The organism is Limosilactobacillus sp. DJ3M12 (assembly GCF_947381695.1).
Taxonomy (GTDB): Bacteria; Bacillota; Bacilli; order Lactobacillales; family Lactobacillaceae; genus Limosilactobacillus; species Limosilactobacillus kinnaridis.
Window position 1 is genome coordinate 1 of record NZ_CANCWY010000014.1, and the last position, 51,728, is coordinate 51,728.

Sequence of the window (51,728 nt, forward strand, 5' to 3'; positions counted from 1 at the left end):
TGGAGGATACAGGGCTCGAACCTGTGACCCCCTGCTTGTAAGGCAGATGCTCTCCCAACTGAGCTAATCCTCCAAAAATGACCCGTGCGGGATTTGAACCCACGATACCAGCGTGAAAGGCTGGTGTCTTAACCACTTGACTAACGGGCCATATTAAATTAATTAAAAGCGGGTAACGAGAATCGAACTCGCGACAACAGCTTGGAAGGCTGTGGTTTTACCACTGAACTATACCCGCATATCAGCAACGAATATTATATTATCAAGTTATCCTATAAAAAGCAATACTTTTTTCAAAAAAAGTTTATTTCAAAAAACTAATTAATGGCTGCGTTAGTACTGCTTGTTACAAAGTAAAAATCAAATTTTGACTATAAAAAACAGCTAAGAAGATTACCTCTTAGCTGTTTAGCCAGATCGGGAAAACAGGATTCGAACCTGCGACCCCCTGGTCCCAAACCAGGTGCTCTACCAAGCTGAGCTATTTCCCGAAATAGTGCCGAGGACCGGGATCGAACCGGTACGGTTATCACTAACCGCAGGATTTTAAGTCCTGTGCGTCTGCCAATTCCGCCACCCCGGCATAATAGAACTGGCTAAGCGGAAGACGGGATTCGAACCCGCGACCCCCACCATGGCAAGGTGATGTTCTACCACTGAACTACTTCCGCAAAAGTGACCCGTGCGGGATTTGAACCCACGATACCAGCGTGAAAGGCTGGTGTCTTAACCACTTGACTAACGGGCCATTTTTAAATATATTAAACAATTTTTCTCAAAATTATTAACTCGTCTTTCACAACGTTATTAATAATACCAACTGAGCTATAAAATAGCAAGAACTTTTTAGAAAAAATTAAAAAAAGTTCTTGCTATTGTTATGTTTTCCTTCTAAAAGACAGCAAAAAGACTGAAAAAAACTCATTTCTCAGTCTTTAAAATTTATATTTTTAAATCAAATGTACCCCCTTATCAACATAAATGGTGTCGCCAGTAACTCCAGTTGATAAATTGCTCATTAAGAATGCACACACATTCCCAATTTCGCTAATAGTCACATCTTCTCCGTCAACAGTTCTTGCTTGGGACATCTTTAAAAGTTCATCATGACCTTTAATACCTGTAACTGCTAATGTCTTAACCGCGCCAGCAGAGATTGCGTTAACACGGATTCGTTTTTGTCCTAAATCCCGTGCTAAATAGCGGACACTAGCTTCAAGGGCAGCTTTAGCAATTCCCATTACATTATAGTTAGGGATAGCACGTTCTGAGCCAAAATAAGTTAAGGTAACAATACTTGCAGGATTATTTAATAGATTTAACTCATTAGCAACCTTAGCGACAGCAATAAGGGAGTAAGACGAAATATCTTGCGCAATTGCATAACCTTTGCGACTAGCACCAAGGATTGAACCAGCTAATTCTTCTCTTTTTGCAAAAGCAATTGCGTGTACAATTCCATCTACTTTTGTAAAACGTTCCTTGATAATCGTAAAGGCTTGGTCAATACTTTCATCATCTGCTACATCACATTCAATTAATTGATCTTCATCATCTACTAACCGTTGTAAGCTTTTTTTCATTCTGGAATTCTGATAAGTATAGATAACTTGGGCACCTTGTTCAGCCATCATTTGTGCACATCCCCATGCAATAGAACGCTTATTAGCTACTCCCATAACAACGATCTTTTTTCCTGTTAATATATTTCCCATATTATCCTCCTTAAAACTTTCGATAACGTTTTTTTCTGTTTGCTAGAAGTTGGTTTGGCGGTAATTCTTGCAGCTTGTTTAATCGCTTTAGTAAAACCTGCTCGATATTTTTGCAAGTTTTACGATGCTCTTCGCTTTCTGGAATAATTCCTTCGATAATCCCTTGTTTTAATAAAGCTTGCGGCACCATTTGCATTAATTCTGCCGCTTTATCTGCTTTCGTACTATCTTTCCACATGATGGAGGCAAACCCTTCAGGAGATAAAATAGAATAAGTACTGTTTTCTAACATCCATACTTCATCTCCACATGCCAATGCTAAGGCTCCCCCACTACCTCCTTCACCATAAATAATCGTGATAATTGGAATGGCAAGCTGACTTATTTGTAAAATGTTTTGGGCAATCGCACTTCCTTGCCCATTTTCTTCGGCTTCCTTGCTAGGAAATGCTCCTGCGGTATTAACAAAACAGAATACAGGTCGCTTAAATTTAACTGCTTGCTTAATTAAGCGGAGTGCCTTGCGATAACCACTAGGCATTGGTGAGCCAAAATGCTTTATGATTTTTTCTTCTGTTGTTTTTCCTCGATCAGTGGTAATGACGGTAACTGCTTGCTGATGGAAAGTAGCGATTCCACCAACGATTGCAGGATCATCCCCGCCTGCCCGGTCGCCGTGCAACTCAACAAAATCTGGGAAAACATTTTGAATAATCTCCATCCCCGTAATTTTATTGTCATTGCGAGCACGTTTAACAATCTCGCTTGCTGATAATTGTTCATTCATTAGCAACGCTCCCTGTTTTTAATAGCCATTCAAGCAGCTTTTTTTCATCTTGACGTTTTACAATTCGATCAATAAATCCATGATGCAGGATGTTTTCAGCTGATTGGAGATCAACAGGAATTTGCTGATGAATCGTCTGTTCAATAACTCGACGGCCTGCAAAGCCAACAAGTGCATGGGGCTCAGCGAGAATAATATCTCCGTCCATTGCGAAACTAGCTGTTACTCCACCAGTTGTTGGATCGGTTAAGATCACAATGTATAAAAGGCCGGCAGCAGCATGCTCATTTATTGCTTGTGAAATCTTCGCCATCTGCATTAGCGACATAATTCCTTCTTGCATCCGTGCCCCGCCTGAAGCAGTGAATAGTACTACTGCTTGACGATGGATAGTTGCATATTCAAATAAGCGCGTTATCTTTTCACCGGTAACAGTTCCGAGGGATCCCATAATAAATGTTGGATCCATAATACCTAGTGAAAATAGCTGATCATTAATTGAAGCTTCACCAGTTAGGACTGAATCATTCAGCTTAGTTTGTCTTTGAAGTTTGCTGATTTTTTCTTGGTATCCAGGAAAATGTAACGGATTCTTTGTCTGGAGATCCTTATCGAATTCTTTAAATGAATCTACTAACCACGAGAGTCGATGGCGGGCAGGTATTCGTAATCCATAGTCACAATTGGGACAAACAGCATATTGTGTTAACTGCTTGGCGAATAGTAATTGATGACAATGTGGACACCTTAACCACATTTGATCTGGGACCCTTTCATCAGCATTTTTATCTGCTTTGATGTGCCGTTCACTTAAAGTATTATTTTGATCATATAATTTCACGCTGTCAGCTCCTTTTTCCATTGTGGCAAGAAGAAGTCTTCAAGAAACGTTGTTGAAGCTGTTCCTGCCAAAAATTTAGGATTGTTTAGGATTGCTAAATGGAAATTTTGATTGGTCGTTACGCCCGTAATTACCATTTCATTTAAAAGTCGTTTGATTTTTTCAATAGCTTCTTGGCGATCTTGACCAAGGGCAATTACCTTAGCGATCATTGAATCATAATAAGGAGTGATCTTACTGCCAGGATAAATAGCAGTGTCAATTCGCATCCCCAAATTACCGACTGGAAGATATAAGTAATTAATCGTCCCAGTCACTGGCATAAAGTTTTGTTTAGGATTTTCAGCATTTATCCGACACTCAATTGCATGTCCATGAACCTGAATATCCTGTTGGGTAAAGGGAAGTGGTTCATTCGCAGCGACAATAACCTGTGCCTTCACTAAGTCGATCCCAGTTACCATCTCCGTCACTGTATGTTCAACCTGGATACGAGTGTTCATTTCCATAAAGTAAAAGTGATGGTCCTTGTCCATTAGAAATTCTATTGTCCCCGTATTATGGTAGTTAATCGCATTAATGGCTCGCATTGCAATTTGTCCTAGCGTTTTTCGCTCTTGTTCATTTACTAGGACACAAGGACTTTCTTCAATCAATTTTTGCTTATTTCGTTGAATCGAGCAGTCACGTTCAGGAAAGAAAATGGCATTGCCAAAATTATCACGAAATACTTGAACCTCAATATGTTTAACATTCTCCATAATCTTTTCAAGGTACATTCGGTCATCATTAAACGAAAGACGGGCTTCGTTTTGGGCCTCGCTAAATATTTGCCGCATCTGGTTATGATCGTTAATTCGTCGGATCCCTTTACCGCCACCACCAGCAGCTGCTTTTAACAAAATTGGATACCCAATCTTGTTTGCAACATCAACAGCGTCATTAACATTGGTAATATAGTCATCGCTTCCAGGAATCACAGGCACCCCTGATTTTTTCATTTGCTCCCGTGCATGCTCCTTATTTCCCATTAAGTCAATCACTGAGGCTTGGGGACCGATGAACGTAATTCCGCATTCTTCACACATTGTCGCGAATTCCGCATTTTCTGATAGAAAGCCAAAGCCAGGATGGATCGCCTGGGCACCTGTACCAAGAGCAGCTTCTAAAATGTTTTTCGCATTCAAATATGAATCTTGGGCCCGGGCAGTTCCAACGCATACAGCTTCATCCGCTAGTTGAACATGAAGACTTTCGCGGTCTGCAGTTGAATAGATAGCTACTGTCTTAATTCCTAGCTCCCGTAATGACCGTATTATCCTGACAGCAATTTCACCACGATTGGCGACTAGTACTTTGGAAAACATCAAACCACCTACCCAATCATAAAAGTTAATTCGGCTGTACAGGCTTTTTTGCCATCGACCGTTGCAATGCCTTTACCAATTCCAATGTTTTTATGCACTTTTTCTAGGTTGACTTCTAACCTTAACGTATCACCAGGGCGGACTACTTTACGAAATTCTGCTGACCGAATTCCACCAAAATAGGCTGTTTTCCCTTGGAACTCTTCTTGAGATAAGAGAGCGACGGCACCTGTTTGCGCCAATGATTCAACAATCAATGCTCCTGGTAAAACTGGATTTTGAGGGAAATGACCATTAAAAACCTCTTCATTAATCGTGACATTACGCCGTGCAACGGCCTTCTTACCGGGGATTAATTCATCAACTTGGTCAATTAGTAACATTGGGTAACGATGAGGAAGGATTTTTTGAATTTCAGTTATATCTAAAGTTTTATTAGTCATTATCTTTATCCTCCTGAACTGAGAAAAGTGGTTGTTCTACTTCAACTAATTCTTCATTGCTTACACAAATTGAAGTAATGATTCCGTTAAAAGGACTTTTTATTTCTGTCATCATTTTCATTGCTTCAATCACACAAACAACATCCCCCTTTTTTACATGGTCGCCACTTCTAACATAGGGATCTGCATCGGGAGTTGGTTGGAGATAGACAGTTCCGACTAGGGGCGCAGTTATATTTTGCGAAGGTAAAGTTGGCTGTTCGTTTGCTTTTTTCTTAACTGAAGGTATTTGCCCTGTTTTTTCAGTTGTTATAAGATTTTCATGCTTGTGAGTTTGCTTATTTTTGCTTAAATAGAGCTGAAAGGAATCTTGATTTATTTCTAATTCACGAATATCAGAATCTTCAAAATTTTGCATTAATGTTTGAATTTCTTTAAATTCCAAGATAGATCACTCCCATTTCTTAAAGGCTAAAACAGCATTATGACCACCGAAGCCAAAAGAATTGCTTATTGCGTAACGGGCATTTGATGCGTCACTATTTTCTGCCGTCACAAGGTTAACTGAGCACTTCGGATCTTGATTAAAACAACCTATATTCAACGGTAATTGTCCATTTTGTAAAGCGACTACTGTTAAGACTGCCTCAATTGCGCCCGCAGCCCCAAGCAAATGGCCGGTCATTCCCTTCGTTGAACTAACGCGAACATTACTATCGGAACCAAATACCTGATTGATTGCTTTAGATTCGCCTTCATCATTGGCATGAGTAGCGGTTCCGTGGGCATTAATATAGGAAATTTCGCTAGGACTAACTCCTGCTTCTTTAATCGCTAGTTCCATTGCTCTTGCTGCCCCAGCACCTGTTGGATCGGGGGATGTAATATGGTAAGCGTCCGAGGTAGCACCATAACCGACGATTTCACCAAGAATGTTAGCACCGCGTTTTTGCGCATGCTCAAGATCCTCTAAAACAAGTGTTGCACCACCTTCACCCAAAACAAATCCTTGGCGTGCTTTATCAAATGGCAAGGAGGCTTTAAGTGGATCAGTTGCTTGTGATAGGGCTGTCAATGCCGCAAAACCAGCAATCCCGATCTCATTTACCGACGCCTCTGATCCACCGGCAATCATTACTTTAGCGCGTCCTTCTTTAACTTGACGAAAGGCTTCTCCAATTGCATTAGTTCCAGTGGCACAAGCAGTCACAATCGATGTACAAATGTTTTGTGCATTAAAGTGAATAGAAATATTACCCGCTGCCATGTTGGCAATTGACATTGGAACAAACATTGGGGATACCCGTTTAGGACCCTTATCATGCATTTTAATAATTTGCTCTTGAATAGTTGTTAAACCACCAATTCCGGATCCATAAATCACACCCATGTCAACTGGCTTGGTATTTGTTTCATTGATCTCAGCCATTTCCATTGCTTCAATCGCGCTTTGTAAGGCATATTGAGAATAAAGATCCATTCGGCGCGCGGCTTTTTTTCCGATGACATCATTAGGGTCAAAATTATCAATTTCACCTGCCACGGTAATTCCTGTCGGCTTGGCATCAAATTTCTTGATCGCTTTAATTCCAACTTTGCCTGCAAAGCTATTACTTATAAATTCTTGAATACCATTACCATTAGGAGCAACAGCACCCATTCCTGTTATTACAACTCTTGTCATTTAGTTCCTCCTAAATTGTCATTCCACCGTCAACTACAATGGTTTGACCGGTCAAATAATCGTTTTCTGCTAAAAATTTTGCTGTCTTAGCAACTTCTTCTGGCTGTCCTAAGCGGTTGAGGGGGATGCGATTAAGCAGCTGATCTTTTACCCGTTCAGATAATTTTTCGGTCATATCACTAGCAATCATTCCGGGAGCAATCGCATTGCAACGAATCCCGCGGCGCGCTCCTTCCTGGGCAATAGATTTAGTAAGGCCGATTATTCCTGCCTTGCTTGCTGCATAATTAGCTTGTCCCGTATTACCATGGAGACCCACAATACTAGCAAGGTTGATAATGCAACCGGCTCTTTTTTTGAGCATCTTCTTAAAAATAGGTTGTGTTAACATAAATGTTCCGCATAAATTAACATTGATGACCTGGTCAAAATCGCTCGCTTTCATTCCCATCATTAACTTATCATTCGTGATTCCAGCATTATTGATAAGAATGTCGATCTTATCGTATATTTTCCAAGCCGCTGCTGCTAATTCACTAACTGATTTTTCATTTGCAATATCGCCCTTAAGATAGTGATAATCCGCCCCTAGTAGATCTAGCTTTTCTTTAAACGTTTTTGGTAAGTCATCCTGCCGCCCATTGAGGATTAGCCGACTACCAGCCTTAGCAAACTCTAATGCAGTAGCCGCCCCAATCCCGCGTGTGCTTCCGCTTATAAAAACGACTTTATCTGTCAGTTCCATCTTTTTGCTCCTTTATAAATTTTTCATAATCAGCAAGATTTTCAATGTGTTGGGTATTTAACTGCTGGTCAACTTGGTGAGCGAAGCGAGATAACGTCTTTCCAGGACCAATTTCTAATGTTGTGTCAATTTTCGCGTGCTTGACTAATTCCTTAACATTAGCTCCAAAGTGTGTTGGAACAGCTAATTGTTTTTCAAGAATTCCTGGAAGATCCTCACAATGAAACAAGCTGTTAGTAGTATTGCTAATAACTTCAATCTGTGGTTCATGGAAGTCGACCGTTTGTAACCGGTTATGCATCTGTTGACGTGCACCGTTAAAGAAGGGAGTATGGAATGCACCATTAACTTTGAGCAAGATCGTTCTTTTAGCAAGATTATCCTCTTCAATCTTTTTAAGGGTAGCCTTTAAGTCGGTTAATGTCCCGCCCACTACGATTTGTTGTGGTGAATTATAGTTGGCAATATAAACCCGCTGATTATTTTCTTGTTGAGCGGTGATTAGTTCTTGTATCTCTTGAAGTTGAGGATCAAGGACAGCCGCTAATGTACTTATTTCTCTATCCGCGTCTTGTTGCATAAAGTGAGCACGGTCCGCAACTAATTTAATTCCTTCTTCAAATGAAAGTGCATTACTAGCAATTAAAGCGGCGTACTCGCCTAAGGATAGGCCAATCATCCCCTTAATTGGTAGTTGAGGTAAATCCCGTTTTAACATTCGGTAGATTCCATAACTAACTGTTACAATTGCTGGTTGAACATATGCTGTTTTATTCAACTCCTTATGCTCGTTTTTCATAATTTTGAGCAAATCAAGTTCACAAACAGCGCTTGCCTGACTAACAATCCTTGAAAAAAGGGAGTCGGCCATAAGCTCGACTCCCATTCCCGATTGCTGTGCACCTTGACCGCTAAATAATATTCCGTAGTACATTATTTTTCATCCAACTGTTTCTTTACGAAATCAACAACGTCACTAATAGTCTCGATTCCTTCATCGGCATCTAATTCAATCTCAAACTTATCTTCAAGCTCATTCATAATTTCAAAAACATCAAGACTATCAGCATCAAGATCATCTTTGATTCGTGCATCCATTGTTACACGATTTTCGTCAACATCTAATTCATCAACTGTAATAGTTTTTACAGTATTAAAAATTTCCTCTTTAGTCATATCCATTCTTCTTTCTCTATTAATAGTTTAAAATTATTGTTCCTGTACTTAACCCGCCACCAAAGCCACTCATTGCAATAATGTTACCTGGTTTAATCAATTCATGAGCAATAGCTTGAGTCAATAAAATTGGTTCACTAGCGGCAGCTGTATTCCCATATTCACTAATATTCATTGGAAACTTTGTAATTGGTTGCGCCAGTCTCTTTGCAATTTGGGTAATTATCCGTTCATTTGCTTGATGTAATAAAAAATAATCGATATCGTCTAATTTCAAATTAGCTTGTTGAACGGCAGAAGTGATTGATCGTGGTACTTCATGAGTGGCAAAGCGGTATACGTCACGGCCGGCCATCGTAAATGGTGAAAGGGATGTTAGTTGTTTAGGGAAGCCAGTTTTAGGCGTTGTTTTTCCGGCAATAATTTTATCTCCTAAGTCACCAAATGTATGGAGATCACGGCCAAGAATTAAAGGGGTTGTTGTAGTTGTCTTTTGAAGTAACACTCCGCCAGCCCCATCGCCGAACAATACGGCAGTACTTCGATCTTTCCAATCAATCAGTTTTGATAATACTTCTGCACCAATTACCATTGCATTTTTCCAATGAGAGCTTTTCAACATTAATTCAGCTGTATTAATGGCATAGATAAAACCAGTACAAGCTGCTGAGATATCAAACGCAATTGCATTTTTCGCACCTAATCTTCCTTGAACAATAGCAGCAGTTGAAGGAGTATAGGCATCAGGAGACATCGTTGCAATAATGATTAAATCAAGTTCAGTTGCCTTTAAATTGGCATTAGTCAATAACTGGGTACCAACATTGACAGCTAAGTCTGAAGTATTTTCAGTGTTGCTGATATAACGTTGATGAATTCCAGTCCGCGTCTTAATCCACTCATCTGAAGTATTCATAATAGTTGATAATTGCTGGTTAGTAACTTTAAGGGGTGGATGATAACTCGCAGTACTAGTAATTCTTAAATTTTGCAATGTTTGTCAATCCTTATCTCTAAGCATGCTCATCCACAAAATCTTCTAAGTTTTGCAAGGCTTTTTTAACAACCTTCATTTCTTCATAATTCATTCCTTTAAGAAAACGTTCAACCATCATATTATGAAAGGCCCGGTGCGCACGATATAGTACCCGGCCTCTTTTGGTTAAACATAACCGAACAATGCGGCGATCATCTTTATCACGAATTCTTTCCACATATCCTTTTCGAATTAAACGATCAGCCATTGAAGTCATTGTTCCTGGAGTTAGATGAAGCTTTTCTGCTACTTGAGAAATTGTTTGATGGTTATACATCGTAATTGCATCAATTGCATGCATCTCTTTAATTGTTAAATCATTGAATGTACTTTTCCGCAATTCATTTTCTTCAATCCATAGAATTCCGGAATAAACTTTGATTAATCCTTTATTAATTTTTTCGTAATCATTATCTTTACTCATAATATATTTCTTCCCTTCAATTTTATTCTATAGCCCGAATAATTTGATTATCAAAATATATTATAAATGATAATGATTCACCGTGCTAAATCTTTTCTTCTCGTTCAGCAACGATAAAGACAAGCTCCGCACTACAAGCTAATTTGCCGTTCACAAGCGCTTGTGTTTCCACAATTCCCATTGATGATCGAACTTTTTTCATAACAACGTTTAGTTTTAATACATCACCAGGACGGACCATTTGTCGAAACCTTGCTTTATGAATTGCGCCAAGATAAGCTGTTTTCTTATAAAAATGCGGTGATTTTAATATCAAAATTGAAGCAGCTTGGGCCAATGTTTCGATAATTAAAACTCCAGGCATAACAGGATTATTAGGAAAATGACCGCGAAAAAATGATTCATTAATTGTGACATTTTTTGTTGCGGTAATCTTTTCTTCAGGAACTAATTTATCTACATAATCGATATAGCAAATCGGATATCGATTAGGAATTAATTCCATAATCTCCTGCGCATTCATTATTGCCAAAAAGATTCACCTGCCTTCGGAAAATATTTCGAGTATCAAAATATTCGATGATCAAATTATATTCAAAAGTATTTTGAATGTCAAATTATTTTTGGAAAGGCATCTTTTATAACTAGTCGAAAATAAAATTATTTATCATCTTCATTAGATGTTAGAAAGGAATTTCGGTTAATCATGATTTTTTTGCAATTAATAGGAATTTTACTATTATGTCATTTAATCATTAACTATTAATCACTTTAAATTAAAATATTCCTTTACTAATTAATTGAGAATTGGTAGAATAATATTTGTTCGTTATTAACGGGAAATAGCTCAGCTTGGTAGAGCACCTGGTTTGGGACCAGGGGGTCGCAGGTTCGAATCCTGTTTTCCCGATAGGGTTTAGAGAGTCGTTGAAAGTTTTCTTTCAAGCGGCTCTTTTTAGTATCAAGGAGGATATAAAAATGGAAGCAGATAAATATTTAAAGCTAATTCAAGAGGAGCTTCAGAACCTTCCTGATTATGTTAACGAGTATTATTTAGGGACCAACCATGCAGTCACAACAACCTATCAGTACTTAACTGAAATCCGCCGATTCTTTGATTGGCTACGGTCAAGTGGACTCGTCTCTGTTAACTCTAATAAGGACTTACCAATTGATACACTAGCGAATCTACGGCGTAGCGATGTAATGTTGTATATCGATTATTTGCAGCATACTACCAATGCACAAGGACGGTTAAATTCTCCTACTTCAATCAATCGATCTATTAATGCATTAAGGTCATTGTATAAATTTTTAACAGTCACCGCAGATAACAATAATGGCGAGTCTTATTTTGACCGTAATGTAATGCTGAAAATTGACTCCCTTAATGATACAAAAACATTAAATTATCGGGCGCATACGCTGGCTTCACACATGTACCGGGGACAAATGAAATTTGATTTTATCACTTTCATTGAAGAGGAATACCCTAATAAATGTGATAAAAGAGCCCTCCCCTCTTATAAAGTCAATAAGGAACGAGATATTGCAATTATTGCTCTTATTTTAGGAACAGGCGTCCGGGTATCCGAGGCAGCTAATGTAAACCTTGGGGATTTGAACTTAAAGCAATCACTGCTAGATGTAACAAGAAAAGGCGGCCAGAGAGATTCAGTACCAATTGCACCTTGGGCTATTACTTATATCAAAGCTTATCAAGCGATTCGTGCACAGCGATACCACGCTTTAAAAAAGGATACTGCTTTCTTCTTAACCGTTTATCACAAGCAAACTCGACGGATGACAGCTAATGCCATTGAAAAAATGGTCAAAAAGTATTCAACTGCATTTGGACATCCTCTTACTCCCCATAAATTACGCCATACCCTTGCTTCTGAAATGTATGAGGTAACGAAAGATCAGGTATTAGTAGCCCAACAGTTAGGACAAAAAGGAACATCTGCTACCGATTTATATACTCACGTTGACCAGAAACAGCAGCGTGATGCTCTTAAAGAAATTAGTGAAACTTCATATAAAAAAACAAATGAATAAAAGCCTTTTCTATAAAGATAATCTTCGCTATAATGTTAAGGGGTGTATAATTTTTTTATGGAGGAGAAAATTTTGGGCTTTATTACCTCACTATTTGGGAAAAAGCAATATGTTTGTCCATTTTGTCATGAGCACTATACTTTTTCTGCAATGCATGCACGGAAGTTAGCTGACAAAGATGGGCAAATCCACTGTTATTACTGTCGCAAGGTTTTACAACAATTGCATTAAAGGATTAACGAGGATTTGTTTTTTTCGATAATAAAAACTTTCAAAATAAAAAACCGTTAAGCTGAATTTAAGGCTTAGCGGTTTTATTTTAAAGTATTTAGTTAACTCGACGTTTGTTAATTCCTGCAAGACCAAACATACTAAGCAATGTTCCCATACCTAGGCCAATCATGGCTTTATTGGCGTTATTTCCAGTTTGTGGTAAACGATTATTAGTTTGGGTTTCAGGTTGCTTAGGCGTTTCTGGAGTTAAAGGAACTTCCGGAGTATTAGGTGTATCGGGAGTTTGAGGTGTCCCAGGATTTTCAGGAGTCTTTGGTGTTTCGGGAGTATTAGGTGTCTCAGGGGTTTCTGGTGTAGTTGGCGTTTCAGGATCATTTGGTGTAGCAGGATCATGCGGTTTTAATCCATAACCACCAATTAAATCCCAATCAATTGGTTTACCAAATTCCCCAGGTAAAGCAGCTGTTTGAATGTTTCCTAACATATTATTATTGTTACTTGATTCGTCCCAAATCCAATCCCCTTGGTTAGTTACTTTAGCTAATACCATAGTTGTATCATCAGGATTAATTTGCACAATAAAACTTGGTGCCCATGTTGAATTCATACCTTTTCCAGCAACTTCGCCTCTATTTGTCATATACGAAGTAATGAGTAATTGATTTTCTTTTCCTTCTACTGGAACAGCATAGTAAGAATAAGTAGCGGTACGCCAATTGGCAGGAACAGAAGCTGTCACTACAACCCCTGAACCATTTAATGGTTTATATGGACCTGTAAGACTATCGGCTACGTAACCAATCATTGCAACATTATCTCCGACAACTTTATTAGCTTTATTAAGAGTATCGATATTAGTTCCTCTGCTTAAACGTGTAGCCGAGAATAGATAATACTTATCTCCAAGTTTAACAACATTAGGACGTTCAAGTTCATCACTAACCATATTTGATGTAACTAATGGAGTATATACTTCTTCTACTTGCGGGTTCTTTTCATCATTCGTTAGTTTAATAATTCCAAGTGCCCCGTTAGCAAAGATAGCTTTTTTATAATCAACATCACTACTTAAAAGATGAAACAAGCTTTCAATATTAAAGCGATCGTTACCACCATAATTTGACCAATTATATAATTGATCTTCACCTTGATAATTTTCAGTTCCAGTATTTCCTTCAAATACTAAATACCGATCACCATTTGGCATTTGTACAACATGTCCATCCCGCAAAGTGTAGTTGTCAGCAAAACTATTTGCAGCTTTCCATTGATCATAAGTTTGGTAATGATAACCATCACCTGCAAATACCACATGATTATTCTCTACATTATTAATATGGACACCATCATTGTCGGCTGTTAAGTACATAGTAGCACTTGCTAATTTTTGATGGTTAATAGCATTATTTGTATCATTGATAGTATAAAAGAGTTGAATAGAGTTGTCAGAATTAACAATAGCAGACCCGGACCATTCTTGTGTTAGTGGAGATTCATTATATCCAAATATAGATCCTGCATTTCGCCAGTGTGAAAAATCATTATCACCATACTTATTATAAAGTAAATAAATATGATTATCTTCGTGATGAGGCCGTCCCATCATAGCGATCACAAGTTGATAGCCATTCCAATTAGAAACATAACCAGTCACTGGATCTTGAACTGGCCATGAATCCCAAATATCTAAATCAGCATATTCACCTGTTTCAGCATCCCTAGTATATGCAGCGGGCATATTCTTTATTTGACTTGCATTAAAATAAGGAATAGCGTATTTAGGATCTTGATCAACTAAAGCCTCACCAATCTTTTTAAGGTCATTATAAGTCATTTGTGTACCAGACTTTGCAGCTTTCGAGAAGTTCATCTTATTTAATGCTTTAATCTGGTCATCAGTTAAACTATTAGGATCAATTCCCGCCTTTTTTACAACGTTTTCAGCATCCTTGTTTAACTTAGCGGCAGTATTCTTTTTACTGGATTGTTGATCATCGTTTTTGGCAGCTGAAGAATCATTAGTGTTTACAGCTGGTTCTTTTTTGGCTTCAGAGGATTCGTTAGCGGGTGCAGCTTTTTGTGTATCATCCTCTTTGGCTACATTAGTATTTTCTTTACCTGCTTTACTATCTGTGTTAGTTGATGAAGATGCTGAACTTGTAGATGAAGTTGTTGCAGCAGAACTTGCTACTTGACTGTTAGAATTTTGTGTATTAGCGGCAGAAGAAGCACTATTTGCATTAGCAGAATTTTTAGTCGCATCACTAGCTGCACTAACTTGACCACTACCAAGTGTCACACTTTTAACAGCAATATCATTATCCCCTGTTGTAACCTGTACAGTAGAAGAATCATTGTTTTCAGTATTCGTGTCTGCGGATGCGTTTACAGTTGTTACACCAAACATCAGTGCAGCCGTAGAAAGTGTAACAACTGCCCAATTTTTACCGCTTTTATACATTTTCTTATGTTCCTTGCGTTCTAGCATAGAAATAACCCCGTTTCTTTACCTTTTTTTGCTAAACGTTTAACAATTAACTGTGCACTATTTTATTATGATTATCTTAAATTATCAATAGTTTCTTCATAAAAAGTTCATATTTACTGTCTATTTACTCATTTTTTGATAGCAATATGCGTTTTTCTTCTGAGACGAATTGTAACGACCTACTACTCATCAAAATGAATTTCAGTTCGTCTGAAAGGCAAAAGCTGTTTTTACCCCTATTTTTGCATTATTTTAAAATTAGTAAGACTCTTTTGATAAAAGAGTCTTACGCTAACCGAGAATAAACGTTGATATAACAAGCTTTTAAAATCCTATATTTTCGTGTGAGACTGTTGTATAATTTTATTGAAAAAGTGTCTCACTAAAAATTAGGTCATTTTTGCTATTTTTGGCGGACAAAAAGGAGTTATTTCATTTTATGTTATATAATGCAGCATTAGTTTTAGAAGGTGGCGCATTCCGTGGACAATATACTGCCGGAATTGTTGATACATTTCTCGCTCACCATATTGAATTTCGAAGTGTAATTGGCGTTTCTGCTGGTTCGCTTTGTGGAGTTAATTTCGTCTCTAAGCAATACGGACGCGCTGCCAATATTAATATTGATCATCGGCACGATCGCCAATATATCTCGATGGCTCGCGTATTTAAAAAGCAAATAATTAATCTTGATTATCTTTTTGAAGATCACGGATATTCTTGGCAGAATTTTAATGAAGCTGCATATCGACGGTCAGCATCTCATTTCACAGCAGTTGCTACTTCTGTGAAAACAGGAAAAACAGTTTTATTTACGGATCCTGTTGGTGAGGAGCTAACCAATGCCCTCAAAGCTTCCTCATCAATGCCATTTCTTTCAGATCCACAGGAAACTTCTCAAGGGCCTTGCCTTGATGGTGGGATCACAGATTCAATTCCATTTGATATTGCACAACGACAAGGCTATGACAAGATTGTTGTTGTACGGACCAGGGATATTAACTACCGAAAGAAGCCATCTAGTTCTGCTGTAAAGAAGTTGTACGACATGGTATATAAAGATTATCCCGAATTTGCTAAAGCGGGGATTGATCGTCCCCTTCTCTACAACCAACAGACTGCTGAAATTAATCGTTTGTCTTGTGAAGGAAAGATCTTTAATATTGCTCCCTCTAAACCAATTAAAATTAAGCGGATTGAAGGAAATATTAAGAAAATTCGAGCACTTTATGAAACTGGGCGGAAAGAAGGAGAGGAAATCGTCCCTGCTTTAGTTGATTACCTCGCAAATTAACAAAGGAAGAAATATTATGTCAACTAAAAAACGAGTTTATATTCCCAAAAATAAAACTAATGGTCAAATCAAGGGTAAACGGAAAATATGGGTAGAAAATGTTAAATTCTTGACTCTCGAAGAATATGATCAGTTACGTGAGACAATTAAGCTGCATTCGCGTCCTGAATTGGTTAACCGAAACCTATTACTAATTGCAATTGCCCTTAATAACGGATTGCGAGCATCAGACGTTGTAACGTTAAGGGTTGGTCATGTTCTAAATAAAACTAAAACCCGTGTTATTGAGCAAAAAACAGGTAAGGCTAAAACGCTCTTTTGGAATAATTGTCTTGCCGAAATTATTGATTATCTTAATGACTTGAATTATAAAGACGAGAATGATTATCTTTTCCCTGGGAAACAAGAAGGTCATTTTTCAGTACATGGCTTTTACGAAATGTTGCAACGAATGGCTAGAAAAACGGAAAATAATAAAATCGTTGCTAAAATTGGAACACACTCTTTTAGAAAAACTTTTGGTCGACAACTCTATAAGAAAGGTGTTAACGTTGAAATCATTTCGCAGTTATTTAATCACTCCTCTGAACGAAATACGCGCCACTATCTAGGGATTGAACAAGAAGACCTTGATAAAGTTGTTCAAAATTTCAAATTTGAATAGTTATTATTCTAAATATTATGTAAACTAAAATATTTAATCGTTTTCCTAATAGACTTAGGAATATAATTCATTAGAATTAAAGTAATAAAAAGTATTGGATGTGATTAAATGAATATAAAAAGTGTACCAAAGAAGCAACTATGGGGAATTGAATTAAATCTGATTTCTCTCCTATTTAGTAGTATTAGTCCGGTTCTTAATAAATTTTCACTTACTAGCTTGAGTCCGGTTGTTGGGGGAATTTTCACTAGTGCGTTTGCTGCAATTTTTACTTTTGCAACAATCCTCATTACTCGTCAGCATGTTTCTTTAACCAACCTTAAGAGCCTGTGGTTATGGCTTTTGGGTGGAACAAATGCAATCGGAATTATTCTTCAATATATTGCTCTTTCAACCTTAAGTCCAATCACTGTTACCCTTATCGCTCGGATGTATTTAGTTTATGTTTTCTTCCTATCTTATATCTTCTTAAAGGAAAAGATTACAAAGTGGGATTACTTAGCAATTATTCTTTGCATTCTCGGTTCTTTCTTTATTTCAGGAAGCCGACTTCAATTTAGTGATAACCTTCTTGGATTGATTTGTGCATTCATCTACCCACTAATGTATGCCGCCAACAATATCGTGGCTAAGTATCTAGTTAGTGATGAAGAGCCAAATAATGTCTTGTTCTTTAACCATTTTACTTCGGCTCTTTTACTTTTCTGCTATGCTCTCATAACAGGAACGTCATTTAGCCATATTTCTAGTCAAGCAGTCGCATTTAACTTTGGCGGAGCATTCTTTAATGGTTTCATGTCACTACTTCTTTTCTATACTAGCTTGCAGTTTATTACAGCTGGTAAAGCAAATATTGTTCGTGCACTTGGTCCAGTAATTGTTATTATTTACTCTTCATTTTTCTTTCCTGTTCAGGTAACTCCTTCTCTAGTTTTAGGAGCAATTTTAGTAATTTTAGCTAGTGCAATTGTTACCTTTACAAGAACAAATCACGAATAATCGTAATATAAAAGCATCAGAATTTCCCTGTAAAGAAATCTGATGCTTTTATTATATCTTCTTATATATTAATAAACCCTTGCGCGTCGACGATAAACAATAAAACGACGGAAAATATATTGCCAAGGTAGCGTTAAAGCGTGAACCAACCGGGTGTATGGGAAGTAACCAAAAATTGCTAATCCACAAAGAACATGAATTTTATAAATTAATGGCACTGAACGCATCAATTGCCATTGAGGATTAAGAACAAATAGACTTCTTGCCCATGGACTAATTGTTGTCCGATAATTGTAATCAATAAATGCACCCGTAATAGTACATGCTAGACCTAATGCAATTGTAACCAATAAAGCCCAGTCGACAATAATATCATTGATATCACTTGTCTTATAAACACGAGAACAAGTCATTCGCCGATAAGTCAAAATTGCAATTCCCACAAATGCAAGGATCCCTGCTGGAATTCCCATCATTAATGAACCAAAGATGTGGTACATGTGGTCAGTAATGCCAAAGTAAGCAGTCCAACTTGCTGGGATAAACATTCCTAAGCAGTGACCAAAGAAAGCTAAAATAATTCCAATGTGGAAAGTAACACTTCCGATCATTAGCCATTTCTTTTCAAAAAGTTCACTTGATTTGGCAGTAATTGAGGGATGAAAATATTTAAATCTAGCAAATGTTCCAATGAAAAATGATGCCAACATTATATATGGATAAATAACCCATAAGAAAATTGACCAGCCATTATGCATCTTCTTGCACCTCCATTTTAATACACGAACCAATTAATGAACGTGTAAGCCTGATTAACTGAATATAGGGACTATCACTATCTGTCACTGCATTTTTTAAAAGGGTATAAGTTCCATCTTCAATCACACTTAATGCTAATTGGATATCCTGACGACGCGGATCATTAGTATAATCGCCATATGCTAGAAATTCTAACAATAGAGGCAAATAATCAGAAAGTTCACTGGTCGCCTCTGATATACCAAACATCTCATATAGCATTTTCAACCGTGCTAAAATGGTCCCTCGTTCACGGGAATCGGTCATCTTATAGTATGACATATAAAGAGTATAACGTCGGTTCATTTCAAAAAGGTGAGCGTATATCTCTTGGACTTCGATTGAAGATAGTGCGGCTAATTCATCAAAAAGGCTTAATAATTCTCCCCGCGTTGCTGTTGATAATGCGTTATCTGTAAGTAATAATTGACGAATCTCTGGTGAAAACGTTTCTGTATCAGGATAGTCAATCAAACGGGAAAGAACGGCAAATGTATCCTTTAAATCTGTCAATCGTCTAAAATCAATCACGCCAAATCCCTCCATAGAAACTATCAGCATAAATCTGATTAGTTGCTTTGCCAGCTTCTGCCTTCTTAAACATACTCTTGTGTTGGGGAGCTAATGCACAGCCTTCACATTCATCATAGCCAAGACTACCTTGTTCGGTTTGTGCATCTTCCATTTCTGCCTTTTGGCTACTTGGAATAACAAAGCGGTCTTCATATTTAGCAATTGCCAGTAAACGATAAAGTGATGTTGCCCGTTCTTCTGTTAAATCAACTCGTTCTAGTTTACTGCTATCAAAATCCCGACCACTAGTCTTAGCACGCATGTATAGCCGCATCATTGCAAGTTTATATAAGGCTTTCTTGATGACAGGAACGTTTCCAGCAGTTAATAGACTTGCCAAGTATTGAACAGGCACCCGCATTTGATCAATTCCTGGGAAGATCATTTCAGGATTCTTTATTGAGTCCCGTCCTTCAAAGTAACTCATAACTGGTGATAGCGGCGGAATATACCAAACCATTGGCATTGTCCGATATTCTGGGTGAAGTGGGAAGGCAATCTTTTCTTTTACTGCCATTTTATAGATCGGTGACTTTTGTGCAGCCTCAATCATTTCTTCAGAAATGCCATCCTTGAGTGCTTGCTTGACAACTTCAGGATCGTTGGGATCGAGGAATAAGCCAAGTTGTGCTTCATACAGCTTACTCTCATCAGGAGTTGATGCTGCCTCTTCTACTCGATCAGCATCGTATAGAATAGCACCAATATATCGAATTCGACCGACACAGGTTTCGGCGCAAACTGTTGGTTGGCCTTCTTCAATTCGCGGATAACAAAAAGTACATTTTTCAGCCTTATGAGTCTTCCAGTTAAAGTAGACCTTCTTATATGGACATCCAGTCATGCAAAAACGCCATCCCCGGCAGCGTTCTTGGTCTACTAAAACAATCCCATCTTCATCTCGTTTGTACATTGCGCCTGATGGACAAGAAGCTACACAAGGTGCATTCAAACAGTGCTCACATAATCGGGGAAGATACATCATAAAGGCCTGCTCAAAGTTATTTTTGATATCCCCTTCAATTTTTTGCATGTTAGGATCCTGTTGGACATATTCAGTTGATCCCGCTAAGTCATCATCCCAGTTAGGACCAGTGGTTAATTCCATTCCTTCGCCAGTAATTTGCGACTTAGGACGAGCAACGGGTTGGTGCTTTTGTTCAGGACCAAATAATGTCTTATAGTCATAGGTCCATGGTTCGTAGTAGTTATCTAACTCTGGCATATCATTATTGTAAAAAATCTTACCAAGAGCGATTTTATTTAATTTGCTTCCAGCACGTAATTTTAATTTACCTTTTGAATTAAGAGTCCACCCTCCATGGTATTGATCTTCATCTTCCCAGCGTTTTGGATAACCGACACCTGGCTTAGTTTCAACATTATTAAACCACATGTATTCAGCGCCTGGACGATTTGTCCATGTATTCTTACAAGTTACTGAACAGGTATGACAACCAATACACTTATCGAGGTTTAAGACCATGCTGATTTGTGCTTTAATCTTCACTCCAGTTCACCTTCTTCAACTTTCTTACATTTGCATAAAGATCACGTTGGTTTCCAGTTGGTCCATAGTAATTCCAACCGTAACTCAATTGGCCGTATCCTCCAACCATGTGTGTTGGCTTAATGTGGATTTGCGTCGGTGCATTATGTGATCCCCCACGATTACCGGTAATGGTAGAAAGAGGTTCGTAAATTTCATTATCTTGGGCATGGTACATGTACATTGACCCCTCAGGCATCCGAACAGAAACAACCGCCCGCGCAGTAACAACCCCATTACGGTTATAAACTTCGATCCAGTCGTTATCTTTTACCTTAATCTTATCGGCATCTTGAGGACTAATCCAAATAGTTGGACCACCCCGGAATAATGTCAACATTTCAAGGTTATCGTAGTACATCGTATGAATATTCCATTTACCATGAGGAGTCATATATTTAAGTGTAACTTCATCTTTTACTGGTGGAACATCAACATCTCCTGGGGCCATTACAACTGGTGGTAAGGATGGTTTATAAGTTGCCATATTTTCACCAAATTCACGGAAAATTTCATGATCAATGTAGAAATGCTGACGACCTGTAAGAGTAAATGTAGGAATATTTCGCTCAGTCATTAATGAGAATGGTGTGTAGCGAGCCCCACCATGTTTAGCAGAAGTTCCGATTGGTGTTGGATAGGCTTCTTGTGGTTGAGCAGTGATTTGCTTAAATGACATTGAATCATCAGCATGACCACGGCCAATATCTGTTAAATATTCACCCGTTCGCTCTTGCTTCTTTTCCCAGGCTCGGTCAGCGAGTTTACCATTGGAAGCAGTTGACATCCGTAAGATTGCATCACATACTTTTTCATCTTCATCAAGTAACGGACAGCCTGCACCAATGCCTTCGCTGGCAGTTCCATTTATTTCCTTTAAATAATCATATTGATCATCGACTTTATAGCCATAGTTATTCACTATATTAGGTCCAAGGGTAATGAATTTATCGTAAATCTTGGTGTAATCACGAGTAACTAATTTCAAGGAAGGCATTGTTTTTCCTGGAATTGGTTCAGTTTCACCATTCTTCCAATCTTTAATTTCCCCGTATGGTTGAGCGATTTCCCCTTGAGTATTATGTCCTAGTGGTGCGCTCTTAAGATCATAGAAGGTTCCCGGCATGTATTTCTTTGCCATTTCAGAAACAGTTTTTGCTAAGAGCTTGAATTGTTGCCAGTCAGACTTTGATTCCCACATTGGACTAACTGCTGCATTAAATGGGTGAATAAATGGATGCATATCAGTTGATGAAAGGTCCTTCTTTTCATACCAAGTAGCAGCTGGTAGGACAACATCGGAGTACATTGGTGTTGAAACCATTCGGAAGTCCATATCAACAACAAGATCTAACTTACCAATTGCTCCTTTATCACGCCAAATCATATCCTGGGGCTTAACTCGATCATTAGGTTTAGCAAGCAATCCATTTTCAGCGCCTAATAAATGTTTCATAAAGTATTCGGCACCTTTGCCAGAAGAAGCAAATAAGTTTGAACGCCATAAGAAGAACGCTTTAGGTTGATTTTGGTTAGCATCAGGATCTTCAGCAGCAAAATGTAAAGAGCCCTTCTTCAATTCATCGACAACTTTCTTTGAAATTTCATTAATATCAGTTGTATTGTAATCTTTTGCAAAAGATAACGGATTACGATCAAATTGTGGGTATGATGGTAACCATCCTAAACGAATTGCCATTTGATTATAATCAGCATTATGTAAGTAGGAATGTTTACTCTTCCAAACAGGTGATTTTTGAGCTTGGTTATCAATTTCTTCATAACGCCATTGATCAGTTGCAAAGTAATACCAAGTAGTACCTTGCATTTGACGGGCACTACCTTTTTCCCAGTCATTAGCAAAAGTAATATTTGCCCAACCCTCTTGTGGACGGAGCTTTTCTTGACCAACGTAGTGAGCCCAACCACCACCAGTCATACCAACACAACCACACAACATCAGCATATTAATAATGTTTCGATAGTTCATATCGGCATTGAACCAGTGGTTGACTCCACCACCCATGATTACCATACTCCGCCCTTCATTTTCGGCCGCGTTTTGGGCAAATTCACGAGCAATTTGAATAACTTGCTCTGCTTTTACTCCCGAACGGCTTTCTTGCCAAGCAGGAGTAAAGTAACTCTCAGCATCCATTGCATCTTTAGCAGCAAGTTCATCATTACCAGTCCGATTAATTCCCATTTGAGCCATCATCAGATCATAAACATTAGTTACCAAGTGTTCTTTGCCATCTGTGAATTTGAGCTTTTTAACTGGTAAATGACGTTGCACAACGCTGTTTCCGTCATTACTAAACGCTGGAAAATCAGCAATAATTTGTTCAGTTTCGCCATCTTGATCATTAATAGAAAGTGCCGGATCAATCTTATTACCATTTTGGTCTAATAATTCAAGATTCCATTTTTCCTTAGCATTATATTCTTGTCCCATCGTTCCATTTGGAACAACAATCTTGTGGTTATTTTGGTCATAAACAACTGTCTTCCATGCTGGATTGACAATCGTATCATCAGCAACTAAGTCACTAATCCGGACGAAGCGACCTGGTGTATAGTGATCACCATTTGCTGTACTTGGTTCCAATTCAACCATAAATGGTAAATCAGTAAATCGCTTGGAGTAATCAATGAAACGTTTAACTGGGTGCTTTTGGTAGAATTCATCTAAAATTACATAAGTCATCGCTTGAGCAACAGCAGAATCACTACCTGGTTCTGGTGCAAGCCAATCATCAGCAAATTTCACATTTTCAGCATAATCAGGGCTAACTGCCACAATCTTTGTTCCTTTGTACCTAACCTCTGTCATGAAGTGCGCATCCGGCGTCCGAGTTAATGGGACGTTTGATCCCCACATAATAATGTAAGAACTGTTATACCATTCTGCGGATTCTGGAACATCAGTCTGTTCACCCCAAATCTGAGGAGATGCAGGTGGTAGATCAGCATACCAATCGTAGAAACTCATTTGTTCCCCACCCATTAAGGCAATGAACCGTGCTCCGGCACTAAAACTCATCATTGACATTGCAGGAATTGGGGTAAAACCACCAATGCGGTCAGGCCCATACTTCTTAATTGTGTATAAGCAAGCAGCTGAAATCATTTCTAATGCTTCATAACGATGAACACGAATTAAGCCACCGTGTCCTCGGACCTTCTTATATTTTTTAGACTTTTCTGGATCTTCGACAATACTTGCCCACGCATCTAAGGGATTTTCATGTTCTTTCTTGGCAGCAGTCCAAAGCTCCCATAACTTGCCACGAATATATGGATACTTAATTCGAACGGGACTGTATTCATACCAAGAGAAACTAGCTCCCCGAGGACATCCCCGTGGTTCATATCCTGGAATATTAGGTCCGCATGATGGATAATCTGTGGCTTGGTGTTCCCAAGTAATAATTCCTTGCTTGACATAAACATTCCAAGAACACGAGCCTGTACAGTTAACTCCATGAGTTGTTCGGACAACTTTGTCATGCGCCCATCGCTGGCGATAAAGCTTTTCCCAACGACGACTATTTTCTTCAAGTTGTGTAAAGGTTCCATTAAACTTATCAACCTTGTTAAAGAACCGTGACTTCATCGTTGATTGACCTCCTTTATTGAATGGCTTACCAATATTAAAAATAAAGTAAGTCTTTTCCCTAATGTAAAGATTAGCACCATAACTGCTATACTACGACTAGGGAAATACCTATATTTTGAACTAAATGAGGTGCTAATATCCATGAATCGTTATGATCGTCAAGAAAGGGTACATCAAATTGGTAGTATTGGTCAGCAAAAAATTAGCCATGCAACTATTATGATTGTCGGTGTAGGGGCATTGGGAAGTTATACAGCCGAGCAACTTGTCCGTGCTGGAGTTAAAAGACTTATCTTGATTGATCCTGACACTGTTGACGTAACTAATCTTCAACGTCAATCGCTTTTCACCGAAGAAGATGCTAGCCAACAACGGCTTAAGGTAGAAGCAGCTAAAGAACATTTACATAAAATTAATTCAGTATGTCAAATTACTGCGATCCCAGCGCCGATTACTGCTGACCTTATTGACGAATATCAGTTTACCCTTTGTTTAGACTGTCTTGATAATTATCAAGCACGGGATCTATTAAACAAATTAGCAATCATCAAAAACTTTGATTATCTGTTTGCCAGCTGTGCAGGAACCTATGGGAACGTAATGGCGATTTCGCCACAAAATCATCCCTGCTTGAACTGTCTTTTTCCTAATATTAATGAATTAAAACAAAACGATTGTGATTTAATTGGGGTTAATACTGCTTTAATCCCGATTGTGGCGGGACTACAGGTATCTTTAGCGCTTCATTATCTGGTTGACAAAACACAAGTTAATTTTAATGAATTGATCGCGGTTGACAATTGGTCAATGCAATTTAGTAAGTTTGCTATTAATAAAAATTACCATTGTCCCGCCTGTGCTAAGCCAAGCAGTATTTCTTTAGAAGAAGAATCAGCACCAGAATTACATATGTTATGTGGGGAAAATGCATATTATACGATCAAAGAGAAACCTATTAATTTTGGCAGACTTAAAGAATTTTTGGCTAAAAAAGAGCTCTTAATTAACGCAAATCGATTGTTTCTTCATTTTAAATGGGAAAATCGTCCAGTAAGTATATTCAAGAATGGTAAGATTGTTATGTATGACTTACCTACTTCGGCGATTGCCCAGAAACAGTTTAAGTCGTTAAATATTTTGATGAAAGAAGACCTATTATGAAAAAAATCGCAATTTTAACGGTTAGCGATAGCCGAACATTAGATAGCGATACTTCTGGAAAATTAATTGCTATGAAGATGGCTAACGCGGGCTTATCAGTAGTTGATCGGGTAATCGTTAATGATGATATTGTAAATATTCAAACTGCCTACCTTCAACTAGAACAACAAGCTCTTGATATCATCATTACTAATGGTGGAACAGGAATTGCTCAGCGTGATGTTACTATTCCGGCTATCCGTCCACTCCTCAAACGTCTAATTCCGGGTTTTGGGGAAGCGTTTCGCCAGATATCTTTTGATGAAATTGGTACTCGTGCGCTTGCATCACAAGCCCTAGCCGGATTTAATTTCCGCAATCAGCTTACCTATTGTTTACCTGGTTCCCACAATGCCTGTCAAACGGCTCTAAACAAACTAATTTTGCCAGAATATGAACATTTATTATTTGAAAGCAGTTCTCAACGAAAGGAAGTTCATCACCATGCTCACTAGAAGAATTCCAATCTCTGTTGCCGAGGCACAGAAAAAGATTAACGAAATTCCCCTTAAAACAGCTACAGAGACAATCCCGTTATCAGAAGCTGACCACCGTGTTTTAGCTAAAGATGTTCATGCCAATTATGATTATCCTCATTTTCGACGGGCTGGAATGGATGGTTATGCCATTTTAGCCAGCGATGATCATGACTTCCCTCGCGAATTTAACGTCCGAGGAGAGATTCAAGCTGGAGCAACTTGGGATCAACCATTACAATCAGGGGATGCGGTCCGAATTATGACTGGTGCATATGTCCCTTTTGATGTAGGAAAAGTAATTCGAATTGAAAAAACGCGGCCCGCTAAAGATGAAAATAAGGTTCAAATTATTACGACTGAAAGCAAGACTAACATTACGGAAGCTGGTACTGATGTAAAAAGTGGTGATATCGTTTTAGCAAAAGACCAGGAAATAAATCCCGGTGGCCTAGCAGTTTTAACGGCTTTTGGTGTTCAAGAAGTAACAGTTTATAAAAAACCAAGGATTGCAATTATCGCCACTGGAACTGAATTATTAGGACCTAATGCCACGATTGAACCGGGAAAGATCTTTAATAGTAATGGCATTATGTTAAAAAATCTGGTAGAAGAAACTGGTGGGATTGTTGATTTTGAAACCCAATTACCAGATGATGCTGATCTTATCAAGCAGACTCTTGAAGAACAAATAGCAACTCATGAAATTGTAATTACTGATGGTGGCGTTTCTGTCGGTGATTTTGATTTCATTGGAGATGAAGCACGTAAAGCTGATGAACTGCTGTTTAATAAGATTAAGCAACGACCAGGAAGCGTTACGACTGCCTTTGTTCAAAATAATACGTTAGTAATGGCTCTTTCTGGAAATCCAGGCGCTTGTTTTACTGGCTTTTATCTCTACATGGAATCGCTGATTCGACGCTATCAACACCAAGCAAGCCGAATTAAGCGAGTACGGGCAATATTAGCGGCCCCATATAATAAAACTAACGGCTTTGATCGGTATCTTCGTTGTACTTATGAATTCAAAGATAATCAATTTTATGTTTATCCAAATGGAATCAACAGATCTGGCTCATTAGCTAACCTCCAGACGACAACCTGTTTAGCACTGATTCCGCATAGTACTACTCCAATGAAGGTCGGAACGGAGACAGACGCATGGCTATTACCCTTCAAATAATCGGTCATAAAAAAAGCGGCAAGACTCTTATCACTACGACTTTAATCGAAAGGCTCTCAAAAGAAGGGTATCGAGTAGCTGCTCTTAAACATGATGCCCATAATGCCGCAATGGATGTGCCAACTACTGACAGTGCTAGAATGAGTAGTGCTGGAGCTAAACAGGTTATTTTACAATCTGCGACTGAATTTTTCTTTCATCAAAAAAGTAATGTTCCATCTTTAACGGAAATGGTTGAATTATTAAGTACCGATAATGATTTTGTCTTGATTGAAGGTCATAAGGAAGCCACTCAATATCCGCAAATTTTATTATTAAAGCCTGGCGAAGATCCTACCAATGTTGCTCATACTCCCCCTCTTAAAATAGGTAGTATCTTTAATGGAACAACCGCTGACTTATTAGGAAAAGATGCAATTGTAAATTGGTGCTATGACTACTTAAAACAAGTAAAGGGGGATGCAGGATGATTGGATTAGTATATGCTGGTGGTAAATCTACCCGTTTTGGGAAAGATAAAGCTACTTATCATGTTCCAGGATTACCAGCTACCAATATAGAGCTAGCAGTCGAGAAATTAACACCCTTTTGTCAGCAAATCGTTGTTTGTGCTAATGAAATAAATCGAGCGCATATATTAAAGTTGGTTGGTCAAGAACCGGCTGTGCAGATTATCTGTGATATTTCCCCTTATGATCATCATGGTCCCCTTTCAGCAATTATTGCTTGTACTAGTCAATTTTCCGTTGTTCAAGACTATTTAACTTTGGCTGTTGATTATCCATATATCACAAAAGATGTACTTGCCATTCTTGCTCGTACATCCAACTCTTATATTGTAACAAGTCAGCATAGTCATTATTCATTAGCTCATTTTTCAGTTAGCAATGAACAGGTTACTACATGGGTTGATAATAATAGTGACTGGCGATTACGTAGTTTCATCACTAATAAATGCGGGTGTCATCCCCTTGCATATCGCTCAAGTGCCGAATTTTCAAATTTAAACTATCGTGAGGTCGATTTAAATGAAAAGTAAAGATTCAATGACAAATCCTGATTTTCAAAAGCTCATTTCCCTTGTTTTAAATGACTTAACAATTAGACGAACAATGCTAGAAAATCGGGAACAAGAAGTAAGCCAACAAATGAGTTCGCTGGAAAAAGATGCGGAGTTAGAACAACTGGACGACCAAATTCAACAGATTCAAGCTGATTTTGATCATTACCGCGAATTTCAGGATCCGAAATTTGATTTTAGTGCAACTAAGTATTTTCAGGGACCATCGATGGGATTACCACGACATCCTTAAAACTCAGACGGCAGGGCTAAAGAAGCAGAGCTTTTCTTAGCCCTGCCTTTTAAGTGGGCCAGCGTTGCTTCTAACTCGAGAAAGCGTTATTATATAAAATAGGAATATTATAAAGACAATTAATTGGGGAGGAAGCAGATCGTGCTTGAAACTGCTAATTGGATACAAAAATATTTTAATCAATCACCAGATGCAATCTTCTTATTTAAAAATGATGATCTTTTAGTTAGTAATGAGCCGGCTCAGCGGTTAGTAACTATGCTTAATTTAGATGTTAATTACCTACTGCAAATTGGTAAAAACGCTTGGTCACAACTAGAAAATGATGATTGTGCTTCATGCTTGATTAAAAAGCGGTTAACGGGAGCTACCGTTCCGATAACGTTTCACTCCAACGCTACTCATCCTTTTCATTTTTCAATGGTTTATCGTCCTCTTGACGATAAAGAAAGTGTCTTTGCCCTGACTCTTGAAAATCGTGAGCAACAGCAACGCCTTTCGCAGATTGAAGAGCACCGAATTCTCAATCAATACGTAAATGAAGCACACGAAAAGGAACGGCAAAAAATCTCACAAGATCTTCACGATAGTGTTGCACAGGGAATCTACGCCGCAATAATGGGCATTCAAAGATTAGCAACGGTGCAAAAGCAAAGAAATACTGAGCAATTTCAATCAATGAGTGCTGCAATCGAAAAGCAATTACAAACGACCCTTAAAGAGATTAAAGGGCTCGTACTTGATATTCGCCCCTCAGTTCTTGACAATTTTGGCTTAATTCCGGCAATCAAAGCTTTGGCGAAACGTCTTCAAAATAGTACAGGAATCACAATTGATGTTATAGCCCTTACCTCTGCTGAAAAATTACAAAAAAACATTCAAAACGTTCTTTACCGCATTACACAAGAGGCAATTAATAACGCAATTAAACATGCTCATTCAACAGAAATAAGTATTATTGTTACGGATCACAATAGTTACCTTCAGTTAGAGATTCTTGATAATGGAATTGGATTTGATATTGATCAGCATAGTGGATTTAATGGGCATTCACTTGGATTAATGAATATGAATGAACGCGTTAAGGCATATAACGGAGCCTTTACAATTACATCAAAAATTAATAAGGGAACGACAGTCAAGGTAAAGTTTCCCTATAATAATGCTTTAAATAAGGATATGGTGAGAACAAATGTATAACGTTTTAGTTGCAGACGACCACGCAATTGTTCGCTCAGGAATTTCATACTTAGTCGATCTTCAACCGAATTTTACGGTGGTTGATGGGACAGCGAGTGGAACTGATACATATATTCGAGTTGAACAAGGCGGAATTGATATCTTAATTATGGATTTAAGTATGCCCCCTGGCGAAAATGGCCTAATTACTACTCGTCGAATCCATGATAAGTTTCCCAAAGTTAAAATTATCATTCTCTCGATGCATGAAGAACAGGAATATATCAACAAGGCAATGGCAAATGGCGCAATGTCTTATATTTTGAAAAGTTCACCAGATAGCGAAATTGTTAATGCCCTAAAACATGTTATAAATGGCGAGAAATATCTTGATGCAAATATCATTGTTAGTAAGACAGATATTAGAGAAATAAATGCATCTGGTAATACCTTAAAATTAAAGGGCTATAATAGTCTTTCAAAAAGGGAGAAAGAAGTCTTTCCACTTATTGCTTTAGGGTATTCAAATAAAGAGATCTCACAAAAGATGTTTATTTCAACAAAGACAGTGGAAGCCCATAAAGCAAATATTTCACGCAAACTTCACTTACATGGACGGGTTGAACTAGTACAATATGCTATTCATCACCATTTAATTGACCTTTAACTAGGCGGGGATTCTTAATTAGGAAGAATCCCCGATTTTATTTACGTCGATGTTTTTCTACAATAAAGAAAATACGATTAAAGGAGTGGATTCCTAATGGCGACAAACCTCAGTCGAGATGATGAATTACGAGGAATTCTTAGTGATATTGCTCGCAAACGTTTTACTAATAGTCGACAAGTTAATCCGATTTCTAACTTATTTTTAACAACTAAATACGCAGTTGAAAAACAATATATTTCTGGAGCAGTTATCGACGCATCATTTAGTTCAACATTAGCAGAGATAAATTTAAAAGATGCTGCTTTAACTGATCGCGGCCGTAATAAGCTTGCACAACTTCTTGCTCAATCAACAAAGGAGAATTAATTAAGATGGATATTCAAGATAAGCTAAAACGAGATTACGAAAATAAATCGATCTATACTGCAGGCTTTTACGCAGATCCAGATAATGAACTTGCAAATCGTAGAAAATTATTTGATGCCTTAAAATCATTAGTCGAGAATCAAGAAACAACCACCCCGTTTGCCTTACAAATCATGCTTACAAATGGTGAAATTAATGTAATGCCCCTCGGCCTTGTTGATCTTGATGAACTTAAAAATTATGAAAATGAGCAACGATCTAAGCATGGTTTAGATGAACATAACGATGATATTCCTCTTCTAATTCAATATGCCCCTCATGTAGAGAAAAAAGAAGTGGTTAAAAAAAGAATAGGCACCGTTCAAGATCTTTTCACAAACTTTAATGAACAAATTGAAAAAATATGGCAAACTGTTAAGGAATTTATGCAAGATAATTTTGCTTTACTAACGATTATCGAAAAGGATTTGATTGCAGATAATCAGAATGTGATGCAAGAGTATCAGATCACTTTTTCTAAGATGACTGAGGCGGAACGAAAAGAAAAGCTGGGATTTAGTGTTCCAGAAAATGAAATTAATCAATTCTGCCACTATATGGCTGATATGCATGAAGTTCAAGCAATCGTATTATCTGCGGGAGCCTTTGCTAACCATGAGCTTCTTGGTAAAAATTCCTTTACTGAAATGATAAGCGATAATATTCGACGGAGCACCCTCTTTTGGGTTCTTGATAATACCTTCTACGAAATTTATTACTATTTCTACATGAGCAATGACAACGAGAAGCTACATAAGCGACTTAAACATCAACGAGAAGCTCTTATCGTTAATATGCGTAATGATGCTTTTCACCGTGCACAAGAATTTACTGAGAAGCAAGTAAAAAATGTTGATTTTAATGAGTATTTCAGTGATATCTTCATCCCCGTTGCTGAACAAATAATTGCTGAAGTAAATAAATTTAAGGACTGATACTGTGAATTTAACGCCAGATGAACGGTTGGTAGATGCATTAACAACCGTTATTTATCAATATCCACCAATGGTTCGCGAAATGATTAACTTGAGTACTGGTGAAGAAGAACGGCGGCTAAGGTTGTCGCTTTTTGAGGCTTTTAGTTATTTCAACGAAAAAGATCTCACAATTGATCAAATTACAGCTGCTCAACTACCAGAACTATTGGCATTAGCAACTCATTTGAATCCTCCTTCTTTTCAGCCAAATAACCTAACTCCTGGGGAATTCGCTAGTCAAAAAGCTTATTCATATGTTGCGAGCTACTTAATGAATCGCTTTGTCCGTTCACTAAGTACTGTAGGTAATCCTCCACAAATAATTGAGGAGTTGACAACTGACGCTGGAGATGTGATGCTTGCACAGATTCGACGGCTACAGTTTAACTATAATCAGCAATTTAAGGTAGCTGACTATTTAGCAGATGTTAAAGCACGATGGGGATTACTTGGAACAATGACTGCAAAACAAAGTGCCGTCCTTAGCGGAGCAAAAAGGGAAATTGTTTCACTTGCAGGACAGATTGGTCAAGCCTTTGGTACTGCTAGTTATATTACACATGAGTTTCAACAACTCAGTAATGATCCCGACTCATTTGTAAAGATGATAACGAGTGGTCAGTATCCCCTGGCACTTTTATTCGCGCGCCAACAGAATCCACAATGGTTTAGTGATTTCTTCGCTTCAGATCATCGTCCTTCACAAGCGATGTTTAAGCAAGCCCATCAATTAGCACTTGAACGAATTGATGATGTCAAGCAACTAATTGATGATATCTTCTCCCAGCTAATCCTTGATATTAAAGTGTTGCCAGCTGGCCAAACTCAGGATGAATTGTTTCGATTAGTTGAAAAATTAAAAAAAGAATAATTTAAAACTAAAAATGGAGATTAGGGAAAAATTACCCTCATCTCCATTTTTTCAATGTATTATTTAACGATGTGAACATCACCATGAATGTAATGTTTCCATAGAGCAAACCAGCAAATTACACCGGTTAACGCTAAGAGTGCAATTCCAAGCTCATAACTGCCTGTCCATTGGTAAATATAACCAATAATTAGTGGTGGAAAGAAACCTCCTAAGCCACCAACTGCTCCAACGAAACCAGTAACCGCTCCCGTATTACCTTGGGATACATATGGAACCATTTTGAAGACAACCCCGTTACCAATCCCTGCAGAAAGACCAACCAAAACAATCCCTGCGATAAACATGAATTGATTGTGAAAACTAAGCATAATCCAAATAGCAAAAATAACGATTGCTACAAAGACCCATTGTAATAATGCCATCGGTCGTTTCCTATCGGCAAGGTAACCACCAAATGGCCGAACTAACGTACATACAAAGGCAAATAAGGCTGAATAAAGACCTGCTGTAACAGGAGTATAATGGAACATCCCAGTTAAGAATGTCGGCGTTAAATTTGTAAAGGCAACGAATAAACCGAATGTAAGGAAATAGAACAGTGATAGATACCATGTTCCACTGTCCGCGGCAACAGACAATGCGCCTTTAATCGTTTTACTTTTATCAACTGGCATTTCTTTACAAAAAACTGCGAAAAGAACACCAAAGATCACTGTAAGAATAATCAAAAAGTAGTAAACACTATCAAATCCCGCTGCCTTGGAAATATAAGGTAAAGTCATGGCAGCCACAGCATTCCCCATATTCCCCATTGAAACGATTCCCAGGGCTAGTCCTTGCTGTTCTGGCGGAAACCAAACTGAAGCATAAGAAACCCCAACGGCGAATGATGTTCCTGACATCCCAACAAGCAATGCGGCAAAGAGCAACATTCCAAATGAATGAACATGCGGAATCATAATTAGTGGAATCAAAATAAAGGCCATTAAGATCAAATAAACCTTTTTCCCGCCGTAACGATCACTTAAGATCCCTACTGGAATTCGCATAATTGATCCCAAAAGGACTGGTGTCGCTAATAACAACGTTCGCTGCGATACATCCAAATTGAACATCTCAGCAATTTGGGATGCAAGTGGCGCAAAGTTAGACCACGACATAAAACAAACAATCATTGCAAGCGTGGAGAGGATCAATGCAGTATAAGCATTTCGCCTACTCCCATGAGCAACATCTTTAACACTTGACATAATCAAGTCCTCCTCCTATGTAATTCTAACTATCTTCTAGAGTAATCTAGCCACCACTAACCGGCGGAATGATTGCGATTTCATCATCGGCCTCTAAGGTAATTATATCTGCGTTAACAAATTCTTGATTAATTGCTATCCGCGAATTTGCTAAAGTTGACGTCAGTTGTGGTGCCCGCTGGCTAATTTGCTTAAGAAGGTCATCTACTCGAATAGGATTAGCAACATCAAGAGTAATAGATGGTCCTAACTGATCTTGTAAAAACGCAAATAATTTAACGTTAATTTCCATTAGTTTCCCCACCTTACCTTATCTGTATCATATTCCTTTTTCCAGATTGGTACTTCATGCTTAAGTGTATCAATCACATGTTGGCACCATTTGAATGCTTCTGCACGATGTGGAGCCGCCACACCTACAAATACCGCGATATCAGTAAGCGTCAATTCGCCAGTCCGGTGAGCGACAACAACGCGTCCTCCTTGTTCTTCAATCGGTGCTGCAATTTTTTCTAATTGTTTTTCCGCCATGGGATGATAAGCTGAATACTCAATCTTAGTAGTCTCGATCTCGCCAGTCCATTGACGAACAGTGCCGACAAACATATCAATTCCTCCGTATTCTGGAGCAACGAGCTGTTTATACATCTCACTTACATCGATGGGCTCATCGCTTATTCGTAAATAATGCAACAATAATCACCCGCCTTTATCATGCTTATTATTACACACGATAATGGCCCTTTAGAATTAGTCAAATCCCTAATAATAGGATTTTAAGAGACTTGTTATACTAGCACCTGAATGAAAGGACGATTAATCAATGAATACTTTAATTCTCTACGATACACTCTACGGTCATAACTTCGAATTAGGAAACTTTATTCACCAAACTATCCTTCCGTCTGCCATTTTTCTTTCTTTTAAGGAGGCCTTACAAGTAAAATTTGATAGTATTGACTTGCTTATCCTTTGTCCCTGTACTTATGGCGAAGGACAACTCACAGCCTCTGAAGAAAAGTTCTATAATTATCTTTGTCAGTTTTCTGTCCCGAGGCTGGTTTATTATATTGCAGGTGTAGGAGATAAAAATTTTGGTCCAGCAAAATTTGCTAACGCAGTAAATATTTTTAATTACCAATTGCGTCAACATGGTGCTTCACCATTAGCGTCTTCATTAAAAATCGACTATGAAGACCTGCCAACCGCTCAGCAAACAGTTACTGATGAAATCACTAATTTCTTAAGAAAAGGAAGAGATTCTAATTACTAAGCATCATTATCATCTAACACTTTTTACTGCAATTTTGTTGGTTATTGTTACAATCGTTCTCGCTCTTTCTTGTGGGCGGATCTATTATTCACCAATCATAATCTTTCAAACGCTACTTCATCCCCAAAGCAATCCAGCCGCATCAAACATTATTTTTAGCCTTCGTCTTCCTAGAATCATCGGTGCGCTGTTAATTGGTGCTGGTCTAGCAATGGCTGGTTGTTCTTTCCAGAGTGTTTTTCATAATCCTTTGGTCTCGCCTGATATTTTAGGAGTGTCGTATGGTTCGGCCGCCGGGGCTGCTAGTGCAATTCTCTTAGGCTATGGCATTGGACTTACTCAGCTTTTTGCTTTTGTTGGTGGAATTATTGCGGTCAGTTTAACTTTATTGATTGCCCAAATCCTTCATCAGCGCGGAACCTTAATTCTAGTATTAGCCGGAATTGTGATTTCTGGTTTTATGCAGGCATTAGTTGGATTACTAAAGTACATTGCTGATCCGGATTCACAATTACAAAGTATTGTCTACTGGCAACTAGGCAGTTTAGCAAAAGTTGATTTTTCAAATATTATCGCTGTCCTTCCCTTTTTGCTTGTAGGTACAATAATTCTATTTGTCCTTCGCTGGCATATGACAATTCTTTCACTTGGCAACCAACAAGCGCGTCTAGAAGGAATTAATGTGGATATGGAACAACTACTGATAATTACCGCCAGCACGTTTTTAACCGCTGCAACAGTTTATCTTAGCGGAAATATTGGTTGGATTGGACTTGTAATTCCGCATATTGCTCGACTTTTAGTTGGGGATAATACAAAAGAAACACTTCCCCTTGCAGCAGTTATTGGTGCGCTATTTTTGTTAATTGTCGATACAATGGCTCGATCCCTATCGGCAGGGGAAATCCCGTTAAGTATCCTAACTGGCTTCATCGGCGCACCCTTATTTGTTTATATTCTAATTAAGAAGAAGGTGCAATTAAATTGAAAGTCCTCGAAGTTAATAACCTTAGTTTTGCCTATTCAAAAACACATCCGGTCTTTCACAACGTTAACTTTAGTCTCGAAGCTGGAGAGGTATTTACTATCCTTGGCCCTAACGGTGTCGGAAAATCAACTCTTCTCCACTGTTTAGTCGGACTTTTGACACCAAATGAAGGAACCGTAATAGTTAACGGAAAAGAGCTTGGAAATTTGAAGCACAAAACGCTTGCACAACAAGTTGCCTATGTTCCTCAGGATTATCATACTAATTCCAATCTCACAGTACTTGATTATTTATTAACTGGTCGTGCACCTTACCTTTCTTTTCTCCAAACTCCGCATCAGAAAGACGTTCAACTTGCTGAAACCTATTTACAACGTTTTCATCTTTCACCTTTTCGTGATCACCCCTTTATCTCATTAAGCGGTGGTCAACAGCAACTAATTACGATTATTCGAGCCCTACTTCAAGAACCGCGCTTGTTAATTCTCGATGAACCTATGGCTGCCCTTGATTTAAGTCGACAGTACGAAATATTAAAACTAATTCAAGACTTAGCCCAGCAAAAAATCACCATTATTCTTACTACTCACCTTCCAGACCATGCTTTAATGCTACCGACTACAATCGGTCTTCTTGATTCAAAAGGTTCCATGATTACTGGATCATGTGAAGAGTTAATGTCAACTAAACAGCTAGAAAGGATCTATCATGTTCCACTAACTCTTACTTATCTACCTGATCTTCAACGATATACTTGTCAAATTAAGCTCTAATTAAAAACATCCCCTTGCTTTGGATAATTAATATCCAGTTTAGGGGATGTTTTTTATGCTAATTTTCACCAGCTAAAATTTGCTTTGCTTGTTTAACTGTTAAATTGTAGTGGTAGTATTTTTGATAAAATTTTTGAACTTCAGAGACCATGTTAATATTCTTCATTTCTTGGGGATGAAGAGTCTTAGCTGCCCATAAGACTTGAAGTGCTTCTTCTGCACTATAACGATCCCATGGGAAGGTCCCTTGAGGATTTCCGTATACTTTGTTTTCGCGTACAGCCTTCAATTGACTTAGCTGACTGTTAGCACGTAACGCTTTTCGCGCTTGGGCAGTAGATGTACTACCAACGATAATTACATCTGGATTCGCTTTAATCAATTCTTCAGGCGTAACTGAAATTTGATTTCCCTTTTTAGAAATAGCATTCTTTCCACCTGCTAGTTTAATCCATTCGTTAACAATTGTTTTTTGTCCGTCAACCTTGGTAAGATCTGTTGCATTAACAATATGAAGAACCGTTGGCGTTGATTTTCGGCTCTTCAAATGCTGCTTAACAAGATTAATGTTGTTTGTTAATTCTTTATTGTATTGCCGAGCAATCTTTGGAGAATTTCCCCCTAAAATTTCTGCAGTTAATGTAACCGACTTCTTTAACCCAGCAAAATCAGTATACATTGCGTTAACTGTTGGTAATTTTGCTTGACGGGATTCCTTTATTTGAGCTTGATCGGAAGCAATTACAACGTCCGGTTTTATTTTTACTAATTCTTCAACTTGAATTTGATTGCCTGCTAATGGCGCAGCAACTTTAGCAATTTTTGGATCTACCATTGTGAACCAATGTTGTTTCTTAACAAGAGGAGTAGTGGCAACTAGCTTATTTTGTCCTCCTAATAACAGCACAACCTGATTATTAGCATGCCATAAGTCAGCAACGCGGTTAACTTTCTTTGGGATCTTTATTTTCTCCCCTGTCATATCCGTTATGGTTCTTGTTGAACTAGCCATCGCCGAACTGCTAATAATACTACTAAACAGTAAAAAGATTGCTAAAAGCTTCAATAATTTTTTCATTATAGTCTCCTCTATTTTATTTATATTTAATTATAGGCGAGTTAAGTACAAATAAAATAAGGGCTTTTATCTAATTCCCTAATATTTTCTTACTCTTTTTCGTATTAAAATCAAAGAAATGGAGGAATATTTTATGAAGCGAAATCTTAAATCAGCAGTATATAAACACCTAAACTTTGCTAATGATTTTCAAAATTTCTTTGATTTTCCGGATTTTCGTGAAATGAGACCAATCATCCGTGAAGCAGTTCAGCAGCTTGCTAAAGATAGCTTTTCGCAACCAGTCTTGCCTGTTAAAATTGAGCATCAGGCCCTTGCAATTGAGCAACAATTGGAACGGGAAACTAGAAAATATCAGCAACAAGACGGTTTCTACCCTAATCAGCAGTCTGAACTCCATAATTTAATCCGGCTCTATACAAACCTCTTACAAATGATTAGTAAACGTGAAATAATTGATCAAGAGATTGAAGATGTTATTTATGCTGTCAACCAAACTCGTGAAAGTCTCCGTAAACTAAAAAAGCTTGAAGGTTCCGGAGATTTATATGAGGATAGTCAAGATAAGGAACTTGTGCCAGGAACCTTTTATGATATTGTAACGCGACAGCTAATCCGACCTTACTTGTTAAATCCACAGGGAAAGATGATTCCGAAAAACGTTAATTACGAGGGACGCCAATTAGTAATTCAAATGATTACTTATTGCTATCGTGACTGGGATTCTTATCTTACCCACCAATACGATGAGCAATACAACATTAAAAATGAACGTGGCCTGACAAGCAGGGAGTATTACGATAAATTAGAGGAAAACGAACTGAAATATGCTGACCATGCCTATGCTGAAGTGATTGCAGATACGTTTAACGAATTTAAGAAAATTCTTGTCCCAAAATATCTTGCCGCTCTTGATATTATGTCAACTAACATTGAGAAAATTCTCATCCAATATCCTCGTCTCCGCCTGCAGTTCAATCAGGTAATCGCAAACAATTTCAAGCTTGATGCCCATGGGAAAATGCACGTGATGGACGCCCCACTCCAAGATATAAGAAATAAGTATAACTACTACCGTGAAAACTTTAGTTAGGAGATTTTAGATGATATGAAACCCAAAGTTACACCGGAAATGAAATTAGGGATGAGAGAGTTTGAAAATACCATATTTATGCTCAAAGCAATCCCTTGTGAAGAAAATATCAACCGTTTTGCGCTTCAAGGTAACCTCAACCCAGAACGATTAGATAACATTGCCTGGTTCTTACCGGCATATCTTTCAGCCGATTTCAACCTCTTCTTTATTTTTGCTCCAAACGTCAATAATCGTTGGGCAATTAGTTGCTCACAAGTTCATATTGAGAATGATAACCAAATTACAGCAATGAGCGAAACTGTTCCAACTGGTCTTGGTTTGAATGCAGTAAACGAATTAAGTCCTGGTTCCGCAATTGAATTGGTAGCTTATCTAAAAACACTCGAAGTAAATGGATTAGGTTATTTTGACGAAGAAGTTGGTAAAGAAGAAAATGTACGTTTTCAATAAACAATATATGATCAATAATTATTAGAGAGCCGATTTTTTATATACTTATTATTAAAAGACACCCTTCACATTTGTGTGAGGGGTGTCATCATCTATTTGTTACTAAGCTGACAATTATGTTCACAAAGCAATATTAATCTCTAAACATATATACAACTCTCTATATTCGAACTTTTACTAAAAAACCACCCATAAATTCAAATCATATGATGATTCGAATCCCTAATAACGAGCTTTATTATAAATAATCAAATAAAACAAGTATTCACGAAGTAATTTTTGATGGAGCACCTTCAAATCCATTAAAAAACTTCCCTGCAAGTTATTTAGGAACTAGTGCTGATTTCTCCCGTTATTTTAGGGATTTTGAAGCAAAGGGCTGGATAGAACGACATCGCAGAAAAATTATTATAAAACCAGCTTTTTGGGAGGAGTTTAAGTAGGCCTTATGCATATGACATAATTTTAATAGCTATTTATATCCTAAACGTTGATATTAACTAAATTAACATGGAAATAGAATGAATTTTGAAGATTTTTATCATCCAATTGATTTTAATCTCTTCATAAGTAAAAAGATGGCGACGTTGAGAAAAAATTTTTCTCGCGTCTCCATCTTTTTTATAATTCTTCGGCTTGTTTATACAGCTTCGAGATTACTTTTGGCGGTAAATTAATATTTTCAAGGAAGTTAAGCAACTCATCACGGTTAATGCTTCCCACTTGAATTCCACTAACAATCTCACTTGACAGTTTAGGTTCTTCTAAATTAATTTCCATTTCAGACACTAATTTGGCAATATCCTTGGTCCTTAACAATTCATAATTAGACCATCCCCGGTTCCATGGACGCCGGATATTTGTAGCAATTAATGCTAAGATTTTAATCAATGGTTCATTAGCTTTGTCCTGTTTAACACTCAGGCCATGCTCCTCGTTTAAGAATGCAACAACCTTATTGATTGCATCATTTACACTTGATAATTTAAGCCCATAATCACTCATTTTCAATTGATAAAGTGATAGGAAAGCCGCGCCTTTAAGATCGTCTCCAGATAATCCATATTGGTTTGCAAGCAGCTCTTCTAATTCTTGTTGATAATTGCTGATGTTTGCAAATGGATTAAAGTTGCTATCGATTAAGACTTCTTTTTCTGGAATATAGTATATCATTCCCTGTTGATGTTTATAAAATGAAGGAAGCCTATTTTCATCTTTAATAAGAAGTGGACTAAAGATGAAAATTTCAGGAGCAATGTCAACATTCGTAAATTCTTTTTTAAAATCAATGATACAGTATTCCATGGTAATTTCGTCAAATTTATTTTGAATGTATTGATCAAATCGCTCTTTATCAATTGCGGGATTTTGCGAATGAATAATTTGGTAAGCTTGTTGGGCAGAAATAAGGCCATACAAAGCAATGAATGATTTAAGATATTCGTCCAGCATTTTATCAGTTTGTGGATCGAATACTACTGGAAGCTTCTCTGATTCACTAAATAATGAAGCGAGAAAATCCTCTATTACTTGATCATCATCTTCATCTCCGTACTCTTCCCCAAGATCGACAGGAGCTTTTTGCGTATATACGAGAATGTCATCGTATTCATTATCACTAAGGATATCTTGATCTTTCAAGTACTTCGCTAGTTTTTGCAAAGAAGCCTTGATATTCGTGCGTTCTGTTTTGCCTACTCCGTGAAATTCTAGTTCATCGACACTAGTCTGAATATCAAGATTAAAAATAGTGCTTAAACGATAAGCAACCCATTCATTAAGATAAAATTGCAAGTTATCTCGATAGCGACGAATAGTTTTAGTACTATAATTATGTTTAGCATCAGCCAGGAAAAGGTCTAAAAGTCGATTATTTGCATCTTGAATTTGTTGGATTGCATTATCAACCCCATCGGCAGTAAGTTTTTCTCCATCTACCTGACTTAATCTTCTTAACTTATTAGTAATTTCTTTTAAGTACAGTTCTTCTAAATTTACGTGTTTAATGCTAAACGGTTGAGCCATTTCGATTATCCTAACCGTCTCGTCTTCACTAACATAAATCCTACCCTTTTGTTGTACCTTTTTAACCAATGATTTTGCTAAGTCTACTTCATTGACTAAGTTTTTGGCTTGTGGCTTTATGACATCTTGATAAAAATTAGTTATAGTTTTTATTTGTAAAGGGTGAATCGTTTTACCGATTTGCCAATCCCCACCTGTGGCTAAGTAATCTGCCAATGAGTCGGTAGGCAACCCTAATTCTTGCCAAATTATTGCTAGTTGTTTCTCAAAGCGTTCTTTAATCGTCTGTTTATTTTTAGCATCTACATCAAATAAGACAATTGCCATCGTAGTAGCATCATTTAAGAAAATCAAGTTCTTTTTACGTTTAGCAGTATAGTAAGTAGCATGCCATGAAAAAAGCGGATTAGCTAAGACCATTGCCATATGCTCTTTGCTTGTTGCTTTTTGATAAGTATTAAATAGCTTCTGCGCTTTCTTTTCGACGTTAATAAACACTTAGTTCCCCCCATCTCTTTCCGTAATCATTACATTTCCATCTTCTGGATTTCCATAGACTTCATAAGCACCATTCAATTTAATTTCCCGATAGTCTTGACCAGCATAGTTTCCCCTAATTGTATACTTTCCATCTGGTAAGATGCCAACAGGTTGGAAGAGCTCTGGTATCGGCTTTTTATCTGTGACGATAATCTCAAATTCGCCGTCTACTCCCCCGTTGCTAAATGTCAATTTTTGACTAGTATCATCATTAATAATGACAACTTCAGCTTTATCAGTAGTCTGACGTATTTCTTCTTCCATTCTAAATTCTCCTACCTTTTTTATTTATTACATTTTACAATTATCATTCCCATTTTGCCAATTATCTTTATTGATATTCATAAAGAATAATTTGCGGTATACTATTAATAGATAATTTATTGCATTAGGGGTGCCCATAGTGCTGGGCTGAGATATGCAGTGATGCATGGACTCTAGAACCTGTAAGTTAACGCTTGCGTAGGAAAATGCACCGGACTTTAATACTCAAAGTAGGTGTATCTCCTACCTTGAGTATTTTTTATTTAAGGAGCTAATTTTATGGTACAACGTCAAATTAACTGGTCACTGATCGATCGAGTTCGTACTAAAAACCCGATTGTCCTTAATCTCGCCAATTTAGTAACAATTGATAAAGTTGCCGATGCCGTTAGTGCTGTCGGAGCGTCGCCGATCATGTCTGTTGAGCCCACTGAAGCAGATGAAATGGTGACGCTGGCCGATGCCCTTTCTATCAATCTTGGAACAATCAATGAGCATCAGGCGACACAAATTAGGACGGTTTTGCGAGCTGCCACGCCACTCAAACCCCTCGTTTTAGATCCGGTAGCGGTAAGTGCGATTCCATCTCGCTTAGAGTTTGCCCACTCATTGCTAAATGATTTTCATTTTGATGTTATTCGTGGTAACGCCAGTGAAATTGCTGCTTTAGTAGAAGCTGACAATACTAGTCATGGAATCGACGCTGGTAAAGTTCCTAATCAGGTTCAAATTGCCAAAACGTGTGCTCGACGTTACCATTCAATTGTAGTCTTGACTGGTGAAACTGACATAATAACTGACGGGCAAGTCATCTATGAAAATCCCTTTTCTGCCGAGATGTTAACGATGAATGTGGGTAGTGGCGACATGCTTTCTAGTATCATCGCTGCATTTCTAGGGATCACTTCTAATACTTGGGATGCTTGTATTGTTGCAACGGTTTTGGTATCTGCTGCTGGAGTATTAGCTAACCGTTATTCAGTTGGACTCGGTTCGTGGCAAGTACAGTTTTTTGACCAGCTTTCGATTATGGATACGAAAGCATTACTAGAATTCTTTGAGGAAAGTGAGGAAGATTACCTTGATTAATGATTATCCCCAGGCTTTAACAATTGCTGGAACTGATAGTGGCGGGGGGGGCCGGTATTCCAGCGGATGTAAAGACGATGCAAATGCGCGGAGTATACTCAGCAATGGTAGTCGTCGCAGTCACTGCGCAAAATACATTAGGAGTGCAAGATGCCCTGCCAATGCCTGAAAAATTAATTGATGAGCAATTTGCTTCAATCGCTGGTGATTTGAAAATTAGGGCTTGTAAAACGGGGATGTTGGCTGACCCTCTCCGTGTAAGAACGGTTGTACAAAATTTAAAGAAATATGATTTAGGACCGCTTATTGTCGATCCGGTCATGGTAGCAAAAGGGGGCGCAAAGTTACTTAGTGATGATGCAATTTCAATTGTAAGGGATGAACTTATCCCCCTCGCCTCTCTGGTTACGCCAAACATTCCAGAAGCTTGTGAGTTGACGGGAATCGCAATAAGGGATAAAAATGATATTAAAAAGGCTGCCCGCGAATTACAAAAGCGTGGAGCAAAAAATATTCTCATAAAAGGTGGCCATGCAGAATCTTCAGACAAAGCTGATGATTATATTTTATTTGAAGATGGTAATGATATGTGGTTAACTGCGCCTCGTGTTAATACTAAAAATACTCATGGGACTGGTGATACAATTTCTGCATGTATTACTGCGGAAATTGCTAAGGGTCACTCCATGGAACAGGCAATTATGATTGGGAAGACATATGTCGAAAAGACGATTAGCAAGGGTATTAATGTTGGTCATGGTCATGGGCCACTTAATCACTGGGTTAAAATTGAAGGAGACGATCTAAAATGATGTTTGATCCAAAAATGTTACAAGTATACTTAGTTGGTGGAACACAAGATGTCCATAATGACGTTGTTAAATTTCTTGAAAAAGTGGAGCTAGCAATGAAGAGTGGTATCACTGCCTTCCAATATCGAGAAAAGGGAAACTCGAAGTTACGGCCTAATGAACGAGTAGACTTAGGACTAGAACTACGGACCTTATGTACGCGCTATGGAATTCCATTGATTGTTGATGACGATTATGAATTGGCTCAGCAAATAAACGCTGATGGAGTTCACGTTGGACAAAATGATACTAAAATTGAACAAGTATCTGTCGCTGTAGGTCATCAGATGTTCATCGGCTATTCCTGTAATACACCAGAACAAGTTGAACGTGCTAATACAATGGACTTTGTTGATTATATTGGTTGTGGTCCCGTTTTCCCTACAAAATCAAAGTCTGACGCTGATACTGCTATTGGTATCAATCGTCTTGAACGTTTAAACATGATTAGTGAACGTCCTGTAGTTGCAATTGGGGGCATCGATGAAGAAAATATGAAAGTTGTTCATGACACTGGCGTTGCAGGGCTAGCTGTTATTTCCTTAGTCTTTGATAGCAAGGATCTTGCAGCAACTGTAAAGAAAATGAAGAATTTGTATAAATAAAAAATAGCAAGGTTGGAAGAAATTTCAGCCTTGCTATTTTATTAGAGAATGTTTTTACTAAAGGTTATTTTGTCCTTGCTTTTGCTTCCTGCATCCATTTTGAAATTCCAATTGAAATTGCGACTCCAATCCCCAACGGAAGAAAAGCTGTAAAGTTAAGGTGACAAACTTCAAATAACATAAATAATGCCATTAACGGTGCCTGCTGTGACGCTGCTAAAAATAATGAGGCCCCAATAACTGCACACTGCGTTAAGGTAACAACCGGGAAGAAGTGCATATAAGGAATACCGAGAAATACTCCAATAACTGCTCCAGCGGCAATCGATGGCGTCAGTGTTCCTCCATAGCCTCCACATTTGATTGTAAATAAGGTAACTATTACTTTAGCAACTAGACCAAACAAGAGCGCTCCTAGGACCTGAGAATTGACGGTGGTCGTATTCATGGCTAATTGAGCAAGTCCCCGCCCGTTTCCCATAATTTGTGGATAAAAAGCTGCAATTGCTCCTGCTGAGAACGATAAAAGTGGTAATTGCCAGAAAATATTTTTACCCGTTGCTCGTTTACTAGAAGCTGCTTTAACTCCTTGTTTAAACCAGGTTCCGGTTACTCCAAGGATTAATCCTAGCACAATTGCTAATGGAACAGATAGCAAAGAGAAATCTCGACTCCTAACAATATAATATGGTTCGAATCCTTTTAAAATCGAACCAATCATCGTTGCGATTACTGACATGATTAAGCTAACGGAAACTGAACGGGCATTAATGCGCCGATATAAAATTTCTAAACAGAAAACAGTTCCTGTAATAGGTGCAATATAGACCCCCGCGAATCCAGCTCCAGCAGCAGCGGCGATTAATAAACGTTTATCTTCATCATTAAGGTGCAACCACCGATAAGAATTAAGCATTCGAGACCATTTCTGAGCGATAGCAGCCCCTGCTTCTCGTGGGGCTAATTCACGACCGATGGAATTCCCAGTCCCTACGAAAAAGATCTGGGTAACCACGTGAATAAATGTTTTTCTTAACGGCATCTCTTTACCATTCAGGGCATTCTTAATACTAACCGGATGATAATGACGTTGAAGAAAGTACCAAATAATTGTAGCAATTATCCCCCCTATTAGCACTGAGACAAATCGATGAAGAGGAAAAATATTAATATTAACTGGAATCTTATTTGTCTCGTTAAAGTTTAAAAAATAGTGCTCTGTTAAATCTAGAATAGCGCTAAGGATCAATGAGCTAAAACCAACGACTATTCCAAGAACAACCGTTGCAACAGCTAATGGAGTGTTCTCTTGCGTTTCTTTCATCTTCTCATCTCCTCGTATTATATAAATCAGTCCTTACGGATTTTGATACTTTACTACTTGCTTTCTGGTCACTGCATGATAACCTCTAATCATCATTGGCGTTGGTCAACTGGTATAGGTTATCGTCTCCTGTAGTTTTAACTACTTAATTAGTCTGCCGCCCAGGCAATCAGCTAATTTACGAACTCACATGCTGTATCGATTAGTGAATCACCTAATTCTGAGTAGGATTAGGTGCAGCTTTGATTCGCTAACCAATGAAATACTGATACTTGCGAGGATGTCTTTAGCGATTGTAATTAGGGGTTATCATGCAGTGATCAGATTAAGACCAGTAAATTTTAATGAAAGGAGGCCATTCCAATGAAACTATTTGTCGGTATTGACGTTAGCTCAAAAGATCTTGTGACTTCAATAATTTCCAAAGAAAAACACGAAGTTGTTTTCCGAGGTAACTTTGTCAATGATTTGAAAGACGCAACTGAATTAAAGAAACAGACTATTAACACGGCGAATTCAAATCAAATTGACCAAGTTATTATCGGAATGGAAGCTACTTCCATTTATAGTTTTCACCCAGCAATGTTCTTTCAAGAAGACATTGATCTGAAAGCTTTTAATACTCAATCAGTCGTCGTTGATCCCAAGAAAACTAAACGTTTTCACGATGTTTTCGCTGAAGACAAAAATGATCAAATTGATGCTTATTACATTGCAGATTACTTACGTGTTGGTCATTATTCGATTGGAATTGTTCGTCAAGAAAATTACATTGCTCTTCAGCGCTTAACCCGTTCTAGATATGAGATTGTTCAAAGCCTGGTTCGAGCTAAACAACACTTTATTGAAAACTTATACTATAAGCTCAATAAGCTTGTTATCTCTGATGAACTTAATACTTCTATATTTGGTTCAACCATGATGCAGTTATTAACTGAAGATCTGACTACTGATGACTTACTCAATATTTCAATCAATGATTTAACCGACTATTTGGCTGAACACGGTCGAGGTCGCTTCGCAGACCCCGAAGCTTTAGCGAAAATGATTCAAAAGGCTGTTCGGTCTTCGTACCGGCTAGATAAAGTCGTAGCTAATTCGGTTGACGCGGTTCTTTCTGTCTATGCTGAAGAGATTAAGGCATTTCAAAAGATGATTAAGGATCTTGATAAGTCAATTGAGAAAGTCGTTAAAGTAACTGATGATGAACAAATTCTGCGCTCAATTCCCGGTATCGGACCAGTCTATGCAGCTGGTATTTTAGCTAAAATTGGTCAAATCGATCGATTTGACAACGAAGCTAAATTAGCTAAATATGCTGGGCTTTCCTGGAGAGAAAAGCAATCGGGAAGTTACACTAGTGATAATACACCGTTAAAGAGAACTGGTAATACCTATCTTCGTTATTACTTGGTTGAAGCTGCCAACCTAGTTCGAACGCACGATCCAGCCTTTGGCGAGTATTATCAGCGTAAATACAAAGAAGTAAAACATACTCCTTCTAAACGAGCCCTCGTTCTTACCGCACGTAAATTAATCAGGGTGATTTACTTCCTACTCAAAAATCACCAAATTTATCAAGAAAAGAGGTAATTGGTATAGGAAGATAAAATGATTTTCGACGCTTAGTTTTAAAATCACCTTGGAACCAAGGCTTATTTAAGTACGCCAAAAATCTGGTCAAAGCAATCAAGCCAGTGGTAATTCCATCTTGACTTATTACCACATGACTATAAAAATAAATCAACTTCCAGTGTATCACGGATGAATGTAAAAAGATAACAACAATCTCTCACTATGTTGAATATTATGTAAACTAAAATAAGACCGAAGAATTAGCGCTAAACTTCTTCCTCGGTCTTATCTTCTATCTCAGATTATTGTTGGACATATGTTTGTGTTTGGGGATTAAATTCAAATGTTAATTTTTGATCATTTAATTCTACAAAGATCTTCCGGTAATTTTTATCATAACCATTATGAGCCATATCTATTGTTACTCTATTTTGAGAAGCCTTGATTTGATAAAGGTTGTATTCACCACTTTGATAAGCAAAGTCAAGGCCGTTATCTTGGTAATGAGTATATGAGGCATGTTGTCCATATAAGCGGAAGGTCATTGTTTCATTAGGTTCATCACTAATATGACTTACTTCAGGGCCCCATGGAATAATCGTATTCTTTTTAACGAATAGTGGTAACTTATCAATTGGCGCTTCTACTAAAATTGACCGCTTACCTGCATATTCAACACCGTTCCAAAAGTCAATCCACTCCCCTGCTGGCAAGTAGACTGCTCGCGTATTTTGGCCTTCTTGAACTACTGGAGCAACTAGTAATTCATCGCCAACCATATATTCATCGTTCATTGTCCGAACAGTAGGATCCTGATCGTAGTTTAATACTAACGGACGCATTATTCCGAGCCCATTCTTTGTCTCCTTGTAACAAAGATCGTATAAGAATGGAATAAAACGATATCTTAACTTTAAATACTTCCGGTAGATTGAGAGCGTTGGTTCACCGAATACCCAAGGTTCTTGTTCACGGGTTCCCATTGAAGCGTGATTACGATAGAGAGGACTAAATAAGGCTGCCTCAATCCACCGTGTTAGCATTTCGGCCGTGGCATCTGCACCAAATCCACCAATATCAGTTCCCGCAAAGGTAAAGCCACTCATTCCTAAATTACATAATTGAGGAATCATCATTTGTAGATGAGGCCACAAACTTTGGTTATCACCTGTCCAGACGGTTGAATACTTTTGCGTTCCCGCATAAGCAGCCCGAGTAATGACATAAGGTCGTTTATGACTGTATTTCTTTAATCCATTGTAAGTAGCCTTTGCCATATTATGTCCATAAACATTATGCAATTTCTTATGGGTAGAAGGGTATTTTCCGTCACTAAAGACAATATTATCAGGGATTTCACCTTCAAACGATGCTGGTTCGTTCATATCGTCCCAAATTCCAGCTGTTCCGGTATCAACAAGGTATTTACAATTATCAGCCCACCATTGTTGTACCTTTTCTCGGCCAAAGTCAGGGAAAACAGCATCGCCAGGCCAAACCTTATTAACATAAACGGTCCCATCAGGATTCTTAACAAAGTATCCTTTCTTAATTCCTTCTTTATAAATTTTATACTTTTTATCTTGCTTAACACCGGGGTCAATAATCGGCATTACTCTAAATCCTTGGTCTCTCAACTTTGAAACAAATGCTTGAGGATCAGTAAACTTTTCTTTGTTCCAAGTAAATACTCGGTAACCATCCATATAGTCAATGTCAAAGTGGATCACGTCACAAGGAAGATCATTTTCTCGTAGTTTAGTCGCAATCTCTTGAACTTTTTCAGGACTTACACTATATCCCCAACGCGATTGCTGATAACCAAGTACCCATTTTTGTGGCAATGGAACGCGCCCAGTAAGGTAAGTATAATTTTTAACAATATCGCTCAAGTGCGGACCACCGATAATGTAATAATCAAGGTTACCGGCGACTGCGGAATAAAAGTAGTAATTAGCATTTTCTTTTCCTAAATCAAGATGGCTCCGATAAGGATTATCAAAGAAAAGACCGTATGGGTGACCGTTCTTCAAGCCTAACATGAAAGGAATAGATTTATAAAGCCGGGTAAAACTTTCTACTTGAGGTGCTGGATTATCAGTATTCCAGTTATCGTATTCGTAGCCACGTTTATTCAAGTACCCAGTTTTATCACCAAGACCATATATCTGTTCATCAGTGGCTAAAGATTTAATTACTTCAAAATATGTCTTATCTTGGTCACTTCCACCAGCAATATCATGACCTTCGGCAGCAACTAATTTTGCATGGGCCTTATCTAATCCACGGTCAATCGGTGTTCGCTTACCCTGATAATCAATAACTAATGGATGACCCTCCTTGTCATATACATTCATTTTCTCGTTGTCGTATATTTTTACAATTAACGCTGCCGTAGTTAATTCAAGATGGTCACCATGATCTAAGACTGTAAAATTAGTTTTAATTGTTTTATTGCCTTCAATAGCATATGATGCTCCTTTTTCACCGTGATCTTGAAATACTCGAATGATTTCAGGCGTAATAACTGATAAAACAATAGCACTGTTTTGATAATTAATCGTAATCTTTTGATCAACAATTGCATATCCACATAATTGGTTATTCATTAAAATCGTCCTTCCTCTTTTTTCTTTTATTGTATCGCATTTATTTTAAATGTAAACGTTTTCGTGGAGGGAGGATAACTTTTTAAGAATAAATGGGATATAATTAAATGTAATAATGAATATGAATGAGGCCTATAAATAATGCATAAAAAAGCACAAATCGGATTCGGACTTTTTTGTTGGATTTTATTCGGAGTATTACTCTTTAATGTTTTAACTAAATCTCCATTTGTTCGTTTAATCGATGCAGGTGGCTTTGATCTGACTGCCCCAGTGTCTAAGTTTAAGACTACTATCCTGACCGAATTAACCTTTATGGGTGACCCAGTTACAGTCGGCATTATAACAATCGGCTTAATGCTCCTGTTATGGCGTCGCGGAAGAGCAACTGATAGTGTTTGGTATGGCATGTTACAATTTATTGGTTACTGTTTAGTTATCCTCATCAAGTATAGTGTTACTCGTCTCCGTCCTTCCTTTCGGTTAATTGATGTTAGTGGATATAGTTTCCCAAGTGGGCATACTTTTTCAACTGCTATTTTCACTTTTACGATCCTAGCCTTCCTTTTACCCTATTGTAAAGTTAAATGGCAGAGGGTAATCTTAGGAATCGTCGGCGCTCTATGGATCATTATTATTATGTATTCGCGAGTTTATTTACGAGCTCATTTTACTTCCGATGTGATCGGGGCCTTTTTACTAGCTAGTGGATGGTGGTTATTAGCTAATAGTCAGCGCGCTATTTTCTTTCATTGGTTACAAAAACCAGTCAATAAAGTCTAACTATCAAAACACTGAGCTGTAATCAATGAGCAGTTATAGCTCAGTGTTTTGCTGTTTTATTACTATTTCTGGGTCAACTAAGATGGCCTTTATAGAGCATAATAAAACCCTCTTTGGCGATATCCGAACTCTAATTCAACTTCATTTCCATTGATTTTTATAGTAAGACGTGCCGTAAAAACTTGCTTCTTAAAATCACTTGTTTTATTTTTGAAAACCGGGACAATAAATTTCATTTGTTCTGTCACAACATATAAAAAAGGACATGCACCGTTAAACGATACATATCCTTTTACTACTGCGCGGCAACGTCCTATCCTCGCAGGGAGCGATCCCCCAACTACTTTCGGCGTGTTGAAGCTTAACTTCTGTGTTCGGCAT

The 51,728-nt window shown here is 37.9% G+C and carries 52 protein-coding genes, 8 tRNA genes, 1 pseudogene and 1 riboswitch; of the genes and pseudogenes, 27 read left to right on the forward strand and 34 right to left on the reverse strand.

The window, feature by feature from the left end; all coding sequences use genetic code 11:
* The 20 genes from QOS06_RS07525 to fabZ (QOS06_RS07620) all read right to left on the reverse strand — a co-directional run bounded on the left by QOS06_RS07525 (window position 1) and on the right by fabZ (QOS06_RS07620) (window position 10,750).
* Window positions 1-73: transfer RNA gene (locus tag QOS06_RS07525), tRNA-Val, on the reverse strand.
* A gap of 5 nt (window positions 74-78) precedes the next feature.
* Window positions 79-150: transfer RNA gene (locus QOS06_RS07530), tRNA-Glu, on the reverse strand.
* A gap of 17 nt (window positions 151-167) precedes the next feature.
* Window positions 168-238, reverse strand: a tRNA-Gly gene (locus QOS06_RS07535).
* Window positions 239-417: 179 nt separating this feature from the next.
* Window positions 418-491: transfer RNA gene (locus QOS06_RS07540), tRNA-Pro, on the reverse strand.
* Between the two features lie 6 nt (window positions 492-497).
* Window positions 498-583 (reverse strand) — tRNA-Leu (locus tag QOS06_RS07545).
* A gap of 16 nt (window positions 584-599) precedes the next feature.
* Window positions 600-671: transfer RNA gene (locus QOS06_RS07550), tRNA-Gly, on the reverse strand.
* 5 nt (window positions 672-676) lie between these two features.
* Window positions 677-748 (reverse strand) — tRNA-Glu (locus QOS06_RS07555).
* 202 nt (window positions 749-950) lie between these two features.
* On the reverse strand, window positions 951-1,715 hold the full coding sequence (fabI, locus tag QOS06_RS07560) for an enoyl-ACP reductase FabI (protein WP_085680884.1): 765 nt from the start codon (window positions 1,713-1,715) through the stop codon (window positions 951-953).
* 10 nt (window positions 1,716-1,725) lie between these two features.
* Window positions 1,726-2,502 carry an acetyl-CoA carboxylase carboxyltransferase subunit alpha gene (accA, locus tag QOS06_RS07565; RefSeq protein ID WP_085680886.1) on the reverse strand — a complete coding sequence of 259 codons (777 nt, stop codon included), beginning with the start codon at window positions 2,500-2,502 and terminating at the stop codon, window positions 1,726-1,728.
* On the reverse strand, window positions 2,495-3,343 hold the full coding sequence (accD, locus tag QOS06_RS07570; RefSeq protein WP_182590034.1) for an acetyl-CoA carboxylase, carboxyltransferase subunit beta: 849 nt from the start codon (window positions 3,341-3,343) through the stop codon (window positions 2,495-2,497). The genes accA and accD overlap by 8 nt, the downstream gene beginning before the upstream one ends.
* Window positions 3,340-4,710, reverse strand: a complete 1,371-nt coding sequence (accC, locus tag QOS06_RS07575) for an acetyl-CoA carboxylase biotin carboxylase subunit (RefSeq protein ID WP_085680890.1) — start codon at window positions 4,708-4,710, stop codon at window positions 3,340-3,342. The genes accD and accC overlap by 4 nt, the downstream gene beginning before the upstream one ends.
* Window positions 4,711-4,718: 8 nt before the next feature.
* Window positions 4,719-5,153: a 3-hydroxyacyl-ACP dehydratase FabZ gene (gene fabZ / locus QOS06_RS07580; RefSeq protein WP_085680892.1), complete on the reverse strand. Its 435-nt coding sequence runs from the start codon at window positions 5,151-5,153 to the stop codon at window positions 4,719-4,721.
* On the reverse strand, window positions 5,146-5,598 hold the full coding sequence (locus tag QOS06_RS07585; RefSeq protein ID WP_085680894.1) for an acetyl-CoA carboxylase biotin carboxyl carrier protein: 453 nt from the start codon (window positions 5,596-5,598) through the stop codon (window positions 5,146-5,148). The genes fabZ (QOS06_RS07580) and QOS06_RS07585 overlap by 8 nt, the downstream gene beginning before the upstream one ends.
* 6 nt (window positions 5,599-5,604) lie before the next feature.
* On the reverse strand, window positions 5,605-6,837 hold the full coding sequence (gene fabF / locus QOS06_RS07590; protein WP_003671846.1) for a beta-ketoacyl-ACP synthase II: 1,233 nt from the start codon (window positions 6,835-6,837) through the stop codon (window positions 5,605-5,607).
* Between the two features lie 10 nt (window positions 6,838-6,847).
* A complete protein-coding gene (fabG, locus tag QOS06_RS07595) occupies window positions 6,848-7,582 on the reverse strand; it encodes a 3-oxoacyl-[acyl-carrier-protein] reductase (RefSeq protein ID WP_003671847.1) in 735 nt (244 codons plus the stop codon).
* Window positions 7,566-8,516 (reverse strand): ACP S-malonyltransferase, encoded by a 951-nt coding sequence (locus QOS06_RS07600; protein WP_003671848.1) that lies wholly within the window; start codon window positions 8,514-8,516, stop codon window positions 7,566-7,568. The genes fabG and QOS06_RS07600 overlap by 17 nt, the downstream gene beginning before the upstream one ends.
* Entirely contained in the window at window positions 8,516-8,758 is a 243-nt protein-coding gene (locus QOS06_RS07605; RefSeq protein WP_035160167.1) for an acyl carrier protein, read from the reverse strand. Before QOS06_RS07605 ends, QOS06_RS07600 begins: the two co-directional genes overlap by 1 nt.
* Window positions 8,759-8,777: 19 nt before the next feature.
* Window positions 8,778-9,752 (reverse strand): beta-ketoacyl-ACP synthase III, encoded by a 975-nt coding sequence (locus QOS06_RS07610; RefSeq protein WP_085680896.1) that lies wholly within the window; start codon window positions 9,750-9,752, stop codon window positions 8,778-8,780.
* 19 nt (window positions 9,753-9,771) lie between these two features.
* The gene (locus QOS06_RS07615; RefSeq protein ID WP_283595720.1) at window positions 9,772-10,218 is read right to left on the reverse strand and encodes a MarR family winged helix-turn-helix transcriptional regulator; all 447 of its coding nucleotides are present in this window, start codon (window positions 10,216-10,218) and stop codon (window positions 9,772-9,774) included.
* A gap of 85 nt (window positions 10,219-10,303) precedes the next feature.
* Window positions 10,304-10,750 (reverse strand): 3-hydroxyacyl-ACP dehydratase FabZ, encoded by a 447-nt coding sequence (gene fabZ, locus QOS06_RS07620; protein WP_003671852.1) that lies wholly within the window; start codon window positions 10,748-10,750, stop codon window positions 10,304-10,306.
* Window positions 10,751-11,054: 304 nt separating this feature from the next.
* On the opposite strand from fabZ (QOS06_RS07620), the gene QOS06_RS07625 reads away from it, so the two are divergent.
* From QOS06_RS07625 to QOS06_RS07635, 3 genes are all read left to right on the forward strand, one after another.
* Window positions 11,055-11,128: transfer RNA gene (locus tag QOS06_RS07625), tRNA-Pro, on the forward strand.
* 68 nt (window positions 11,129-11,196) lie between these two features.
* The gene (gene xerS / locus QOS06_RS07630; protein WP_003667748.1) at window positions 11,197-12,276 is read left to right on the forward strand and encodes a tyrosine recombinase XerS; all 1,080 of its coding nucleotides are present in this window, start codon (window positions 11,197-11,199) and stop codon (window positions 12,274-12,276) included.
* Between the two features lie 57 nt (window positions 12,277-12,333).
* Window positions 12,334-12,507, forward strand: a complete 174-nt coding sequence (locus QOS06_RS07635; protein WP_187403107.1) for a hypothetical protein — start codon at window positions 12,334-12,336, stop codon at window positions 12,505-12,507.
* A 97-nt stretch (window positions 12,508-12,604) separates the two neighbouring features.
* Here QOS06_RS07635 and QOS06_RS07640 read toward each other — a convergent pair whose 3' ends face one another.
* Window positions 12,605-14,998 carry a glycoside hydrolase family 68 protein gene (locus QOS06_RS07640; protein WP_085680897.1) on the reverse strand — a complete coding sequence of 798 codons (2,394 nt, stop codon included), beginning with the start codon at window positions 14,996-14,998 and terminating at the stop codon, window positions 12,605-12,607.
* Between the two features lie 439 nt (window positions 14,999-15,437).
* Between QOS06_RS07640 and QOS06_RS07645 the strand changes: the two genes are divergently transcribed.
* The 3 genes from QOS06_RS07645 to QOS06_RS07655 all read left to right on the forward strand — a co-directional run bounded on the left by QOS06_RS07645 (window position 15,438) and on the right by QOS06_RS07655 (window position 17,955).
* Window positions 15,438-16,292 carry a patatin family protein gene (locus tag QOS06_RS07645; protein ID WP_035160163.1) on the forward strand — a complete coding sequence of 285 codons (855 nt, stop codon included), beginning with the start codon at window positions 15,438-15,440 and terminating at the stop codon, window positions 16,290-16,292.
* Between the two features lie 16 nt (window positions 16,293-16,308).
* Window positions 16,309-16,956, forward strand: coding sequence for a site-specific integrase (locus QOS06_RS07650; RefSeq protein WP_003671859.1), 648 nt, complete (start codon window positions 16,309-16,311; stop codon window positions 16,954-16,956).
* Between the two features lie 108 nt (window positions 16,957-17,064).
* On the forward strand, window positions 17,065-17,955 hold the full coding sequence (locus tag QOS06_RS07655) for a DMT family transporter (RefSeq protein ID WP_078009876.1): 891 nt from the start codon (window positions 17,065-17,067) through the stop codon (window positions 17,953-17,955).
* Between the two features lie 68 nt (window positions 17,956-18,023).
* Here the strand turns inward: QOS06_RS07655 and narI are convergent, their stop codons facing one another.
* From narI to QOS06_RS07675, 4 genes are read right to left on the reverse strand one after another with little or no spacing between them, the layout of a single operon-like run.
* Entirely contained in the window at window positions 18,024-18,713 is a 690-nt protein-coding gene (narI, locus tag QOS06_RS07660) for a respiratory nitrate reductase subunit gamma (RefSeq protein ID WP_003671861.1), read from the reverse strand.
* Window positions 18,706-19,284 carry a nitrate reductase molybdenum cofactor assembly chaperone gene (narJ, locus tag QOS06_RS07665; protein ID WP_078009877.1) on the reverse strand — a complete coding sequence of 193 codons (579 nt, stop codon included), beginning with the start codon at window positions 19,282-19,284 and terminating at the stop codon, window positions 18,706-18,708. The genes narI and narJ overlap by 8 nt, the downstream gene beginning before the upstream one ends.
* Window positions 19,277-20,836: a nitrate reductase subunit beta gene (gene narH / locus QOS06_RS07670; protein WP_283595721.1), complete on the reverse strand. Its 1,560-nt coding sequence runs from the start codon at window positions 20,834-20,836 to the stop codon at window positions 19,277-19,279. Before narH ends, narJ begins: the two co-directional genes overlap by 8 nt.
* Window positions 20,826-24,491, reverse strand: a complete 3,666-nt coding sequence (locus QOS06_RS07675; protein ID WP_152697865.1) for a nitrate reductase subunit alpha — start codon at window positions 24,489-24,491, stop codon at window positions 20,826-20,828. Before QOS06_RS07675 ends, narH begins: the two co-directional genes overlap by 11 nt.
* A gap of 144 nt (window positions 24,492-24,635) precedes the next feature.
* On the opposite strand from QOS06_RS07675, the gene QOS06_RS07680 reads away from it, so the two are divergent.
* From QOS06_RS07680 to QOS06_RS07730, 11 genes are all read left to right on the forward strand, one after another.
* Window positions 24,636-25,655: a HesA/MoeB/ThiF family protein gene (locus tag QOS06_RS07680; protein WP_085680905.1), complete on the forward strand. Its 1,020-nt coding sequence runs from the start codon at window positions 24,636-24,638 to the stop codon at window positions 25,653-25,655.
* Complete coding sequence (locus QOS06_RS07685; RefSeq protein WP_152697867.1) at window positions 25,652-26,149, forward strand: MogA/MoaB family molybdenum cofactor biosynthesis protein; 498 nt, start codon at window positions 25,652-25,654, stop codon at window positions 26,147-26,149. The genes QOS06_RS07680 and QOS06_RS07685 overlap by 4 nt, the downstream gene beginning before the upstream one ends.
* Window positions 26,139-27,356 carry a molybdopterin molybdotransferase MoeA gene (locus QOS06_RS07690; RefSeq protein ID WP_273780831.1) on the forward strand — a complete coding sequence of 406 codons (1,218 nt, stop codon included), beginning with the start codon at window positions 26,139-26,141 and terminating at the stop codon, window positions 27,354-27,356. The genes QOS06_RS07685 and QOS06_RS07690 overlap by 11 nt, the downstream gene beginning before the upstream one ends.
* Window positions 27,335-27,826: a molybdopterin-guanine dinucleotide biosynthesis protein B gene (gene mobB / locus QOS06_RS07695; protein ID WP_003671870.1), complete on the forward strand. Its 492-nt coding sequence runs from the start codon at window positions 27,335-27,337 to the stop codon at window positions 27,824-27,826. The genes QOS06_RS07690 and mobB overlap by 22 nt, the downstream gene beginning before the upstream one ends.
* Window positions 27,823-28,395 carry an NTP transferase domain-containing protein gene (locus QOS06_RS07700; RefSeq protein ID WP_085680911.1) on the forward strand — a complete coding sequence of 191 codons (573 nt, stop codon included), beginning with the start codon at window positions 27,823-27,825 and terminating at the stop codon, window positions 28,393-28,395. Before mobB ends, QOS06_RS07700 begins: the two co-directional genes overlap by 4 nt.
* Window positions 28,385-28,669 (forward strand): hypothetical protein, encoded by a 285-nt coding sequence (locus tag QOS06_RS07705; protein ID WP_063164059.1) that lies wholly within the window; start codon window positions 28,385-28,387, stop codon window positions 28,667-28,669. Before QOS06_RS07700 ends, QOS06_RS07705 begins: the two co-directional genes overlap by 11 nt.
* Window positions 28,670-28,810: 141 nt before the next feature.
* Window positions 28,811-29,869 (forward strand): sensor histidine kinase, encoded by a 1,059-nt coding sequence (locus tag QOS06_RS07710; protein ID WP_283595723.1) that lies wholly within the window; start codon window positions 28,811-28,813, stop codon window positions 29,867-29,869.
* On the forward strand, window positions 29,862-30,515 hold the full coding sequence (locus QOS06_RS07715) for a response regulator (RefSeq protein ID WP_063164057.1): 654 nt from the start codon (window positions 29,862-29,864) through the stop codon (window positions 30,513-30,515). Before QOS06_RS07710 ends, QOS06_RS07715 begins: the two co-directional genes overlap by 8 nt.
* A gap of 96 nt (window positions 30,516-30,611) precedes the next feature.
* The gene (locus tag QOS06_RS07720; RefSeq protein ID WP_063164056.1) at window positions 30,612-30,884 is read left to right on the forward strand and encodes a hypothetical protein; all 273 of its coding nucleotides are present in this window, start codon (window positions 30,612-30,614) and stop codon (window positions 30,882-30,884) included.
* Window positions 30,885-30,889: 5 nt separating this feature from the next.
* Entirely contained in the window at window positions 30,890-31,858 is a 969-nt protein-coding gene (locus tag QOS06_RS07725; RefSeq protein WP_085680915.1) for a hypothetical protein, read from the forward strand.
* Window positions 31,859-31,862: 4 nt separating this feature from the next.
* On the forward strand, window positions 31,863-32,771 hold the full coding sequence (locus QOS06_RS07730) for a polyprenyl synthetase (protein ID WP_085680917.1): 909 nt from the start codon (window positions 31,863-31,865) through the stop codon (window positions 32,769-32,771).
* Between the two features lie 59 nt (window positions 32,772-32,830).
* Here the strand turns inward: QOS06_RS07730 and QOS06_RS07735 are convergent, their stop codons facing one another.
* The 3 genes from QOS06_RS07735 to QOS06_RS07745 are packed head-to-tail and all read right to left on the reverse strand — an operon-like array spanning window position 32,831 to window position 34,717.
* Window positions 32,831-34,024: a nitrate/nitrite transporter gene (locus QOS06_RS07735; protein WP_035156404.1), complete on the reverse strand. Its 1,194-nt coding sequence runs from the start codon at window positions 34,022-34,024 to the stop codon at window positions 32,831-32,833.
* 46 nt (window positions 34,025-34,070) lie between these two features.
* Complete coding sequence (locus tag QOS06_RS07740) at window positions 34,071-34,316, reverse strand: MoaD/ThiS family protein (protein ID WP_035156407.1); 246 nt, start codon at window positions 34,314-34,316, stop codon at window positions 34,071-34,073.
* Complete coding sequence (locus QOS06_RS07745) at window positions 34,316-34,717, reverse strand: molybdenum cofactor biosynthesis protein MoaE (protein ID WP_029507461.1); 402 nt, start codon at window positions 34,715-34,717, stop codon at window positions 34,316-34,318. The genes QOS06_RS07740 and QOS06_RS07745 overlap by 1 nt, the downstream gene beginning before the upstream one ends.
* 130 nt (window positions 34,718-34,847) lie before the next feature.
* Here QOS06_RS07745 and QOS06_RS07750 point away from each other — a divergent pair, with 130 nt between their 5' ends.
* Genes QOS06_RS07750 through QOS06_RS07760 form a run of 3 tightly spaced genes read left to right on the forward strand, consistent with a single transcriptional unit; the run spans window position 34,848 to window position 37,058 of the window.
* The gene (locus QOS06_RS07750; protein WP_283595725.1) at window positions 34,848-35,297 is read left to right on the forward strand and encodes a flavodoxin domain-containing protein; all 450 of its coding nucleotides are present in this window, start codon (window positions 34,848-34,850) and stop codon (window positions 35,295-35,297) included.
* Between the two features lie 34 nt (window positions 35,298-35,331).
* On the forward strand, window positions 35,332-36,285 hold the full coding sequence (locus QOS06_RS07755) for a FecCD family ABC transporter permease (protein ID WP_283595727.1): 954 nt from the start codon (window positions 35,332-35,334) through the stop codon (window positions 36,283-36,285).
* Window positions 36,282-37,058, forward strand: a complete 777-nt coding sequence (locus tag QOS06_RS07760; protein WP_079376064.1) for an ABC transporter ATP-binding protein — start codon at window positions 36,282-36,284, stop codon at window positions 37,056-37,058. The genes QOS06_RS07755 and QOS06_RS07760 overlap by 4 nt, the downstream gene beginning before the upstream one ends.
* Window positions 37,059-37,116: 58 nt before the next feature.
* Here the strand turns inward: QOS06_RS07760 and QOS06_RS07765 are convergent, their stop codons facing one another.
* Complete coding sequence (locus QOS06_RS07765; RefSeq protein ID WP_078009888.1) at window positions 37,117-38,136, reverse strand: ABC transporter substrate-binding protein; 1,020 nt, start codon at window positions 38,134-38,136, stop codon at window positions 37,117-37,119.
* Window positions 38,137-38,269: 133 nt separating this feature from the next.
* Here QOS06_RS07765 and QOS06_RS07770 point away from each other — a divergent pair, with 133 nt between their 5' ends.
* Together QOS06_RS07770 and QOS06_RS07775 are read left to right on the forward strand one after the other, a co-directional pair.
* Complete coding sequence (locus QOS06_RS07770; RefSeq protein WP_003673985.1) at window positions 38,270-39,229, forward strand: hypothetical protein; 960 nt, start codon at window positions 38,270-38,272, stop codon at window positions 39,227-39,229.
* 15 nt (window positions 39,230-39,244) lie between these two features.
* Complete coding sequence (locus tag QOS06_RS07775; RefSeq protein ID WP_003673983.1) at window positions 39,245-39,682, forward strand: hypothetical protein; 438 nt, start codon at window positions 39,245-39,247, stop codon at window positions 39,680-39,682.
* Window positions 39,683-40,303: 621 nt separating this feature from the next.
* Here the strand turns inward: QOS06_RS07775 and QOS06_RS07780 are convergent.
* Window positions 40,304-42,205, reverse strand: a complete 1,902-nt coding sequence (locus QOS06_RS07780; protein ID WP_283595729.1) for a DUF6933 domain-containing protein — start codon at window positions 42,203-42,205, stop codon at window positions 40,304-40,306.
* A complete protein-coding gene (locus QOS06_RS07785) occupies window positions 42,206-42,511 on the reverse strand; it encodes a hypothetical protein (protein ID WP_283595731.1) in 306 nt (101 codons plus the stop codon). It lies immediately after the preceding gene.
* Between the two features lie 116 nt (window positions 42,512-42,627).
* Window positions 42,628-42,733: riboswitch (TPP riboswitch) on the forward strand.
* Between the two features lie 57 nt (window positions 42,734-42,790).
* On the opposite strand from QOS06_RS07785, the gene thiM reads away from it, so the two are divergent.
* The 3 genes and pseudogenes from thiM to thiE all read left to right on the forward strand — a co-directional run bounded on the left by thiM (window position 42,791) and on the right by thiE (window position 45,056).
* Complete coding sequence (gene thiM, locus QOS06_RS07790; RefSeq protein WP_087214858.1) at window positions 42,791-43,600, forward strand: hydroxyethylthiazole kinase; 810 nt, start codon at window positions 42,791-42,793, stop codon at window positions 43,598-43,600.
* Window positions 43,593-44,412 (forward strand): annotated as a pseudogene (thiD, locus tag QOS06_RS07795) (bifunctional hydroxymethylpyrimidine kinase/phosphomethylpyrimidine kinase). The gene thiM and the pseudogene thiD overlap by 8 nt, the downstream one beginning before the upstream one ends.
* On the forward strand, window positions 44,409-45,056 hold the full coding sequence (gene thiE / locus QOS06_RS07800) for a thiamine phosphate synthase (RefSeq protein WP_078010045.1): 648 nt from the start codon (window positions 44,409-44,411) through the stop codon (window positions 45,054-45,056). The pseudogene thiD and the gene thiE overlap by 4 nt, the downstream one beginning before the upstream one ends.
* A gap of 64 nt (window positions 45,057-45,120) precedes the next feature.
* On the opposite strand, the gene QOS06_RS07805 is transcribed toward thiE, so the two are convergent.
* A complete protein-coding gene (locus QOS06_RS07805; protein ID WP_085650019.1) occupies window positions 45,121-46,380 on the reverse strand; it encodes a chloride channel protein in 1,260 nt (419 codons plus the stop codon).
* Between the two features lie 363 nt (window positions 46,381-46,743).
* On the opposite strand from QOS06_RS07805, the gene QOS06_RS07810 reads away from it, so the two are divergent.
* Entirely contained in the window at window positions 46,744-47,973 is a 1,230-nt protein-coding gene (locus QOS06_RS07810) for an IS110 family RNA-guided transposase (protein WP_087214860.1), read from the forward strand.
* Between the two features lie 284 nt (window positions 47,974-48,257).
* On the opposite strand, the gene QOS06_RS07815 is transcribed toward QOS06_RS07810, so the two are convergent.
* Complete coding sequence (locus QOS06_RS07815; RefSeq protein ID WP_283595732.1) at window positions 48,258-50,564, reverse strand: glycoside hydrolase family 31 protein; 2,307 nt, start codon at window positions 50,562-50,564, stop codon at window positions 48,258-48,260.
* A gap of 141 nt (window positions 50,565-50,705) precedes the next feature.
* On the opposite strand from QOS06_RS07815, the gene QOS06_RS07820 reads away from it, so the two are divergent.
* Complete coding sequence (locus tag QOS06_RS07820) at window positions 50,706-51,347, forward strand: phosphatase PAP2 family protein (RefSeq protein WP_078010048.1); 642 nt, start codon at window positions 50,706-50,708, stop codon at window positions 51,345-51,347.
* An 89-nt stretch (window positions 51,348-51,436) separates the two neighbouring features.
* Here the strand turns inward: QOS06_RS07820 and QOS06_RS07825 are convergent.
* Window positions 51,437-51,728 (reverse strand): hypothetical protein (locus tag QOS06_RS07825; RefSeq protein ID WP_152719466.1); only part of this gene is annotated, 292 nt, incomplete at its 5' end.

Coding starts and splice junctions, on each gene's coding strand:
- QOS06_RS07700 (WP_085680911.1), top strand. CDS start 27,823: ATGATTGGATTAGTATATGCTGGTGGTAAATCTACCCGTTTTGGGAAA.
- thiE (WP_078010045.1), top strand. CDS start 44,409: ATGATGTTTGATCCAAAAATGTTACAAGTATACTTAGTTGGTGGAACA.
- QOS06_RS07685 (WP_152697867.1), top strand. CDS start 25,652: ATGAAAAAAATCGCAATTTTAACGGTTAGCGATAGCCGAACATTAGAT.
- QOS06_RS07680 (WP_085680905.1), top strand. CDS start 24,636: ATGAATCGTTATGATCGTCAAGAAAGGGTACATCAAATTGGTAGTATT.
- narI (WP_003671861.1), bottom strand. CDS start 18,713: ATGCATAATGGCTGGTCAATTTTCTTATGGGTTATTTATCCATATATA.
- mobB (WP_003671870.1), top strand. CDS start 27,335: ATGGCTATTACCCTTCAAATAATCGGTCATAAAAAAAGCGGCAAGACT.
- fabG (WP_003671847.1), bottom strand. CDS start 7,582: ATGGAACTGACAGATAAAGTCGTTTTTATAAGCGGAAGCACACGCGGG.
- QOS06_RS07650 (WP_003671859.1), top strand. CDS start 16,309: ATGTCAACTAAAAAACGAGTTTATATTCCCAAAAATAAAACTAATGGT.
- QOS06_RS07740 (WP_035156407.1), bottom strand. CDS start 34,316: ATGGAAATTAACGTTAAATTATTTGCGTTTTTACAAGATCAGTTAGGA.
- QOS06_RS07675 (WP_152697865.1), bottom strand. CDS start 24,491: ATGAAGTCACGGTTCTTTAACAAGGTTGATAAGTTTAATGGAACCTTT.
- QOS06_RS07715 (WP_063164057.1), top strand. CDS start 29,862: ATGTATAACGTTTTAGTTGCAGACGACCACGCAATTGTTCGCTCAGGA.
- QOS06_RS07720 (WP_063164056.1), top strand. CDS start 30,612: ATGGCGACAAACCTCAGTCGAGATGATGAATTACGAGGAATTCTTAGT.
- fabI (WP_085680884.1), bottom strand. CDS start 1,715: ATGGGAAATATATTAACAGGAAAAAAGATCGTTGTTATGGGAGTAGCT.
- QOS06_RS07655 (WP_078009876.1), top strand. CDS start 17,065: ATGAATATAAAAAGTGTACCAAAGAAGCAACTATGGGGAATTGAATTA.
- fabZ (WP_085680892.1), bottom strand. CDS start 5,153: ATGACTAATAAAACTTTAGATATAACTGAAATTCAAAAAATCCTTCCT.
- QOS06_RS07635 (WP_187403107.1), top strand. CDS start 12,334: ATGGAGGAGAAAATTTTGGGCTTTATTACCTCACTATTTGGGAAAAAG.
- QOS06_RS07820 (WP_078010048.1), top strand. CDS start 50,706: ATGCATAAAAAAGCACAAATCGGATTCGGACTTTTTTGTTGGATTTTA.
- QOS06_RS07725 (WP_085680915.1), top strand. CDS start 30,890: ATGGATATTCAAGATAAGCTAAAACGAGATTACGAAAATAAATCGATC.
- QOS06_RS07690 (WP_273780831.1), top strand. CDS start 26,139: ATGCTCACTAGAAGAATTCCAATCTCTGTTGCCGAGGCACAGAAAAAG.
- QOS06_RS07605 (WP_035160167.1), bottom strand. CDS start 8,758: ATGACTAAAGAGGAAATTTTTAATACTGTAAAAACTATTACAGTTGAT.
- QOS06_RS07705 (WP_063164059.1), top strand. CDS start 28,385: ATGAAAAGTAAAGATTCAATGACAAATCCTGATTTTCAAAAGCTCATT.
- accC (WP_085680890.1), bottom strand. CDS start 4,710: ATGTTTTCCAAAGTACTAGTCGCCAATCGTGGTGAAATTGCTGTCAGG.
- QOS06_RS07615 (WP_283595720.1), bottom strand. CDS start 10,218: ATGAGTAAAGATAATGATTACGAAAAAATTAATAAAGGATTAATCAAA.
- QOS06_RS07735 (WP_035156404.1), bottom strand. CDS start 34,024: ATGTCAAGTGTTAAAGATGTTGCTCATGGGAGTAGGCGAAATGCTTAT.
- QOS06_RS07810 (WP_087214860.1), top strand. CDS start 46,744: ATGAAACTATTTGTCGGTATTGACGTTAGCTCAAAAGATCTTGTGACT.
- QOS06_RS07750 (WP_283595725.1), top strand. CDS start 34,848: ATGAATACTTTAATTCTCTACGATACACTCTACGGTCATAACTTCGAA.
- QOS06_RS07815 (WP_283595732.1), bottom strand. CDS start 50,564: ATGAATAACCAATTATGTGGATATGCAATTGTTGATCAAAAGATTACG.
- fabF (WP_003671846.1), bottom strand. CDS start 6,837: ATGACAAGAGTTGTAATAACAGGAATGGGTGCTGTTGCTCCTAATGGT.
- thiM (WP_087214858.1), top strand. CDS start 42,791: ATGGTACAACGTCAAATTAACTGGTCACTGATCGATCGAGTTCGTACT.
- QOS06_RS07640 (WP_085680897.1), bottom strand. CDS start 14,998: ATGCTAGAACGCAAGGAACATAAGAAAATGTATAAAAGCGGTAAAAAT.
- QOS06_RS07775 (WP_003673983.1), top strand. CDS start 39,245: ATGAAACCCAAAGTTACACCGGAAATGAAATTAGGGATGAGAGAGTTT.
- QOS06_RS07805 (WP_085650019.1), bottom strand. CDS start 46,380: ATGAAAGAAACGCAAGAGAACACTCCATTAGCTGTTGCAACGGTTGTT.
- QOS06_RS07600 (WP_003671848.1), bottom strand. CDS start 8,516: ATGTACTACGGAATATTATTTAGCGGTCAAGGTGCACAGCAATCGGGA.
- QOS06_RS07645 (WP_035160163.1), top strand. CDS start 15,438: ATGTTATATAATGCAGCATTAGTTTTAGAAGGTGGCGCATTCCGTGGA.
- QOS06_RS07765 (WP_078009888.1), bottom strand. CDS start 38,136: ATGAAAAAATTATTGAAGCTTTTAGCAATCTTTTTACTGTTTAGTAGT.
- xerS (WP_003667748.1), top strand. CDS start 11,197: ATGGAAGCAGATAAATATTTAAAGCTAATTCAAGAGGAGCTTCAGAAC.
- QOS06_RS07770 (WP_003673985.1), top strand. CDS start 38,270: ATGAAGCGAAATCTTAAATCAGCAGTATATAAACACCTAAACTTTGCT.
- accA (WP_085680886.1), bottom strand. CDS start 2,502: ATGAATGAACAATTATCAGCAAGCGAGATTGTTAAACGTGCTCGCAAT.
- QOS06_RS07785 (WP_283595731.1), bottom strand. CDS start 42,511: ATGGAAGAAGAAATACGTCAGACTACTGATAAAGCTGAAGTTGTCATT.